This is a genomic window from Acinetobacter sp. 102, assembly GCF_037028485.1.
GTDB classification, from domain to species: domain Bacteria; phylum Pseudomonadota; class Gammaproteobacteria; order Pseudomonadales; family Moraxellaceae; genus Acinetobacter; species Acinetobacter higginsii.
This window is the reverse complement of record NZ_JAZEZK010000010.1, coordinates 1-57,671: the sequence shown is the minus strand read 5'-3', so window position 1 is coordinate 57,671 and position 57,671 is coordinate 1. Positions and strand designations below refer to the sequence as shown.

Below are 57,671 nucleotides of genomic sequence, written 5' to 3'. Positions count from 1 at the left end.
CTCGATACTCTTGTCATCTCGAACAGGAGCGAGTTCTAGGATAGAGAATTTTATATCTTGTAGTGATTTCATCATGGTGTCTCAAAACTATATATCGAAATAATACGATATAAGTTTGGTTTTGTATATCGTTTTAGATCGATATATGGTTTTGATCAAACAAAAAAAGCGCCCGAGGGCGCTAAAGGGGTAAAACGTTTTGATCTGATTAACGGTGTTTGTACCAGCCACGGTGGCGGCCATTGTCATGACGGTAGCTTTCACGAGAATTGTAATAGCGACGGTCATCGTAAGAACGGCGATTATCATAACGGCGGTCATAGCGACGATCATCATAACGTCGATCTGCATCACGGTCTTGACCAACCTTTTGACCTAATGCCGAACCACCAGCTGCGCCTAGGGCTGCACCAATATAACCACCATTGCTTCCGCCGATATTACGGCCAACGGTATAACCACCCACACCACCTAAACCACCACCAATGGCAGCTTCGGTACGGTCGCGTCGATTACTCGATGCAGCTGCACCGCCAGCACCACCGATTGCAGAGCCAATCATGGCACCTGTATCACCACCAAGTTGTTTTCCCAAGGCGGTACCAACCACACTGCCTAGGGCAGAGGTTGCAGCAACACGAGTGGTATTGTCTGCATGTGCAACGGTCATCATTGAAGATGCTGCTAAGATAACGCTACATAACCACATATTCGATTTCATGGTGAAACTCCTTATCCATTCTTTTGGACAATATTCTTTTTGCTTGTGACAAATGTAACAAGAGTTGTGGCTGAAAATATGGAGCGCAATATCTAGATTGAGAGTGTTTGACGAGGGTTTTGTATGGGTTGTATTACAAGTGAAGAGATTGTGAATAAATTATAAAAATAAAGAATGAATAGGCAACGAGCAACAGCTAGCGTTGTAATCGAGTACAATGGCCGTAGTTTAGCTTAGGATTTATTTATGCTGCTGGAAAAAATTTTGCAATCACAAGGCTTTGGTTCACGTAAGTATTGTCAGCAGTTAATTAAAAATGGTTCTGTTCAGATTGATAATCAAGTCTGTGATAACCCGAAACAGAATATCAATACCGATCAACTGGTCTTTGAAGTATTTGGTGAAGAATACCAATATCGAGAGCACGTCTATATTGTTTTAAATAAACCGCAAGGCTATGAATGTTCGCATCAGGCGACACATCATAAAAGTGTATTTAGTCTTTTTCCTGAAATTTTGCTGCATCGTGGGATTCAATGCGTGGGGCGTTTAGACCAAGATACAACAGGTCTATTATTGCTGACCGATGATGGGCAATATCTACAAGCATTGACGCATCCACGTAAACATGTACCCAAAGTTTATCATGTGACCACAGCAGATCCAGTTACAGCTGAACAGCAACATGGCTTAGAGCAAGGTGTCGAACTGCGTAATGAGAAAGGCACCTATGCAGCCACCGATGTACAATTATTCTCAGAACATCAAATTGCAATGACCATTCACCAAGGTGTTTACCATCAAGTCAAACGTATGCTGGCAGCTGTTGGAAATAAAGTTGAGGTCTTACATCGACATCAAGTGGGTTTACTTGAACTTCCTGAGTTGGAGGAAGGTGAATGGACCTATTTAACTCCTTCGCAGAAGCAGCTAAGTCAGAATATTGCTTTAGATGAATGATTACTTTAAAAAACAATGAAAGGTTTTGAACTCACTGTCTTGAATAAAGCCCATTTGTTCGTATAGACGGTGAGATTGATAATTATTTTTTTGCGTTTCTAGGCTGATACGTTGTGCATTTTCATGCCGTGCGAATAAGATCGCTGTATCAATCAGTTGTTTAGCGGAACCTTGTTTTCGATAAGAAGGAGTGACATAGACATCATCGAGAATATAGTAGGTTTCGCAAGCCACTGAAGAAAAAGCAAGGTAGAGTAGTACAAAGCCTGTAAATACGTCATCTTTAACATGAATGAAAATGACACTGTCTTTGTTGTCAAAGCGATGTTTTAAAAATTGATAAGATTGATCAATATTTGATGATGCACCGTAGAACTGACGGTATTCGTCAAACAAGACAGCAAGTTGATGAAGATCTTCCTTTGTTGCTCGCTTAACAATCATTCCTGCCCATCCTTACACTTATAATTTTATTAGGACTGTCAGAATAGCGAAAAAAATTCAGCTTAAAAAATAAAAACTTGTTTATAAATGCAACATTGTTAAGTTTTGTCACTTTCACCAAGAAGGGCGTTTAACTCTTCAAAAAGGTCTTCATGATCATCTTCAATTTCGACAGAAGATGGGTTTTCAGTACTGGCGGCTGCTTTTGATTTACGCAGTTTTAATAACTGTTCCATGTTGATGTTCTGGTTTTCAATTGCAAATGGAATCGACTTGGTGAGTACCACTTGTTTAAAGAAAAGGCGAACGGCTTGAGCAGGGGAGATACCCAACTGTTTAAACACGGCAAAAGCTTGCTTCTTTTCCTGTGAATCGAGGCGAACCTGATAAACTTCTGTTTTTCGCATGAAGAATGAGACCAAATATTTTTAGTTATCGTCATGTATTTTAAACCATTGCAATGTAATTTCAATATTTTTGAAGTGAAAAAATAGAATTTTTGTCATTACGGTGTATTTACAATGTGAGTTCAAGCTTAGAGCTAAACTGCATTTCTTGATTTAGAATCGGATCAATAAACCAAATTTCTTTGGCAAGTAGCTGCAATGGCTGACTAAAATCATCCTCTGCTTTATGCTCAATATAAGGGTAAAAAGAATCGTTAAGTATCGGAATATTCAGATAATTTAAATGCACGCGTAATTGGTGCTGCTTTCCTGTTTTGGGACTAAGTTTATATTTGGCATGCTGCTGATCATGCATTAACAGTTCAATTAAAGTCTCAGTATTATTGGGTTTTTCAGGGTTAATTTGCATCGTATAAAAAGGCTGACCTTTTTCTAAATGTAGTTGCAAAATTTGTGGAAAATCCAGTTCAGGTCGATATTTTGCAATGGCATGATAGGTTTTTTGCACTTTTCGTTCGGCAAAAAGCTGCTGATACGCACCTCTTGAGGTGGCTTTTTTACAGAATAAAACCACACCGGCTGTTTCTCGATCAAGTCGATGGATGGGGGTGAGATCTTCGTAGCCTGTTTGTTTTTTCAGTCTGACCAAGAGGGTTTCTTGTACATATTGCCCCGTTGGTGTCATGGTCAAAAAGTGTGGTTTATCGACGACAAGTAAATCATCATTTTCAAATAGGATTTCATGTTGAAATGGCACATGGACTTCATGCGCAAGAAAACGATAATAAAAAATATGAGTATTGGCTGTATAGCGGCTTTCTACTGTGAGCTTGGTGCCATCTGCCGCATAAATCAGCTCATCTGCAAAACGCTGTTGCCATTCGCTAACTTGAATATGTGAAAAATGTTGGCAGAGATAATCAAAAATGGTCGATGCCGAAACGTCATGAGGCAAAAAAACTTTACTGGCACTGACACCATTAATGAGCGGAGGCGTAAATTCAATGATTGATGACATACAGCGATATCGACTCGGTATAAACGATGAAAAAAAAGCCAGTTTAAAAGGAGTTTATTAGGCTTTAAAGCAGGGCAATGTTATCATAGCTGCCATCCCAATTTTGTTTTATTTGCCATGTCATCTTCAGTGAAATTTACTTTAAATCATGAACAAGACACTCAACGTTTTGCACAGGTGCTATCACAACATGTGCACTCAGGCATTATTTATTTAATTGGTGATTTGGGTGCAGGAAAAACCACGTTTACCCGTTACTTTCTACAAAAGTTAGGGCATCAAGGTTCGGTCAAAAGTCCGACTTATACCTTGGTTGAACCTTATACCATTCATGGTAAAGAGATCTTCCATTTTGACCTGTATCGTTTGAATGATCCCTATGAACTTGAGTTAATGGGTATCCGTGATTATCTGGAAACACCCGATGCTTTATTTTTATTTGAATGGCCATCGAAAGGTGGTGATGAAATTCCAAAACCAGATATTGTGATTGATATTCAAAAATCAGAAGATGAACTGACTCGATTTGTGACTTTAACCACAGAGTCTGAAGCTTTATCTCAAACTTTGCAGGAACAATTGAATGGCGCATGATTCAACTCGTCGTATTCATACCCTTGATGCTGCCTTAGCCAACCAGATTGCGGCGGGTGAGGTAATTGAACGTCCATCATCTGTGGTCAAAGAATTATTAGAAAACTCAATTGATGCGGGTGCAACTGAACTGATTATTCGAGTTGCACAGGGGGGGGCAACGTTAATTGAAATCATTGATAATGGTAATGGTATTCATGCAGAAGATTTACCTTTAGCGGTGATGCGTCATGCCACCAGTAAAATTCAAACTGCTGATGACTTACATGCAATTGTGAGTCTGGGATTTCGTGGAGAGGCTTTAGCGTCAATTGCAGCCGTATCACGCTTAACCCTGACCAGTAGTCAAGATGAGCAAGGTGTCGGCTATCAAGTTGAAGTGAATGGTACGGCTTTTGATCATCAACAAATTCAGGCAGTCGCTGCACAAAAAGGCACGCATATTCGCGTACAAGATTTATTTTTTAATGTGCCTGCACGCCGTAAATTCTTAAAAAAACCAACCACTGAATTTAATCATATTGAAGAAATTGTTCGCCGTCTGGCTTTAACCCATTTCGATATTCGTTTTGTGCTAGAACATAACGATAATATTCGTTTAAACCTGCCTGTCGCTGACAGTGGTGAATTACGCTATCAGCGTGTGCAACAGTTATTAGGCCAGCAATTTATCCAAAATGCGTACTGGATCGATTCAGACAGTATCAATATGCGCTTATCTGGCTGGTTGGGACATCCTTCGGATGCACGTGCACAAGCTGACATGCAATATGTGTATGTGAATGGTCGTATTGTCAAAGATAAAACCATTTCACACGCTTTACGTATGGCCTATGACGGAATTTTGCATGGTCATCAACATTCCTCCTATTTGTTGTTTTTAGAAGTCGATCCTGAAAATATCGATGTGAATGTGCATCCGACCAAGCATGAAATCCGCTTTTTAAACCAGCGTGAAGTGCATGAATTTGTACGTCACTATGCCAAAGCAACCTTGTCTCAATTTCAGACTGCAAGTGCAGATTTAGCACAGGCAATGAAAACAGATGCGGCGGATGATCATTTTAATTATCAACCACAGCCAAAATACCAAGAACAATTTAATTTACATCGTGCGACGGTAGAAGCAGAACCTCAAGTCAATCAGCAAGTGGCTGTGTCGACTGATTTATTGACTGAGTTTAATCAAAGTCGTCCACAAGCAGTGCACTACAATTCAACACCACAAGAACCACGTTATAACGGTTCTGCGCACTTGAATAATGCACTCAAAAGTTATTTGGCGCCTTTACGTGAAGATGCAGAAGATGGAAATGATCAAGCTCCATCACGTGTAGATGAATTTCCTTTAGGGATTGCAATTGCACAACTGCATGGGATTTATATTCTGGCGCAAAATACTGAAGGCCTGATTATTGTCGATATGCATGCGGCACATGAACGTATCTTGTTGCAACAAATGAAGTCAGCATGGGATAAACCTGAGTTTTGGACGTCTCAGCAGTTATTGATTCCAAAAATTGTATCTATCACACGCATGCAAGCGACACGTATCGAAGATTTACAATCACAATTGCAACGGCTCGGTTTAGAAGTCGATCAATATGGTGATGATCAAGTGATTGTGCGTGGTGTCCCTGCGATTTTGCATAAGGCTGATTTTAGCAACCTTATCCCAGAACTGCTAAATGATCTTGATCCAAATGATGAAGCGAGAGGTTTATTGCAAAAACGTGATGAATTGCTCGCTGGGATGGCTTGCCACGGTGCTGTGCGTGCACATCGCCAGTTAAGTTTATCGGAAATGAATGCTTTATTACGTCAAATGGAACAAACCGAGTTTGCCAGCCAATGTAATCATGGGCGTCCAACTTGGCGTGCGTTTCCACTCCATCAATTAGATAAATTATTTGCTCGAGGAGAGTAGTTTTACATGTCAAATCAATTGCCCGTCATCAATTTAATGGGGCCTACCGCAAGCGGTAAAACAGCATTGGCATGTGAACTTTATGAGCGTGGAAATTGCGAACTGATTTCAGTCGATTCAGCTTTAGTTTATAAAGATATGGATATCGGCACAGCGAAGCCAACCAAAGCAGAACAAGAGCAATATCCGCATCATTTGATTGATATTATTACGCCTTTAGAGGTGTATTCGGCGGCACAATTTGTTGAAGATGTTTGCCCATTGATTGATGATATGCATGCCCGTGGCAAAACCCCAATCTTGGTGGGCGGAACCATGTTGTACTTTAAAGCCTTGCTTGAAGGTCTGGCAAGTAATTTACCCAATGCGGATCAAACGATACGTGATGCCATTCTTCAGCAAGCTGAACAACAGGGGTGGCAATCTGTCTACGAAGAGTTGGTTGAGGTAGATCCTGTTGCTGGAGAAAAGTTTAAAGTATCGGATAAGCAGCGCATCATTCGTGCGCTTGAAGTGTTTCGAATCACGGGTGAACCGATAACAAAACTACAAGCTGAACAACCTAAAAATCAACCATATCGTTACATATTTCATAACTACGCATTAATGCCAGATCGTTTAGAATTACATCAACGCATTGAGCAAAGATTGAGCAAAATGTGGAATATTGGTTTTTTGAATGAAGTAGAGGAATTGATTAAAAAATACGATTTAAATGATGATTTACCGTCTATGCGGTCTGTTGGTTATCGTCAAGCTTTAGATTTTTTACTAAAAAGTGACTTAAGTCTCAAAAATAAAGTAGAAATGGAGAACAAAGCCCTTTTTGCGACGAGGCAATTAGCTAAACGTCAATACACATGGTTACGTTCTTTGCAAGAAATACACGATTTTAAAACTTACGTGACGATAAAGCAGGCGAAAGAAGACTTGCGAAACTTCTTTGGATAAAGCAAAATTCGCAGGCTGTCTTTTTATAATTTTTAGTTGAAAAATAAAGATAGTTTTTTTGCGCTGATTTAAAAATTTTTTGGAGTTAAAAATGTCTAAAGGTCAAACTTTACAAGATCCGTTCTTAAATTCTCTCCGTAAAGAACGTATTCCAGTTTCTATTTTCCTTGTAAACGGTATCAAATTGCAGGGTCATATTGAGTCATTTGACCAATATGTTGTTTTGTTGAAAAACACTGTAAGTCAAATGGTTTATAAACACGCGATTTCTACAGTTGTTCCTGCGCGTAACCCACGTCCTGCTGGTGCTCAAGGTACTGCTGGTGGCTTCCCTGCACAAGGTGCTACTGGTGGCTTCGGTGGTCAAGGCGCTGCTGGTGGCTTCGGTGGTCAAGGTGGCGGCTTCGGCGGTCAAGGTGGCTTCGGCGGTCAAGGTGGCTTCGGTGGTCAAGGCGGCTTCGGCGGTCAAGGTGGCGGCTTCGGTGGTCAAGGTGGCTTCGGTGGTCAAGGCGGCTTCGGTGGTCAAGGTGGCTTTGGTCATCAAGGTGGCTTTGATGGCGAAACTAAATTCGAAGATGGTCAAGAAGACGAAAACAATCGTTAATTGATCGATGATCTTTAAGAAAATGCCAGTCTCACGCTAGACTGGCATTTTTTTGTCTATTAGAAAGCTAGAATAAATACTATGGAAATGGTTGTTGCTGCGGCATGTTGTAGTGTATTGGTCTCAATTTTGCTGAAATACCTAAAAGCAAAGGGATTTGATGTTTTTCAAATGATTGCGTGGAATTATTTGAGCGCAAGCCTTTTATGTTTTTATTGGTTTAAAACCGATATTACGCATATCTCTTTGAATCATACCCCTTGGTGGTTAATTCTTATTTTAGCTGTGTTATTACCCAGCATATTTTTATGTTTGGCGAAGTCTTTGCAATTTGCAGGTATCCTGAAAACGGAAATTGCTCAGCGGCTTGCAGTCATACTGTCGTTATTAGCTGCCTATTTTATTTTCGGGGAGCAGTTTAGCCAATTAAAATTAATTGGCGTCGTACTGGGCATCATTGCGATTTTAGCGATTATTATCGGACAGGCCACAGAGCAGGCTAGTAAAGGCATGAATTTAAAATCAGCCTTGTTTTTGTTTAGCGTATGGGCCGGTTATGCTGCTGTCGATATATTACTTAAATACAGTAGTAGTCTAGGTTTACAGTTTGCAGTCACACTGAATTTAACGTTTATTGCAGCCTTTATTTTATCCATCGCTTATATCGCAATTACTCAACCCAATTGGCAGCCTAAAAATATTTTTACAGGTTTATTTTTAGGTGTACTCAATTTTGCCAATATTGCCTTATATGTCAAAGCACATATGATTTTCAAAGAAACGCCAGCCATTGTTTTTGCGGGTATGAATATTCTTGTCGTGGTACTTGGTGTTCTTAGTGGTGTTGTATTATTTAAAGAACGCTTAAAAGCGTATACTTGGATTGGATTGATCTGTGGTGTGGTTGCAGTCCTGTGTTTAGCCAAAGCAATGATGTAAAGCGATTTGGTTAAATTTGATGGAAGTAAAATTATGACTGGTAAGAGACTGAGTAAAGAAGAGCGCAGACAGCAACTGTTGCAGGTGGCCCGTTCAATTATTCGAACTCAGGGTGTAGAAGCCCTAACCCTAGGATATTTAGCAGAGCAAGCTGGTATTACTAAGCCAATTGCATATCGACATTTTATTGACCGCGAAGGGTTACTGATTTCGATTTATCAGGAGTTTGATGATAAACAAACTGCAGAGCTTAATCGGTCTTTAGCTGCCGAAGCAAAAAACTTACAACAAACCATTCATATTTTTTGCGACGCTTATTTAAGTTGTTTTATCTCAACGGGTCCGGAGGTTGGATTGGTCATTGCTGCTTTGTCTGGTAGTGATATCTTGCAAAACTATTTTCAGCAATGTCAGCAAAAGTTCACAGAAATTTTTAAACAAAGCATCCATCCATTTATTCAATTGGATGGAAAAGAGGGTGAAGCGATCGTGATCGCGATCATGGGCTTGATTGAAACGGTATCGACAGCAGCAAGTAAAAATCAAATTGATGCACTGACTGCACAGCAGGTGATGGAAAATTCACTTTTAGTTATTTTACAAGATTATTCAGCGATCTAAATATAGGCAGCAAAAACCGAGTTGACAGCATAAGTTACTATTGGTAACTTGTGTGAATCATCTATTCGGAATTGATCTATGTCTAATTCAAATAAACTCCAGCATGCTTTGATTGTTATAACGCATCCAGATACACAATCACTTTCTCATCAGATTGCACAGCATATTTCTCATGATTTAACTGGAAAGGGTATTTCAGTAGAAATTGCCGATTTATATAAGGAAGGTTTTCAAACTGCGATGACGCTTTCTGATATTGAAGCTTATCGTGGTCGTCAAGCTTTGGACGCAGATGTCCAATTTGAACAAGCGCGCTTTGATCGTGCGGATATTGTCTATTTTATTTTTCCTGTGTATTGGTGGTCGATTCCTGCTTTCTTAAAGGGCTGGTTTGAACGTGTATTTAGTCAGGACTGGGCCTATAAATACGATGAACAGGGGAATCTATTGGGTACTTTAAAAAATACTCTAGTCAAATTGATTGGGACTGCAGCAGGAACGCAATCTGGGTTTGATCGGCACGGTTATACACAAGCGATTCATAAACAAATTGTGGAAGGAATTTTTGCCTATTGTGGGATTGATGATGTCCAAATCTCAATGCTATTTAAAGCAGATTTTATTCAGGCCGATGATCTGAAGGTCTTCTTTGAAGAATTAGACCAGACTGTTTTAAGTCAATCTCAAATCAATACGAATGCGTAATGTTAAGCCCTAATAATAAGGTTTAACTAGTTATCATTAGGGCGTTCATCCAATAAGTGCTGTTATAGACGAGTAAAAACCACTTCATCCGGTAGTCGTGATTTCGGCAGTTTGGCATTGAAATCACTGTCACTGCGATAACCGAGTGCAACAATTACAGAGGCATTTAAGCCTTTTTCAGCTAAACCAAATTCTTTATTCATGAGTTCTCTATCAAACCCTTCCATAGGTGTTGCATCGATTCCTTCTAGACCCGCAGCAAAAAGCAGTTGTCCAAGTGCAAGGTAGGTCTGGTTTTCCATCCATGCCGGAAGATTTTTCAGTTCATTACGATAGAACTCAACATAACCAGAACGGGTGGCACGTTGTCCTTGTTTGGCAGTTTCATCTTTAAAACGGCCACTGGCATCATCTTGCTGTAATAATTGCTCTAGGTATTCAGCAGAAATATCAGTACGTGTGCAAAATACTAAGGTATGTGAAGAATTGAGAACTTTGGCCGCGTTATACACATAATTGCCAGTCAATGCCGATGCGATACGCTGCTTTGCTTGATCAGATTCAGCAACCAAGAAGTGCCAAGGTTGAATATTTACCGAAGAAGGGCTGAAACGTAAAATTTCTAACAATTTCTCAAACTGTGCTTGAGGAATTTTTTTCTCTGCATCATAAGCTTTTGTGGCGTAACGTGTTTTTGCTGTAGCTAAAGTATCCATCCGTCATTCACTCGATTTTAAAATTTAATTTATTTTACTTGATCTAAATTTCACGAAAAGTAGCTAAATGTGATTTCTATATAGATTTAAGTCGTATATGAGTGGGTTAGAGCGATTAAAGCTCTGATCAAGCGTAAGGAGATGACCGATTGAAGGTTTAGCGAAGTACAAGATGCTTAAAGCGACTAAAACTTTTATCCAAGTGTAAGGCAATAATTTATTAATGAATGGCTGAGATAAAAATATGAAGAGATAAAAGAAGTCGTTAAGATCAGTTAAAGAGTGATTAACTAATAGAACCACTGTTTAAAATCTAATTGATAATTTTCTTGCTCATTGAGCTCTAAAATCCAAGCTGAATCTGCTCGCCAATCTCCTAACACAATACGTTGTTTATTCAGGACATGGTGAATCTCTGGACGATGGGTATGGCCGTGAATTAAATAATCAACGTGTTCAATCACGGATTCTACTGCTTGAGCATTAACATCCATAATGTCATAACTTTTCAGCTGTTTGGTTTCGCTACTTTTTTTACGGAAACCATTAGCAAGTTTTTGTCTAAAGCTCAATGGAGTGCGTTTTATTAGCCCCAATAATACGGGGTTACGAATCACTTTGCGAAAACGTTGATAAGCAACATCATCGGTACAGAGTGCATCGCCATGTTCCAGTCGGAAGGTATGCTGCTGAATATTTAAGGTATATATGTCAGGGAGCAAAATCCCATTAAATTGTTTTAAGAACTTTTGACCTAAGGCAAAATCACGATTACCGACTTGGAAATAAATTTGGTTGTTCGCTGCGGTGAATTTTTGCAAAGCACTGACAATTTCATCTAACCATGGGGCAGTGTAATCATCACCAATCCAAGCATTAAACCAATCACCCAAAATATAGAGTTGCGTGTTTTTATCCTGATATTGTTTCAATAAAGCTAAAAACCCTCGAACGAGTCGAGGGTGATCAGGTGACAAATGTAGATCTGAGATAAACAGGTAGGTCACACTTTTATCCTATTTTATAATCCCTCCCAACCTCCCTTTGTAACGGGAGGAGTTTCCCCTCTTTTAAAAGAGGGGTTAGGGGAGATTCTTATTCAGAAATAATTTTAGCAGATTCAATTACAACGTTCTCTAAAGGAACGTCTGCGTGATAACCACGGTTACCTGTACGTACGCCTTTGATCGCTTCTACAATATCAAGACCTTCAACAACTTTACCAAATACTGCATAACCCCAGCCTTGCGCTGTTTTACCAGTATGGTTTAAGAAAGAGTTGTTTTTAACATTGATAAAGAATTGAGCAGATGCAGAGTGTGGAGCTTGAGTACGCGCCATTGCAATTGTGCCTTCATCGTTGCTTAAGCCGTTGTCAGCTTCATTTTCGATTGAGTCACGTGTTGCTTTTTCTTTGAAGTTTTCATCCATGCCACCGCCTTGGATCATAAAACCATCAATCACGCGGTGGAAAATTACGCCGTCATAGAAACCGTCACGTACATATTCTAAGAAATTTGCAACCGTTTTTGGTGCTTTTTCAGCGTTAAGCTCAAGAACAATACGACCTTTGTTGGTGTTTAATTCGACTTGAGGAAAACTCATTACATTAATCTCCTAAACATGGGCAAATTGACCATGGGTTTTTGGTTGAGAGAAGCATAAGCAAACTGTAAACTACAAGGCAAGTAAAAAACGTTAAAATCTTTCATAAATAGTAAAGATTGCGTTTTTATTTCCCATTTTTAACTGTAAGAAGTGATTTACACCCTATGAAGCCAAATGATGTTGTTTCTGAACTGCCAAAGACCCCGACGCCGAATACCCATGCCTCTGTCGATGCCGTGCAGCAAGAACAACAGGCAGGCTTAGACTTTGTACGTCAAGTCATTACCGATGATTTAAAAGAAGGTCGTACCCAAAAAGTTGTAACTCGTTTCCCGCCTGAGCCAAATGGTTACCTACACATTGGTCATGTCAAAGCAATTTGTTTGAATTTTGGTATTGCCGAAGAATTTGAAGGTTTATGTAATTTACGTTTTGACGATACTAACCCAGATGCCGAAGAACAAGAATATGTTGATGGTATTGCCAATGATGTGAAATGGTTAGGTTTTAACTGGAATGGCGAGCCTCGCTATGCTTCTGGTTATTTTGACCAACTTTATGCATGGGCTGTTCAGTTGATTGAACAAGGTGATGCTTATGTTGATCTACAAACCCCAGAAGAAATTAAGTTGAACCGTGGTAATTTCGTTGAGCCAGGTAAAAACTCACCTTATCGTGATGCGACTGTTGCAGAAAATCTTGCGCGTTTTGAACAAATGCGTAATGGTGAAATTCAAGAGGGCGGTGCTGTACTTCGTGCCAAAATCGACATGGCAAGCCCAAATGTGCATATGCGTGATCCGATTCTTTATCGTGTACTGCATTCAGAACATCACCAAACTGGTGATAAATGGAAAATGTACCCAATGTATGACTACGCTCATCCATTGTCTGATGCGATTGAAGGTATTACCCATTCACTCTGTACTTTAGAATTCCAAGATCATCGTCCATTCTATGACTGGATTGTAGAAAAAGTTCACTCGCAAGCTGTACCACGTCAGTACGAGTCTTCTCGTTTAAACATCGATTACACCATTACCTCTAAACGTAAATTACGTAAATTGGTTGAAGGTCAGCATGTACAGGGCTGGGACGATCCACGTATGCCAACAGTTGTTGGGATGCGTCGTCGTGGTTTTACCGCAGAAGGTTTACGCGATTTCTGTAAGCGTGTTGGTGTATCGAAAACGGATGGTATTGTTGATGTGGCAATGCTGGAGTTCTGTATTCGTCAGTCATTGGAAAATACCGCAGCACGTGGCATGGCAGTACTGAATCCATTGAAAGTGACATTGACCAATTTACCTGAAGAATTGGATCTCACTCGTGCACGTCATCCAAACGTGGATATGGGCGAACGTATTATTCCGTTAACACGTGAACTTTATATTGATCGTAAAGATTTTGAAGAAGTACCACCGAAAGGCTTTAAACGTCTGATTCCTGATGGTGAAGTGCGTTTACGTCATGCTTATGTGATTAAGTGTGATGAAGTAATTAAAGATGCCAATGGTGAAGTGATCGAACTTAAATGTTCAATTGACCCTGAAACTTTAGGTAAAAACCCTGAAGGCCGCAAGGTGAAAGGGGTTGTTCATTGGGTCTCTGCAACCAAAGGTGTACCTGCGGAAGTGCGTATTTACGATCGTTTGTTTAACGAAGCAGCACCAGATGCAGATGATGATTTCCTTGCACATTTAAACCCAGAATCATTGCAAGTGGTTCAAGCGGTGATTGAGCCAGCTTTAGCACAAGCAAAACCTGAAGATCGTTTCCAGTTTGAACGTGAAGGTTATTTTGTTGCGGATCAACATGATCATCAAGCAGACAAACCAGTGTTCAACCGTATTCTGGATCTGAAAGATAGCTTTAAAGCTGACAAGAAATAAGTTTTGAATTTATTGTCTTGATCTTAAAAAGCCGATTTGTTTTCAAATCGGCTTTTTATTTCTGCTGCTAATGGATTTTTTAAGCATTTTATTTTAAATCGGTGTATCGCATTGTGCGATTGTTGGTCGGTCGGTTTATTACTGATCTCGGTAATGCCTTGCTTGTTGGATATGGGCAGCAATCGCATCGATGATGAATTGATAGAGATCAGTTGGCAAATCATGTCCCATACCCTCAATTGTTAATAGCTTTGCACCAGAAATAGACTTTGCGCTATCTTGGCCGCATGCAATCGGGATTAATAAATCCTCTGTGCCATGAATCACCAGTGTCGGGGCAACGATGCGGGCGAGGTATGAGCGAATATCACCAGTTGCTGCAATTGCAGCAATTTGCCTTTTTAGTCCATCTGGATCGTAATTGCGGTCATATTCCTCTGAAATAAGTTTTAAATACGCATTTTCGTCAAAACTAAATCGAGGGCTCGAAATATATTTTGCAAAATGCAGTTTATGCAGAAAAAAATCAGTCTTATTCAAATGTGGATCTGGACTGGGGCGGGTGAGCAGCTCTATAACATCAGCTTGGGCACTTGGAAGCGCTGGGTTTCCTGTACTCGACATAATGGATATCAAGGTCTTGACTCTTTGGGGGTAAGTACTTGCCATCAGTTGGGCAATCATCCCACCCATAGAGCGTCCAATAATGTGGACTTGATCAATTGCTAAAGCATCAAGTAATCCCACTGTATCTTCAACCATATCGTGAAGCGTATAAGCAATCTTAATGTTCTCGCCATTTTGGGTGGCATGGATCAGATCACTCAACTCTGGAGCGGGTTGATCATGCAAATGTGTTGACAAGCCAACATCTCGATTATCAAACCGAATGACTCGAAAGCCTCTTTTAGCAAGCATTTGACAGAATAAATCACGCCAATGAATCATCTGAGTACCTAATCCTGAAATTAATAGAATGGTATTTTCATGCTCAGCGCCAAAGATATCGTAGTGGAGATAGAGATTGTTTGTAGAGACCTCATTCATGCTTCATCTCAAAAAAGTAAGATACAATGCTTGCAATATACTTGAGTTATCAAGTATATTGCAAGCATTGTATCGGTATTGAAATTAGTTATGAATAAGCTTGAATTATTACTGGATCAACACCTTGTTGGTTCTTTATTGAGTAAAAAACTTGATCTGGCGCTTAGCGTACACGGAATTAATCTGACGGAATTCATTCTGATGTATCACCTTGGTCTGGTGCCTGAGGTGGGATTAAATCGAATCTCATTGGCCCATAAAGTTGCACTGACGGCTTCTGGTGTCACCAGAGTGTTGCAACCTATGGAAAAAACTGGACTGATCGTAAAGACGGTTCATCCACGTGATGCGAGACAAAGCTTTGTTGTACTGAGTGCAAGTGGCCAAGAACTTCTCAGTAATGCGATCACGACGGTCGAGCACACGGTTGATTCTATCTTTGCATTATTCAATCAAGAGGAAATCAAGACGCTACAGCTTTTGTTAAATAAATTAAAAGTTTAAAGGGGAGGCAAAATGAAAGACGCGTATATTTTCCCAACCCAAGAGGATGGGATTCGTTTATTTAAGCGACATCTTCAAGGGGAGGTCGTCATGTTGAACTTACTTTGATTGAAGCAAGTGGCGGATTATTCAGATTGTCCAGATTTAGCACCAGCAACCCCAATTACAGGGCGAGAGGCTTTTCAGCGCTATATCGACCATACACGTCCATTTCTACAGCAAACGGGTGGCGATATTTTACTGCTTGCCAATGCAGGTGAATTTTTTATCGGCCCCTCTGATGAGTATTGGGACATTGTGATGTTGGTAAAACAAACATCCATTGACAGCTTTATGTCGTTTGCACAGAACCCAGAATGCATGAAGGGAAATGGACATCGTGTTGCAGCAATTCAAGATTCTAGATTACTGCCAATGCAGACAACAACACAGCTTTAACATTGGTGCAACAGAGCTTATGGATGAACCATCGAAAAAGCCCAGCGATTTAATGTTGGGCTTTTTTTACAGTTCTAAAATAGCAAGCTTTAAACATTCAGATGATCTAAGAACGTTTGAATGACCAGTCGGCACTGTTGTTCCAACTGTGCTGCATAAGCCTGATTATCTTGGCGTAATTGAGGAATGGATAAACCCGCATGACGTATTTCACAGGTATGGCCAATGAGCCATTTTTCAAAATTTTCTTCAGCGATTTCAAGATGAAACTGCAAGGCCAAGATGTTATTGCCGACAGAAAAAGCTTGATTTGGATAGATCGCCGAACTTGCCAATAAGCTACTATTTTCAGGTAAATCAAAAGTGTCGCCGTGCCAGTGCAGCACTTCGACATTTTCTAATGCGGCTAAGGGATTCGTCACAAGCACTTTAATGTCTAATTTGCTCCAACCAATCTCTTTTTGATGTCCAGCATAGACTTTTGCCCCCAGTGCATGTGCAATCAGCTGTGCGCCCAAACAAATGCCAATGGTGGGTTTATTGGCTTTTAAGCGTTGTTTTAAACCCTCAATTTCATCCACTAAAAACGGGTAGTCCTCTGTTTCATAAACACCGATTGGTCCACCGAGAATTATCGTTAAGCCTTCATAACTCAGTGCAGGACTCAGATCATCAACACCCGCTTCAAAATAACGGACGCGAAAACCCAACTGATAAAAAATATCTTCTAATGAACCAAGGTCTTCAAAAGCAAGATGCTGAATGGCGTAAACGGTTTTTAGATGAGTGGCGAGGGGCATGACCGAGTACCAATGAATAAAAATTATGTTGTATCTTAAATCATTTTTAAGACCGATGTGTTGACCTTATGCTTTTTGGACAGCACTGGAAAATAGGGCTGTCCAATTGCTCAGTTAAAAAAGCAATCTGCGTTGATGATGTTCTTCAACAGTTGGAACCACATGTTCATCCTTTAAATCGACACCAGATAAGCCCAGTCGTTTGGAGTTATGCATTAAAGCCAATAGGCGTTGTGTGGCAATCGGCGTACTTAATCCTGCGGGACGAATATTGGAAATACAGTTGCGTTGTGAATCTAGGCAACCGCTGTGCGCTTTCCATGTGTAGTAGAGTCCCATACTGTCAGGTGAACTGAGCCCAGGACGTTCACCGATCAGCATAATCAACATACGGGCCTGAAAAATTTCAGCAATTTCGTCACCCAAAGCAACTCGGCTGCCTGTGGCAATTGCAATTGGGGCTAAGGACCACTGTTGTTCTGCAAAAGGCTGGATCAGTGCCTGTATAAAAGGCAGTGCATTTTCTTCAATGGCACGGGCGGATAAACCATCACCAATCACAATACAGACATCATAACCCTGCGAATCTTTTTGCATCTGCTGAAGCAGTTGCGTCGAATCGGTTGAAAGTAAACGTCCTAAATCAGGCCGCTTCAAATACAGCTCTTTATGTTCAGCCTGACTTTGTACATGGATTGGGTTTAAACCTAGTTTCTGTAGCTGTTCTTGCAGATGCGTGACATTCAGTGATTGGAAAACCGCATCTTTGGCTTGGGCGTGGCTGAGTTGGAAATCAAGCAATGCACGGGTTGGAATGCTGCATCCTGCACGTCCAATGGCAATACGGGCATCGGTAAACTGTTTTAGTGTTTCCCACTGGTCTTGATGCGCCTGTGCAGGAAATTGAATATCTTTAGAAAGCTTCATGAGATTCTCCTTAATGCATCAATAATCTGGAGAATTGAGCAGGCATGTGCTCTGCCCAATGAATCTGTTGCTGCTGCTGTTTTAAAATGCCTTGTTGTTCCAACCAGAGTGAAAACTCGGGGGCGGGTTGCAATCCAAGCAGTTGTCTGAGATACAGCGCATCATGAAAAGAGGTAGTTTGATAATTCAACATTACATCATCTGAACCTGGAATGCCCATAATAAAATTAATGCCTGCTGTACCAAATAAGGTCAGCAGCACATCCATATCGTTCTGATCGGCATCTGCATGATTGGTATAGCAAATATCGCAGCCCATTGGCAGACCGAGCAACTTGCCACAGAAATGATCTTCTAAGCCTGCGCGAATAATTTGTTTTCCGTCGTAGAGATATTCAGGTCCAATAAAGCCGACCACGGTATTGACCAATAAAGGCTTGTATTTGCGCGCCACAGCATAGGCACGTGCTTCGATGGTTTGCTGATCAACGCCGTGATGCGCATTACTGGACAGGGCACTACCTTGACCCGTTTCAAAATACATCACATTGTTACCAAGCGTACCGCGGTTTAAAGACAGCGTTGCTTCATAACCTTCTTGTAGCATTTGAAGTGAAATACCAAAACCTTCATTGGCTTTTTGTGTACCTGCAATAGATTGAAACATCAGGTCAATTGGAACATTCTTTTCTGCCAGTTGTATGCCAGAACTGATGTGGGTCAGAACACAAGACTGGGTTGGGATTTGATATTCCTGAATGACATGGTCGATCAGCTTTAACAGCTCAGAGAGATTATGCAGATTGTCTGTTGCTGGATTAATCCCAATCACTGCATCGCCATTGCCATACATCAGACCATCTAAAATACTGGCGGAAATACCCAGCACATCATCGGTGGGATGATTGGGTTGTAAACGCGTGGATAAATGTCCTTTTAAACCGATGGTATTGCGAAACTGGGTAATGACCTCACATTTGCTTGCAACATAAATTAAGTCTTGATTGCGCATGATTTTACTCACAGCGGCAACCATTTCTGGGGTTAAACCCGCTGCAAGCTGTTGCAGTTTTTCGGTGGTTGCATCTTCACTCAGTAACCAGTTACGGAAATCACCCACCGTAAAATGTGCAATTGGTGCAAATAGATCAGCGCGATGTTCATCAATAATCAGACGGGTAATTTCATCGGTTTCGTAATCGACTAGCGTTTCATTTAAAAAGTTTTTTAACGGTACATCTGCCAGTGTAATTTGTGCAGCAACACGTTCAGTTGCATCCTGTGCAGCAACCCCCGCCAGTTGATCACCAGAACGCAAAGGGGTGGCTTTTGCCATCAAGGTTTTAAGATCGGCAAACTGATAGTGTTGTTGGGCTACGATTTGACGGTAACGCATGCGCTTCTCCTTAATCTTTCTGATTATTGCTTTTCATCTGCCGTGATCTGGGCAAACTCTTCTTCTGGCGTCCCTTGTATGAGTTGATGACGGCTATAAAAAATAAAATAGGCAATAAAGACCATATAAATGCCTGCTGCAATACACCACACTTTAGGATTGACCAGAAAACCTGCGACAACTGCGATGGCAGCCAAAATTAAGGCAATGCTCGAGGTGACGATGCCACCAGGTGTTTTATAGGGACGGTGCATTAAGGGACGAGATACGCGTAGCTTAATATGTGAAAGCATCATCAAGACATAAGAAATGGTCGCACCGAAGACTGCAATTAAAATCAGTAAATCGCCTTCTTTACTTAAGGACAAGAAGAAGCCAATGATGCCAGGAATAATAATGGCTAAATAAGGGGCGTGATTTTTGTTGGTCAATGACAGCGATGTGGGTAAATAGCCGGCACGGGAGAGTGCAAAAATCTGGCGTGAATAGGCATAGATAATTGAAAAGAAACTGGCGATAAGCCCAGCAAGACCGACAAAATTAACAAAGTTCGCCAGCCATGTACCTTGACCATAGACTTTGACGAGCGCATCGACCAAGGGCGCACTGGAGTTTTGTAAGGTACTGGCACCGGCTGCACCTGCGCCTAAAAATAGAATCAGTAGGGCAAAAGCGGTTAAAATTAACATCGCACCAATCAATCCGCGTGGTAGTGATTTGGCAGGGTCTTTGGCTTCTTCAGCAGCTAAAGGTACACCTTCAACAGCCAAGAAAAACCAAATCGCATAGGGAACCGCTGCCCAAATGCCTAAATAGCCATAGGGTAAAAAGCTGCTTGCGCCAAATTGTTGCCCGGCAGCAATATCAAACAGATTCTGCGAATTAAAATGAGGCAACATCGCAACGATAAAAACAGCCAGTGCAATCGCTGCAACCAAGGTGATGGCAAACATAATCTTAAGTGCTTCACCAGCACCTTTCAGGTGGATCCCCATAAAAATCAGATAACAGGCTAAATAAACTTGCCAGCCGCCAATACCGAATAGAGATTCACAATAGGCCCCAATAAAGACCGCAATAGCGGCAGGCGCAATCGCATACTCAATCAGAATCGCGGTACCTGTTAAATAACCACCGAGTGGACCAAATGCAATACGGGCAAAACTATAACCGCCACCCGCTGTAGGCAGCATGGTCGCCATTTCGGACATGGCAAGACATAGGCAGAGATACATCACGGCAACGACCGCGGTGGCAACAAACATGCCGCCCCAACCCCCTTGAGCGATACCAAAATTCCAGCCAGCGAAATCGCCTGAAATAACATAGGCGACCCCTAAGCCGATCAGTAATAACCAGCCCACGGCACCTTGCTTGAGTTTTCTTTGGGCAAAATAATCTTCAGAAGAGGTTGCAGATGCTGAAAGTGCAGAAATAGGTTCTTGATTGTTCATACAAAGCTCCGTGTATGGGTCTCATCAGCAAGATGCAAAAGCAATGCCGATGTTGCACACCTTGTGCCAAAATTAAATTTTTATTTGATTGCTTGATCCAGTTTGCTTGAGAAAATACGGTGTTTATTGAGTCATCAGTACATTAGGGTTTAAGGCTGTATAAGCCTATGTCGCAAGGCTTATACAGGGTTTGATCCTTCTATAGACTTAGAAAAAGCCCATGGCTTTGGTTGAATAGCTCACCAACAGATTTTTGGTTTGTTGATAGTGGTCGAGCATCATTTTGTGATTTTCACGGCCTACACCTGACTTTTTATAGCCTCCAAATGCAGCATGAGCTGGGTAGATGTGGTAACAATTGGTCCAAACTCGACCCGCTTCAATGGCACGACCTGCACGATAGGCGGTATGGGTTGAACGTGACCAGACCCCAGCACCTAAGCCATACATGGTGTCATTGGCAATCTGAATGGCTTCATCAAAGTCCTTGAATGTAGTTACCGACAGCACAGGGCCAAAGATTTCTTCCTGAAACACTTGCATGTTGTTATGACCTTTAAAGATGGTCGGTTCGATGTAGTATCCATTGCCGACCTCTTGGCGACCATGCCCACCCAATAGCACTTCCGCACCTTCCTGTCGGCCTGTATCGATACAACGTAGGATTTTCTCTTGCTGTTCCAGTGAGGCTTGTGCACCGACCATGGTGTCGGTATCAAGTGGATGTCCGAGTTTGATGCGCTTGACGCGTTCAATGGCTTTTTCCATAAACTGATCGGCAATACTTTCCTGAATCAAGGCACGCGATGGGCAGGTGCAGACTTCACCTTGATTCAGCGCAAACATGGCAAAACCTTCAAGGGTTTTATCCAGAAAATCATCGTCATGATCCATCACATCGGCAAAAAACACATTTGGTGATTTTCCGCCCAGCTCCAAAGTCACTGGAATGATGTTTTCGGTGGCATATTGCATGATCAATTGCCCAACTTGGGTTGAACCGGTAAACGCAATTTTGGCAATACGTGGACTGGTCGCAAGCGGTCGACCAACTTCGGCACCGTAACCATTGACGATATTGAGTACACCCGCAGGTAATAGGTCCTGTATCAGTTCAGCCACCAATAAAATACCGACGGGGGTTTGTTCTGCAGGTTTGATCACCACGCAGTTGCCCGCTGCCAATGCCGGTGCCAGTTTCCATGCCGCCATCAAAATCGGGAAGTTCCAAGGGATGATTTGTCCAACCACGCCGAGTGGTTCATGAAAATGATAGGCAATGGTATCTTCGTCTATCTCAGAAATACCACCTTCCTGTGCGCGAATACAGCCTGCAAAATAACGGAAATGATCTATGGCCAAAGGGATATCAGCCGCCAGTGTTTCACGCACGGGTTTACCATTATCCCAAGTTTCAGCCACTGCTAACATTTCCAAATTGGCTTCCATACGGTCAGCAATTTTAAGTAATAAATTAGATCGTGTAGTTGGAGAGGATTTATTCCATTCTTTCTTGGCTTTGTGGGCGGCATCCAGTGCTAATTCAATATCTTCTGCACTCGAACGTGGGATACGAGTAAAACTTTTGCCATCGACAGGAGAAATATTGTCGAAGTAGACTCCTTTAACGGGGGCAACCCACTGTCCACCAATAAAGTTTTCATATTGGTCTTTAAAATGGATTTTTGAACCAGATTGATTCGGATCAACATAGCGCATATACATACTCCTTTATGTGTTGTGATATTTTTAAATAAAGTACTGGGTACGTTATTGAGAATGACGTTATCGCGTTGAAGGTTGGAAAAAGGTTGGAATCGCATGTAAGGGAATAGGGAAATTACAAATGCATACAAAAAGGGAATTACAGCAACAGCGGACATTGGTTGAGCAACTCAGGGCACAAAGTAGTCTCAACCCACAACATGCCGAAAAAATGGAACAGAGTATTGCCAGTTCATGGGAGCGTTCTACACTCGCTGATATTCCTAAAGAACGTTTAGCTGCACCGTTGCTCGATCAAGTTTCGACTCAGACAGGTTCTTTGGCCTTGGCATTGCAGGCTTGCCAACAAGACCTCAAGCATGTTGCAGAGCAGTCAGCGATGGTGCTTGCGGTTGGCGATGTCGGCAGTACCATTATTTGGACGGCATCCTGTACTCAAATGCGCAATGCTGCCGAACGTGTCCATTTTGTTGCAGGTGGGCAATGGCAGGAAGAACTGGTCGGCACCAATGCACTGGCACTTTCGCTCAAGACGCAGAAATCAAGTTGTGTATTTTCCAATGAACACTATATGGCGTCGGTGCATGATTGGGTTTGCTATGCTGCCCCGATCCTCGACCCATACTCCAAACAAGTCTTAGGCGTAGTGGATTTATCCACCACATGGGAAAACCACAATAGTTTAGGTTTATTGGCGGTCGAACGCTGCGCCGCAATTATTCAAATGGCGGTGCAACAATTACAACAACAACATGTGTATCTCCGTACTTTTAATACAGCGCAGGTCTTGATCAATGGCAAGCACTTAAGCTTAAGCCCGAGACAAGTTGAAATTTTGGTAATTTTGGCTTTATGCCCACAAGGGCTGAATTTAGAGAATTTACATCAGGCTTTGTATGGGGAACGCAAAGTCAGTATGGGGACATTAAAAGCGGAGATGTCGCATTTAAGAGAGCACTTGGGCGATTTACTTGGTTCTCGTCCTTATCGCCTGAATGTACCTGTTGAGGCGGATTTTCTGCAACTGGAACAAGCATTGGATGCGGGTTATATCAACACAGCCCTGCAAGGTTATACCGGCATTTTTTTAGCGAAAACCGAAAGTCCATTTTTATCAGCTTGGCGGGATTGCTTGGAATCTCGTTTGAGTCATGCGATTTTCCAGACACAGGGCAGTGATGCTTTATTAAAGCATTTGGCTTATTGTCCGGAAGCCGTGGATGCGGCTGAACGCTTATTGGAGTTATTACCAGCCTCGCATCCCGCTAAAAATATGCTCAGTAAGTACCAAGACCACTGAGCATCAAGATATTTAAAATGGTCGTCGGTATTACTGGATTTTTTCAGTTAACCAAGCAAACAGATCTTTATAGACCTGTGCACGAACAGGCGGGGCAGATAAAACCAAATCATGCAAACCATTTTGAATAGACAGGGTTTGCACATCGCCTTTCATTTTCTTGGCATTTTGCGTCATATCATTGACATCCAGAATCACATCGCTTTGCTGTGCATCAATGCCCCATTTTTTAGGGAATTTGGATTGATGTGAATGCATGATCAAGGTCGGCACATTTAAGGTCACACCTTGATGGATTTCTTTTTGTGCTTCGTGAATTGCCGTGACAAAAGAGAGATGAACAAAAGGCATGGTTTTCGGTTTCCAATCCAGATTGAAATCCCATTCGCCGTAAAAATCTTTATGCAAGCTTGGTGTGTACCACGGGTTTAGACCACTTGGAAATTTTGCATTCGGTAAGCGTTTACCCACTTCACTGAGCAAGGGAATCCCGACCTTTTTCTCAATAACACTCTTATAGAAGTCATAAAAGGGGCTGTTGTTCCAAACCGCTTTAATTAAACGATGATCAGGATAATGTGCAGCATATAAAGTGGCAATTAAACCGCCTGTCGAATGTCCTGCCAGTACAACTTGATTGTGGTTTTCTTGACTGATCACTTCGAGTGCTTTACTGATTTCAGCATCGTATTCGCGCAAATCTAAAACGTAGTAGAGTTTTTGATGAGGAAGTTTTGAGCGGCCATATTTTCTCAGGTCGAGTGCGTAAAAATCGTAACCATGCTGATTGAATTGTTCAGCCATTTCTTTTTGGAAAAAATAATCTGCAAAACCATGAATATATAAAACTGCTTTTTTGGTCGCTTCTGTAGCTTTATTGCGAACCAGTGTAGCAACAACTTTTCCATCATAGTCATCAGCAAAATTTAAAGTCAGTTGCTGATAATCTTCACCGAGTATATCTGGCTGATATGTATAGAGATTTGAAGTAGTCATTTTTATATATCAAGTCTGAATTCATTAACAACCACATTAAATGAAAACCCTTGGATGTCAATGCAATTATGCGACACCAAGCGTTCGCGAATTGGATTTGCATTTTTATTTTTGCGAAAAAATCGTTAAGCTATGCACTGTTGTTTTTGACTGAAGAAATTATGAAACAAGAGACTGCACTCAAGTTACTTAAAGCTGGGGAAAATGTTTTTTTAACGGGCTCAGCAGGTGCAGGAAAAACCTATACGCTTAATCAGTACATTCATTATCTCAAAGCACGTAAAGTGCCTGTGGCGATCACTGCATCCACAGGGATTGCGGCGACGCATATGAATGGCATGACCATCCATACTTGGGCAGGGATCGGGATTAAAGACCGCCTAAGTGATGATGATCTGAAACGGATGAAAGAGCGTAAATATTTAAAAGAGCATTTAGAAAATGCCCAAGTCTTGATTATTGATGAAATTTCAATGCTGCATGCCAAGCAATTGAATTTGGTTAATCAGGTATTGAAATACTTTAAAGAAAGTGACGAAGCCTTTGGTGGGATTCAGGTCATTGTTGCTGGTGACTTCTTCCAGTTACCGCCAGTCGGTAAAAAGGATGAAAGCAATCGCGATAAATTCTGCTTTATGTCAGAGGCTTGGGTCGAAGCCAAATTCCGTGTCTGTTATTTGACTGAACAGCATCGTCAGGATGATGAAATCCTCAATCAGATTCTCAATGCAATTCGGGCACAGAATATTCAAAGCAACCATATTAGTGCTTTGCAACAATCGCGTCAGCACGATATTGGCGAGACCTTTACCCGTTTATACACACATAATATGGATGTCGATAATATTAATTATCAGCACCTGAATGAAATTGACAATGAAAGCCATCAATTCAATGCCGTGGTCGATGGCAACGAAAAGTTGATGGAAACCTTAAAATCATCAGTGCGTGCGCCTGAAGAACTCACCCTAAAGAAAAATGCCAAGGTGATGTTTGTTAAAAACAACTTTGATATGGGCTATATCAATGGCAGTTTGGGTGAAGTGATTGGTTTTGAAGAAGATGATAAGCAGGGCATTTTGCCTAAAGTAAAGTTGACGGATGGCACAACCTTCTTGGTTGAACCTGAAACATGGTCGATTGAAAATGAAGCGGGTAAGGCAATTGCCAGTTTTCAACAGATTCCGTTGCGTTTGGCGTGGGCAATCACTATTCATAAAAGCCAAGGGATGACTTTGGAAGCTGCAGAGATCAATCTCAGTAATACCTTTGAAAAAGGTCAGGGCTATGTGGCTTTATCACGCTTAAAATCTCTGACAGGGCTGAAATTGCTCGGCTTTAATGAGCAGGCACTTGAGCTGGATAGTCTCGCAATCAAAGCAGATCGCCGTTTTCAGGAATTATCGAGTGAAGCGGAAGCCAACTTTGAAAATATTGATTTAAGCACACAGCATAATGCCTTTATTCGGCATTGTGGTGGCACACTGAATGCGACTGAAATTGCCCGTAATGAAAAGAAAATCGCCAAAGGTGCAAAACAGAATTATGCTGCAGCGACCTTGGATGAAACCCGTACTTTATTTGAAGAAGGCTATGAAATTGAAGATATTGCACATGAGCGTGGTTTAACCCCTGCAACGATCATCAATCATCTGGCACGTTTGCATAAAGAGCAGGGTTTGGATATTTCAGTTGCCAGTCCAGGCGATGAAGTGATTGAAGAAGTGCGTAAGATTTATAAGCGTTTGCATAAACGTAAAAACCCTGAACATTTTACTGATGATGGTTCGATTAAATTGCGTCCCATTGTTGAAGCCACTAGTCCGCGAATGGCTTATGACCAAGTCCGTTTAGCTTTATTATTTGTAGAATAGGAATCATAAAAATGCCGCATTTAATTGCAAACTATTCGGCTAATTTAACAGAGTTAAATCCGCATCAATTATTAAAAGATGCGAATATCGCATTAATTGAAACGGATTTATTTGTCGCACATGATATTAAATCTCGTGCATTTAAAGACGAGATATTTTTAATTGGTTTGGATGAAACAGAAGAAGCCTATATTCATTTAAAACTGTATTTATTGAGTGGCAGAACGCAGGCTCAAAAACAAGCTGTTGGTGCGGCATTGTTGCAGCGACTGCAGCAAAAAAGCTATATCCAGTCTGAAGTCAGCTATCCGATACAGTTGTGTGTTGAAGTGATTGATATGCCGAAAGAGGATTATTTTAAGGCCACGGTCTAAGGCTGAATAATTGCTGTTTTATCAAATAGGGAGAATTGGCCTTATTTGATAAAATATTTTAGTTTATATGTATTCTGATTTAATCCTGTAAAAAAATTATTAATCATTATTTTAAGCGCTTAGACTAAAATTGGCAGTTTATGGCAGGCTTTGTTGCAAGAACGTAACATTAAAAATATAGACAGATTTGTATGCTGTTTATAAAATAGCGTAAATTTTAGTTAATATTTTATAAAATAATGTTGAGTAATATATTTCAGGCCTAGGATAATTTGGGCCTTACCGCACAAAAACGTGCAATCCATATTCAATTTTCTAATCAAAATTTAAATACTCAAGTCTTCCTGCAACGTATTGATGGTCAGCATCAACTGAATGAAGGATTTAGGGCAGAACTGATTTGCCTGTCGACCAATGCGGCGATTCCACTCAAACAATTTATTGGTAGCCAAGCAGCAATTGATACGGTGACTGATCAAGGTCAACTCACTCGTGTCACAGGCATTATTACTCAAGCCTTACAAGGACAATCAGACGGTAGCCTGACCGTATATAAACTCACCTTAGAAGATCCAACTGCACTGTGGAAGCAACGCCGTAACAGCCGTGTGTTTATGAACAAGAGCGTGCGTGATGTAGTGGAAATCATCTTCAAAGAGTGGCAACAAAAAAGCCCCTTATTTGCATCCAGCTTAACGCTTGATTTAAGCGGACTCAGCCAAGATTACGACATTCGTCCCTTTATTATGCAATATAATCAATCAGATGAAGATTTTTTAACATCTTTGATGCGTAGCGAATCGATTAACTGGCTCATTGATGAAGCTGAACGAACCGTCGCGCAAAGCAGTGCTGCGATTCAGCCGCAAAAACTACGTCTGATTGACGACAATAGCCAGTACCAAGCTTTAGAGCGTCGACAGATCCGTTATCACCGTAGTAGTGCCACTGAACAATATGACAGCATGACCAGTCTGGTTGGACAACGCTCACTGCAACCGAGCAGTGTACATGTACAACGCTGGCAAGCCGATGCACTGGAACAAGAAGATGGTGCAGGCAGTGTACAGAGCACACATCAACACAGCGAACAATATGACAATGCCAGTCTTGGTCTGGAACAGGCATGGCACTTTTCACCCGCATGGATGCAAGACCTGAATGGGGAAGATGGTGCAACCCCATCGGGCAATGCTCAAATTGAAAAACTGAATCGGAACTTGGGTCAATACTACGACTTACAATCCAAACAATTTACAGCCCATACCACCGTGCGCGATACCCATGTCGGTTACTGGTTTGAATTGGCTGAACATCCTGAAATTGATCAACATGATGGCAGTGATAAAGAATTCCTGATTACAGGCAAAAACTTTTATAACCAAAACAACTTACCTAAAGATCTACATCAACAGATCAATCAATTATTAGCACAAAGCAACTGGCAACCGACTCAATCGAATAATGAAGAGCGCCAAGCCAACCAACTGATTCTGCAACGCCGCAATATCAAAACCGTTCCTGAATTTAACCCATTGCAACACCGTCCAGCAGCTTCACCACAACGTGCCAAAGTGGTTGGGCCAAGCGGCGAAGAAATCTATGTGGATGAATGGGGACGGATCAAAGTCCGTTTCCTGTTTACCCGCAATGACGACCATAGCCATGATGGTGGTGCGGGAGCGAATGACAACGACACCGATTCAGCTTGGGTGGATGTACTGACCCCTTGGGCAGGTGAAGGCTTTGGCGCACGATTCTTACCCCGTATTGATGAAATCGTAGTCATCGACTTCTTTGATGGTAATATTGATCGTCCATTTGTAGTGGGACGTATCCATGAAGGCCATCGCAGCCCAACCAAATTTGACAATGCAGGTAGGCTGCCAGACACCAAGAAACTGGCAGGAATCAAATCGAAAGAATATCAGGGCGAAGGTTTTAACCAACTGCGCTTTGATGATACCACAGGTCAGATCAGCGCCCAGTTGCAAAGCAGTCATGCTGCCAGTCAACTCAATCTAGGGAAGTTGAGTCACCCTAAAGCAACAGCTGAAAGTGAAGATCGCGGTGAAGGTTTTGAGCTGCGCACTGACCAATGGGGTGCAGTACGCGCAGGCGAGGGTCTACTGCTTTCCACACATAAACAGGATCAAGCCCAAGGTGAACATCTGGATGCCCAAGTTGCTAAACAACAGCTAGAAGGCAATCAAAGCAATGCCAAAGCCTTGAGTGAAGTGGCCAAGAATCAGCAGACTGATGAAATAGAATCGCTGGATCAACTCAAAGAATTTGCTGAGCAGATTCAAGAGAAGATCGCTCAGTTTAAAAAATCATTGCTATTGCTGAACTCACCAGCAGGGATTGGTCTAAGTAGCAATGAAGATATTCATTTATCTGCGGATGGACAAATCAATCAGTTTGCAGGCGATAGTATCAATTTGAGTACACAGAAAAATCTGATTACGCATGCGCAAAACAGAATCAGTGTGTTTGCAGCGCAGAATGGAATTAAGCAAGTGGCTGCCAAAGGTAAGGTTGAAGTCCAAGCGCAGTCGGATGGTATGGATTTACTGGCCAAGCAAGGGATTCAGATTATTTCAACTGAAGACCGTATTGAGATCAGCAGTCCGAAAGAGATTGTGATTACTGCGGGTGGTTCTCAGATCAAACTGAATGGTTCAGGTATTTTCCCTGTGACCAGTGGCAAGTTTGAGGTGAAAGCAGGGCAGCATTTACTCGCCTCAGGCGCGAGTGCAAGTAGCAATGCACCCCAGTTACCACAAGCAAAATCATTGAAAGGCGCGCTACAGTTATTAAGAAGTTATGGGGGAGATAATTTCTTTAAGCAGAACAGCTATAAAGTGATTGATTCTCTGGGTAAGCAACTGACTGGCAAACTAGATGGAAATGGTTTTGCGCAAGTGACAGGCATTGCACCAGGTGCAGCTAAGGTCATTTTTGAAAAAGATGAGACCAGTGCATGGGCATCAAGTAGTGACTTTAAACGTGATTATACTTGGGCAGAGCCAGTAGAAAAAGTTGTCGCCTCATTAAGCAGTGCATTGGGACAGAACATGAAGCAACAGCTGAGCAGCAGTTTAGTTTCGATGGATAAAAACAGCCTTAAAAATATAGGTAAAAATACCTTAAATGGTTTGGTTGAGCAGACGGTTGGGCAAATCAAGGATCAAGTCAGCAATACCGCTTTAAGTGCTGTTTCAAAGCAACTGAACCTTAATATTTCTCCAGATCAAATGAAAAGCTTGGCGCAACTCGCCATGAATCCGAGCCAGTCGGTTGACATGATCAAAGCACAGGGTGTGGGTTTTGTAAAAGATCAGGCAGCTACAAAATTGGCGGAGGCCACCCAAATGGATTCGATTCTTCAACAAGGCATCGTTGATCGTTTTCATGGTCAGAACAATGGTTAGGACAGATTTTAATTCACGCGCAGCAATTTAAAAAATAGATGTATTGAAATAAATTAAGGGTTTGAGATTGATGGCTACGGAAAAAACACAACTGGCAACAGATCAAAAAGCGTCGAAGGTTGAACTTGCTGTTTTTAATTTGGACAGCGTACACACGGTAACTGACCTGCAAATGATTGCCAAGCAAATCCAGCTTTATTTACAGGTATGTGGGAATACCAGTTTAGAACAATTACAAGGGAGTGCGAATACTGCAACGGTAGCCAATATTTTTGCTTTAACTGGCAGTGTGCTGGATTTAATTTTATACGCGACCGACAGCAAGACAGAGGATGCTGCGGTACAACAGGGTGCATTGCTCGCTGCAAATTTAATTGGTTTATTTGCGGAACCAAGCAATGAAGCACATGCGCGTATGGCATTACGTCCGATGTTTGGTCTAATGTCGCAATGTTTATATCCTGAAAATGGAAAGATTAAAGACGCGGATATTAAACGCTTGGGACTACATCTGAATGCGATGGTCGCAGGTGATTTAGAAAAGTTTTTACAAGAAACACAAGCCAAATTAGCGACCTTGCTCTCACAGGCAACGATTTTAGGCAGCAGTATTCTGACGAGCTTGTCTGTGCCTGCTACACCAATGAATGCGAGCATGGCTGCAACGTCGGCAGGTGTGACAGCAGAGAAAAGAGACCCCAAACTCAAATTTAGCAATTGGGCTGCACCTCTCATTGATTTAATCGGTAAACCGAGTCAGGCAGATTTAACCCCTAAACTACAACCCAATATTCAAACACGCCTGCAACAAGAAGCAATACAGGCAATTGCAACTTTAAGCCAGACTTTACAGCAGCAAGCCAATGCAGGGCAGAAATACAGCTTGGCTTGGTTATTACAACAAACTTTAACTGCGATTCAGGCCAGCGAAAATAAAGGCAATGCCAGTGTGCCGATTAATCAGACGGGAGAATATGAGCGTCATACCAAAGGTGATACCTTGGAGTTTGTGAGCTTACAGGCGGATGCGTTGAATGCACCACCTTGTGAAGGTAATGGGTCAGAGACGGGTAAGAGTATCAGTTATTCAATTGGCGCAGAGCGGGTTCAGCATGCCGATTTCTATTTACCGAAAGTTGGTTTTGTATTTAGTCGCCAATATAACTCGCAAATGGATGAGTTTGATCAGGGGATGATTGGCGCTCGTTGGATGATGCCTTTTTCCAATGTGATTTTGCCAAAAGAACAAGGTTACGTCTTTATTGATGCGAAAGGGCGTAAACATGCCTTACCATCTACGATTTTGCAGCAGGCTTATACCGTTCCTTATGAAGGAGTGACGGTTCATCCAGTTGGAAATGGTGATTTACTATTAAATTTTGGTGGTGAATGGAGTTTACATTTTCATCAATTTGGTCTTGGTCAGCCCTATCATTTAATTCAACAATTCAATGAAAATTCCAATGAAAAAATTAGCCTAAGTTATCTTTTGGCAGATGGTGTTGCTTATCTGCAAACTATTGATTTCCAATTTGAACAGGCTCAGCACCAACTAAAATTTGCCTTTAATGAGCAAGTTAAGATTATTGCGGTATTTGTGGATGATCAAATTGAGCCTTGGGCACGCTATTACTATGATGCACAAGGTAATCTGATTACAGCTTTCGATCAAAATGGGTATGCACGTCAATACGAATATAATCAGGCGCACCAGCTAACGCGCTATACCGATCGTACAGGACGTGGACAAAATATTCGTTATGAATCGACGTTGCCAAATGCCAAAGCCATTGAAGAATGGGCGGATGACGGCAGTTTCCATACCAAACTGAAATGGCATCCGCGTTTACGTCAAGTTGCGGTTTACGATGCCTATGATGTACCAACCTATTATTATTTTGATTTGGATGGTTTTACCTATCGGACTCGTTTAGCTGATGGTCGAGAGTCTTGGTATTCTCGTGACGGTGAAAAACGCATTACTCGACAAATTGACTTTGAAGGTCGGGAAACTCAGCAAGAATATAATGATCAAGGGCAACTGGCGAAAATTGTACAGCCGAATGGTGGTGTGATTCGCTTTGCTTATGATGAACAAGGCAATTTAACCGAGACCAAAGATCCAGAAGGTAATATCTGGAAACGTGAATATGATGCACAGGGCAATGTTAGCAAAGAGATTAATCCCTTAGGTCATGTCACTCAATATAAATACAACAGCAATAATCAAGTGGTGGAAGTGGTTGATGCCAAAGGAGGTATCAAGAAAATCCAGTACAATGATCAAGGGCAAATGCTGTCTTATACCGATTGTTCAGGCAAAAGCAGTACATGGGAATATGATGAAGAAGGTGATCTAAGTGCCCAGCAAGCGGCGAATGAACAGAAAGTTCAATATCTGTATAGTCTGCAAGGCAAAGATAAAGGTCAGCTTCAAGCCATCGTGTATCCAGATGGCTTGAAAGAGCTATTTGAGCATGATCAAGAAGGTCGCCTGCTTAATCACACCGACACCAACGGCTTAACCACTCAATATCAATACAATACTGTCGGCCTGTTAGAACAACGCATTGATGCCAATCAGCATCGTGTGGGCTATCAATGGGATAGACAGGGTCGTATCCAAAAGCTTATTAATCAAAATCAGGCTGAATACCAGTTTAGCTATAACAAGTTTGGTCAGTTGGTCAGTGAACAAGCATTTGATGGTGAGGAAAAGCATTATAGCTATAGTGAAAATGGTCTATTGTTCCAGATTCGACAACCCAATATTCTGACTGAATTTAGCTATTATGATGATGGACAGATTGCTTCTAAAACATATACGCATCTGCATACTCATCAAAGCCAGACAGAGCAATTTGAATATAATTTAAATCAACAATTAAGCTCGGCCAGTAATGCAGAAAGTCAGGTTCAACTGTATCGTAATCAGCTTGGACAATTGGTGCGTGAACACCAGCATTATAAAATGTTGAATCTAACGGCTGTACTGCGTTATGAATATGATGAACTGGGTCATCTGGTTAAAACGATTCGTCCAGACGGACAGCAACAGACCAATCTAAGTTATGGTTCAGGACATATCTACGGAATTGCGTTTAATCAGCAGGATGTTGTTTCTTTCCAACGTGATGATTTGCATCGTGAAACGGGACGTTTTCTGGCAAATGGTTTGGTGCAAACCAAGTATTATAATGATGTGGGGTTATTGATTTCTCAACAGATTGAGCCTGAGCAAGAAAGCTCAGATCGACTCCGTTATCAAGCGCATAGGCATTATCAATACGATAAAAACTATTTGCTCACCCAAGTTGAAGACAGTCGTTTAGGACAGCTTAATTATCAATATGATCCGATTGGACGTCTGATTTCAATGCAAAGTCAGCATAAAAACGAGAGTTTTAAGTTCGATCCAGCGGGGAATCTGATTGACCCAATCAACCAGACAACACATGCCAAAAACAATTTAATCAAGCAGTATCAAGGCAAGCATTATCAATATGATGTACAAGGCAATGTGATTGAAACCATGCAAAATGGTAAGGTCTTAAAGCTGACTTGGGATAATCATAACCGTTTGATTCAAAGTAACTTGAATGGGAAAGTGACTCAGTATGGTTATGATGTCTTTGGACGTCGTTTATATAAGAAATCATCAAATCAAGACTTCACCTTATTTGGATGGGATGGAGATTTGATGATTTGGGAATCTAGCCAAAATTCGAGCCATCCTGAGAACAGTTATACCAAACATTATGTCTATGAGCCTGATAGCTTTGTACCGTTAATGCAGGCGGGGTATCAGGGTTTTATTCAACTGATAGAAACACCTGATTATAGTGAATATCTCAACAAGCCTTATTCGGTTTATAAAGATCCGATTTGGAGCAGCGATACACGTAAAAACCGTGTGGCTTTAGAACAGACGGTATTTTATCATTGTGATCAGGTTGGAACACCGCAAACACTGAGTAATGCCGCAGGTGAATGTGTTTGGGAAATTACTCAGGATACATGGGGGACTGCGCTCGAGATTCAAATGCTAAATAAGGACAATCCATTTGAGCAGAGCAATATTAGATTCCAAGGCCAATATTACGATAATGAAACAGGACTGCATTATAACCGTTATCGTTATTATGAGCCGTATAGTGCAAGGTATATGAGTAAAGATCCGATAGGACTTGAGGGCGGTATGAATACCTCTGCTTATGTAAATAATCCGAATCAATGGATTGATCCGAAAGGATTAAATGGAATGAATTTTGGTGAGATGTTTGGTATTCCTGCTAGTGCTCAATCTGGTTTAGCGTACCAAGGAAGGAAGAATTATGATTGTTACGCTGAAACTGGAGAGCTATGTAAGTTAAATATACCACCATTATTTGATTATGTTGCATGTAGTGGTGGCGGATTAGGAGTAGGTGTTGGCTTTGTAAAAAATCAATGGACTGGTGAGTATTATATGAGTGGTTCTAAGGATTCTATTTTAGCACCTGTGGCAAAATCAGCTGCACAAAAAAAACCATTTAGCGCTAAAGATTTAGCGGGGATTAGTTGTGTAGGTGGTAATATTCATAATATTCCAAGTTATACAAAATCAATGATGACGATGGGAGAAATTACAAACGAATTTGTAAGTGGAGCTTCTGTCTCAGTTGGAGGTGGAGCTTATGGTGCAGTAGCAAACTTAGTTGTTCCATTAGTAAACAAAAGTAGTCCCGTGCGAGGAGCATGGGCTTCTGAATTTGGTGTAGGAACACCAGGGGTAAATGTTGGAGTCAGTGGCACAGTTAGTGTTGATACAATTTTAGATGCAGTCAAACCTAATAGAGAAAAGAATTAAGAGAGTAATTGTAATGTCTATTATAGTAAGAAATTCGGTTTTGAAATTTATATTATTAATTTTAATTAGCTTAGGTTTTTCTGGGTGTGACTTTAGAAAAAAAAATGAAGTCAAAATTCTCGATAATAACAAGACAATAATTAAAAAATTTGAAAGTGATGCTAACTATGTTTTTGGCGATCGCATCTTAGATAAACATTCATTCTCATCATATAATGCAGATAGATTAATATTTCAAATTCAGAGTGATGGTGGTATTGGCGAAATAGATTTTTTAAACAATATTGAATCTAGTCTTAAAGAAAAAGGATGGGTATATAAAGAAAAATATAAGGAAGCATATATTTACTGTGATAAAAAAAATAATCAACTGGAACTAGTATCTCCAGTTAAATTAGATACTTATAGTTCTGCTGGTGAAGGACAGTCATTAAACCAGTTGGTTGGGTATTGGAATGTGGGTTTTATTCACTCTAGACAGAAACGCTATGTGTGTAATATTGATAGTTAATATTGTTTAAATTCGGTTTTAAGTTGATGATAAGATTTATAAAACTGATGTCTATCTTTACTTTTAGTATTGGTTTATTTGGATGTGATGATAGTGAAGTACTGGATTTGAAGAGGTTCTCCAATGAGTTGTTTGGTAAATATGAGTACGAATATGATACTGATAGGGAAAAGAGCTCAACTCAACTTTTAGTAGTGAAAATAAAAAAACAAGATTTTTCTAGCAAAGATTATGAGGGTGTAAAAAATGATCTACTAAAGAGGAAGTGGGATTTGGTAGACTCTTATAATAGTTATTATAATTTTTGTAAAACCAACCATTATTCGATAGACATATTAAATCCGATTTATGATAAGCATTATACACGAGACGGTGAAGAAGTTAATTTTAAAAGTAAAGATTATTGGTACTTTTCAATTTATTACAATAAGCTAGGCGTTAATAATTGTATGGAGTATTATAGTAAGTAATTATTTTTTATTTTTTTACTTTGATTTGGCTTGTATGAAAAAAATTATTTTAATCCTCTCATTTCTGTTAGTCGGATGTGATAAGGAGGTAGAACGAAAACCCTATATAGATAAAGTAAATCAGGACATCGTAAATGAGGCCAAAGTTTTATTTAATGGTACTGTTGAAGATTTAAGTGCTTATTCTTCATATACTGATAACACTGTGGCATATAAAATTAAAGCAAATAAATTTGATATTAATTTTTTTATGAAAGAAGAGAGTAAAGATTTAAAAAAAATGGGATGGTCTTTCTTTAAAAAGTATAATGAAAGTTATATCTTTTGTGATGGGGAAAGACAATTAGAGATAATATCACCTAGAATTGTTTCTAAAAATGAAGTTTTAGTTAAAGGTTCTGCTGGTATGCAGTTGGATAAGTTTTGGCATGTTATATTTATGTCACCAAATAATACAAGGCGCTATGTTTGTTATGACTACAAGAAATAATGTTTGAATTTAAATATTTTTGAAAAATGTGTATTTATATAATGAAAAGTATATATCAATCTTTTTTAATTATCATACTTTTAACTTCCTGTGCACAAGATGAAAATCTAGAGATTGGAAGAAGTAATCATCCAATTAATATAGAGTTGAAAAGAGAGGCTAAAGATATTTTTGGAGATAAGCTAGAAAGAGAAAGAAGTTATCAATCATTTTCTTCAAATGACGTTGTTTATAAAATTAGTGCTAGAAATTTAAGTATGGAACAGTTTGAATTCTACAAAGATCAGATATTACCTGAAAAAGGTTGGTTTTTTAGATCAAAAGTTAATGAAGGCTATATATTTTGCCAAGGTTCTCGCCAATTAGAAATAATTCCTCCACAAGTTCTTGTTGATAACAATGAACTAGGTCGAGGAGATATTGGTAAACAGCTTGAAAAGAATTGGAATATTTTTTTAAGACATACTGCTAATGGTACTTTAAATGAATGTTATTTGAGAAGTAAAAGTTAAATATGATACGGATTTTTGAATTTATTTTATAAAAGATTTATGGATAAGAAGGAAATGACAAATCACTTTAAGAAATTACTCATTTCTTTAATAGTAGTACCTTTTTTGAGTTGTTCTTTACTTGAGGAAAAAGTATGTATTCATAATTTTAATAAGAGAGTGATTGAACTAAGCCATGATCTAAAGGTACAGAAGGTGATCAATCGTATTGATCAGAAAATTTTTTGTGGAAACCATCCTTATAGTGATTTTTATAATCGCTTGGATAGTTTATTGGTAGGGTTGGATGAAATTCAACGAGAAGAATTTTATACAGTTTTATTTTTTGCTGAATTCCATCGCAATGAAAATGGTGGTGAGTATGTTGAATTTTTGAATAAAAATAATATTAATATTTACAAGCAATATAAGCTAAAAATGAGTGATCAAAAGTTATTGGCTAAAATGAAATATACAGATGAAGAGTTGTTGAATATAAAAGCCTTGGGTGAGATGCTTCATTAATGTATTTTATTAAGATTTAATATATAATCTTGAAATTTTAGTTTGATAGCTAAATTTATAAATTTTTAATTAAATATAAAGGGTATGTTTTGTCTTCTGTAAAATTTTCTTATATTGCTGGTTTCTGGCGCCGATCATTTGCTTTTCTTATTGATTTATTACTGGTAGGTGGTTTCTGCTGGAGTACGATTAGACTTTTATCTAATTTTTTGCATCAATTCCCAGTTATATCTATTTTTATTGGATATTTCTTTGTTGTTTTATATTTTGGTTTGTTAAACAGTCATTTACATTCTGGACAAACGTTTGGCAAACAGCTTTTAAAAATCAGAGTGGCTGACACACATGGGAAAGATCTTGCTGTAATTCCATCATTGCTTCGTTCATCCATCTTGTTTGCGCCATCATGCCTCATGTCATTAAGCGGTTATTTTCCGATTTTACTATTATCTGAATTATTCAACCTGTTGTTGGCCTGCTTACAAATTTTGCTTATTTATTTTTATATTTTTAACCGACAAAACCGCCGCTCCATTCATGACTTCGTTGTGGGTTCAATGGTGATTAATTTAAAAAAAGATGATCAAGAACAACAAGTTCCTGAGATGTGGACTAAGCATAAGATTTTTGCAGCATTGATTACGTTGGTGGGTTTAGGCATTGGAATTTCTTCTTTCAATTTGTTTGATCGTGATAATACTGTTGAAATTAATAATTTTAAGGGCGGTCAGCCTGAAATTGTTCATGTAAAACGGATTTTAGAAATGGAAGATGGATCAGAGGCTCAACTCATTTTATTTGATGTGCAGATCAATGATCCAATAAAACTTAAAAATTCATTTTTCGCCCAAGAGTTCGCAGATAATTTACAAAGACTTGAGCCGCAGTTGATAAATGACAGCAGTAAAATTTCAATTCTTTTGAGCACACGGCTTCAATTTGGCTTAGCCTCATCAATGGATTTAAATATGTACTCAGTTAAAAAAACGCAGCAAGGATTAAAGGTTGTAGAAGAGATTTCTACCGTAAACTTTTAAACCATGAAAAAAGCTGAAGCTATTTGTTGCATAGATTAAACCTTTTAATTTACGTGCGGATAGCTTCAGTATCTCTAATCCTGTTCCATTAAACACACTCCGTAAAGACCAACTTTATAGTTTAAGCGTTGTTTGTCAGCCTGAATTTCTTCATTTTCTTATGAGGTTAAACAAGGACGTACAACAATGAAAAAAGCACTGCTTCTCTTGGGTTCAATAGGTATCTTGGCAAATACGCCAGTCTTGGCCGCCGATTTAAGTATCGGTGACCCGAAAACACAGGCGGGTGAACTAAAACTGACAGGCGCCATCCGTACCCGCTATATCCATAAAGACTATATTGTCGAAGCCAATGAAGGCTCCAAAAATGATGACTGGAGATTGGCCGATATCAAGGCGGTCTTGAGTTATGAAAATCCAGACTGGATTGCATCGATGGATGTGCGTTGTTACCAGTATGACCGCTTATGTGATGCACTGTTTTTAAAAGATGCTTGGGCAGGCTACAAATTCTCGGATCAGCAACGGCTGACAGTTGGTTTTCAATCGGTTGATTTCGGCTTTGGACGACTTTGGGGCAATAGTTATTATGAAACTTTGCTCAATACCGTTGGGCTGGAAGACATTCAAAACCTTGGAGTGAAATACCAGTTTAAGGACAATCTGTATAACTTCATTCTCGGTTTTTACCCGACTGATGGTGGTAACTACAAAGGCACATCCAAAGATTCCAGTCGCTATAGCGGTAACTTTGTGCGGGCAGATGATCAGACCCAAGGTACCGATATTGATGAAAAGAATATGTGGGTGACACGCTTATCCCGAAAATTTGAGCTCGATCAATCTCAGAATTTCTCCACGGAAATTGGTGGCTCTTACTGGTATTCGGAACTGGAAAATAACCGAACCAATAAAGATGGGCATCGTAGTACATGGAGCATTTTTAGCACCACCAATTATCAGGCATGGCAATGGTTGTTCTTGGCAGGAGAGCAGGACATTAAAAATGCAGATGATCTTTTGCCAAAAAGTTCGACCATTGGCGCATTTGACTATCCTTATCAAGTGGCCAACAAAGGTAAATATATGGCCAATGAAATTAACTATACCTTTGCTAAGCCTTTCCATCAGTTAGAAAATATTAAACCCTATGTGTCGTATAGTCGTTTTTATAAAGATGAATCAGGCTATCAAGATTCGGATCGCTTAATCGCAGGTCTATATTTTAACTATAAAAAAGTCGGCATACAGGGGGAATATATCTGGAGTCGCAATGACCCAATGACGGGCAGTGGCGCAGATGGATTGGCACAAGGTGAGAGCAATCAATGGAATAAATTGTTCTATTTATCCTTGGGTTATTATTTCTAAACTCAGCGTTGAAAATGAGCCAGTCTGTTTGCGATAGACTGGCTTTTTGCTTTAGGCGGTTCTTAAGATCAAAGCACCAATCAAAATGATGCATGAGGAGATAATCCGTACCGCATTAATACGTTCTTTTAGAATAAAGATCGAAATCAGCGTGGCAAATAAAATCGAGGTTTCTCTTAGTGCGGCAACAATCGCAACAGGTGCAAGCGTCATCGCCCACAGTGCCAAACCATAAGAAAAAAATGAACCGATTCCACCAATTAAACCTAAATGCCAATTATGTCGAAAATACTCCCCCATTTGCCGATATTGCATTTTTAGGGCAAAGATAAAAAAGATCAGTCCTGAGAGTACGAAACTCCATAGGATATAGGCAATGGCTGATCCTGCAAGGCGAACACCATGTCCATCCAGCAAGGTATAACCCGCAATCAGGACAGCGTTGAGTAGAGCCAGACCGATACCTTTGCGTCCCGTTTTGGGCGCAGCCAGAATCATCGATAAAATGCCGACGGAAATGGTGATAATGCCTAGCCATGCATTGAATTGAAGTTGTTCATGCAATAACAAAGTGCCTAAAATGGCCACAATCAGCGGTGCTGTGCCACGCATTAAGGGATAAGTCAGCCCCATATCGGCAACGCGATAGATTTTAGCCACCATACCAAAATACAGAATTTGTATTGCTGTTGAAGACAGAATATAAGGCCAGCTCTCGCGATGCGGAATCGGGAAAAAGGGCAGCAGTAGTGCGGCTAAAACTGCTGCGGATGCAGTGACCAATACGGTAGTTAAAAATTTATTTGTACCCGCTTTTACAATGGCATTCCATGTGGCGTGACATGTCGCTGCAAGTAAAATAAGGCCAAATATTGCCGTGCTCATAAGCTGCCTGTTATTTCATGATCTTGCTAATGTGCATGATATGGTTGAAAAAAGAAAGCAGGCAGCTTAGCGCGATTATAGAAATACTTTCTCTGTATTTGGATTGATCGGCTCAATCGGTTGGATCAACTGACCACGGCTTAGGTTCTGGATATGCTGTAAACGGTTGATCAGTTCATTTTGAATAAACAGGATACAGGTCTGTAGTTTAGACGAACTTTTTAAACGTGAAGGATAGACCGCCCAAACATCGGCATCTTGCCAGTATTCAGGCAAAATATGCTGTAACTGACCACTAATCAATTCATCTGCGACATCCCAAATCGAACGTAAGATAATGCCATGTCCCTCAATCGCCAACTGGTGAATAATCTCGCCATTATTGGAAATGAAGCGCGGTGTGACATGTACCGACCGATCTTCCGAGAGATGACGCAATTTCCATAATACTGAGGATTGGTCACGCTCACTGATAGTCAGGCAATCATGGTTGCGTAAATCTTCCAAACTTTCAGGCATGCCTTGTTGCAGTAAGTAGCTGGGTGCAGCGCAGAAAATTCGGAAATTCGACACCAGTTTTTTGGCAATCATATTCGGGGCAATGTCATTGCCGATGCGAATATCCAGATCAATACTGTGTTGAATCAGGTCTTTGGTGTTGTCGATGGTATCAAACTGAATTTCCAGTTTTGGGTACATGGTCATTAATTTAGACAGAATTGGCGCAACATGTTTACGGCCAAAACCGAAGCTACTGACTATGTCGAGATGACCTGTGGGCGTGCTTAAGGGGTTATTCACCAGCTCACTGATTTCATCAAATTCATCCAGAATATTGGAGACCCGATCCAGAATCAGTTTGCCATCTTCGGTCAAACTGACATGACGGGTACTGCGATGGAACAGTTTACAGTTCAGATTGGTTTCTAAAATATTGATGCGTTTACTGATAAATGCAGGTGAAGCACCTAGCTCCTCAGCTGAATCGACAAAACTCTTGCGTTTGGCGACTGTGCAAAAAACCTTTAAATCCGATAGGTTAGGTAGATTATTCACGATCCGTGTCCATTGGGGTGATAGTTTTCTTATTGATCATTTTTGCTGAAAACAGCATGTTTACAGCTAAGGATATTAACCAAAGGTGTAAGGGAGCGTTATGGCAAAAAAGTATAAAGTTGCCACGATTGCGGGTGATGGGATTGGTTTAGAAGTTCTACCAGAAGGCATCAAGGTTGTAAAGGCGGCAGCAGACAAATATGGCATTCAAGTTCAAATGGATAGCTTTGATTGGGCCAGCTGCGATTACTACCTTGAACACGGCAAAATGATGCCGGATAACTGGTTTGAAGTCTTGCAGGAATATGATGCAATTTTCTTTGGTGCGGTGGGTTGGCCTGAAAAGGTGCCTGATCACATTTCACTATGGGGATCATTGCTGCAGTTCCGTCGTCGTTTTGACCAGTATGTGAATTTACGTCCAGTTCGGTTAATGCCTGGGGTGAAATGTCCACTGGCTGGTAAGCAACCAGGCGATATCGATTTTTATGTGGTGCGTGAAAACAGCGAAGGTGAATATTCAGCGATTGGTGGTAAAGCCTTTGAAGGCACTGATCGTGAGTTCGTCTTGCAGGAAGCGGTGTTTACCCGTCATGGCGTCGATCGCATTTTAAAATATGCGTTTGAATTTGCGGATCAACGTGAGGCTAAAAAAATCACGGCTGCAACCAAATCTAATGGCATTGCCGTCAGCATGCCGTACTGGGACGAGCGTGTCGATGCAATGGCAAAACACTATCCACAGATTAAGGCAGATAAACAGCATGTTGATATTTTAGCGGCACGTTTTGTTCTACAGCCTGAGCGTTTTGATGTGGTGGTGGCATCGAATTTATTTGGTGACATCTTGTCGGATTTAGGCCCTGCATGTACCGGCACCATTGGTTTGGCGGCTTCGGCCAACCTCAACCCTGAACGTAAATTCCCGTCATTGTTTGAACCTGTGCATGGTTCAGCACCCGATATTTACGGTCAGCAAATTGCCAATCCGATTGCGGCGATTTGGTCAGGTGCCATGATGCTGGATTTCTTGGCAGATGGAGATGAGCAGGTGATTCAGGCAGGGCAGGAAATTATGCAGGCGATTGAGCATGTGTTGGTGCATGGCCCGAAAACGCCTGATGTCGGCGGAACTGCCAAGACCTATGAAGTGGGTGATGCGATTGCATCCTGTGTGACTCAGCAAAAAATGGATTTATTCGCGATGGAGTAAGTACCCCTGAGGGAATAGTCACTATCCGAGATGGATTGAATAGATATGGATAATCAAATTACAAAGCCTTATACAGATAAGACGCTTGCGATCACCAGTCTTGCCGTTGTATTTACATCGGTGGCTGGGTTGGCAATCTACTCATCTGAATCAATACAACTGGCAGCAAAATGGATGCAATGGACCACGTCGGTGTTTACCACGCCAGTCCTGTTATTTGCTTTTTTATCAATTATTTTTACCTTCGGTTTGGCCTTTAGTAAATACGGCAAAATCAAGCTCGGCGAAGGTAAGCCCCAATACAGCACCATGTCATGGATTTTCATGTTTATTTTGTCGGGGATCGGGTCATCTACCTTGTACTGGGGCTTTCTAGACTGGGCTTATTATTATCAAACGCCAGGTTTGAATTTAGCTCCTGAGTCAGCTGAAGCACTGAAATACAGCGTGGCCTATTCCTTCTTTCACTCTGGTTTGAGTGCATGGTCGATCTATGCTTTGGCATCGATTTCACTGTGCTATAGCTATCATGTCAGAAAGAATAAAGGCTTGAGCTTAGCCTCAATGGTCGAAGCAGTCACTGGCTTTAAAGCGACAGGACCCGTTGGACGTGTGGTCGACCTGATGTTCTTGCTATGCATGTTTGGTGCCTTGACCATTTCACTGGTTTTGACTGCAGTCACTTTTACCAACATTCTGTCCCAACTCACGGGTATTCCGAATACCTTCATGACCAAAGTCATTATCATCTTGGCGGTGTCGGTGTTATTTGCCCTCAGCTCTTATGTCGGTATGGATAAAGGCATGCAGCGTTTGAGTCATATGGTGTGTTTGGGTGTGGTGCTGTTTGCGATCTATGTGCTGTGCTTTGGCCCAACCCAATTCATTATGAATAATTCATTGATGAGTTTTGGTCTGATGGCGACTAACTTTGTCGATATGAGTCTGTTTACCGACCCGATGGGCGATGGAAAGTTTACCCGTGAATGGACGGTGTTCTATTGGTTATGGTGGATTTCTTATGCACCCGGTGTAGCGCTGTTTGTGACCCGTGTATCTAAAGGACGCACCATTAAAGAAGTGATTCTTGCCATGGTCATCGGCGGTAGCGTTGGTTTATGGTTCATCTTTGGGGTATTTGAAAATTACAGCGTTCACAGCTTTATTCACGGCATGGTCAATGTGCCGCAAATCTTGAGTCAGCAAGGCGGTGAAGTGGCGATTGGTCAACTGCTCGGTTTATTGCCAGCAGGCAAGCTGATGATGTGGTTGTTCCTTGGCATTATGGTGATTTTCCTTGCAGCACATATGGATGCGGTGGGCTATGCGGTTTCTGCAACCTGTACCCGTGGCCTAAGTGAAGGGCAAGATCCATCTCCGAATGCGCGTTTGTTTTGGTGTCTGATGTTAACCCTGGTACCGATTGCGATGATTTTCTCTAAGGCGCCGTTAGACACCATGAAAACGGCCACCATTGTGACTGCCTTGCCGTTTATTGTGATTATTCTGGTACAGACCTATGGCTTGGTGAAATGGTTGATTGAGGATTATTCCAAAGTACCATCGCATTTGATTGAACAGCGCAGCTTTAGTGATTTGGACGCGCTTGAGCATACTGACCCAAATCAACAGATGCAGATTGATATTGCGGCAACCACACTGGCACATAAAAGCAGTCAAAAGGAATTGTTATGACTCAGCAACCGAACATGCACTATGGGTTAAGCGAAGAAATGCAAAGTCTGGTGTACTGGAGCAGCATTTATTCAGCAGCGGATAACGATATTGATTCAATTCGTGCAGCCTATGATGCGATGTGCCTGCATTACACCTTGCCACGTGATGGTACGGTCAATATTGAAGATAAAACTGTTGCGCATGCCACTCATCCAGTCAATGTTCGGTTGTATTCACCCTTGGGCCAAGCACCTGCGCAAGGTTGGCCTTGCGTGTTGTTTATCCATGGGGGTGGCTGGATGCTGGGGAATCTAGATTCACATGAATTTATTACCCGTTATTTATGTCGTGATTTGAATGTTGCGGTACTGAGTGTGGATTATCGTTTGGTGCCCGAACATCATTTCCCAGCCGCTTATGAAGACTGTGAAACGGTTTATCAGTGGCTTCGTGCGCATGGCGCAGACTGGAACATTGATCCAACGCAGATTGCCTTAGCAGGCGACAGTGCAGGCGGCAATTTAGCCGCGGCACTGGCGGTTCAATTACAACATACAGGCAATCAGGCATGTGGTTTGGCTTTGATCTATCCATGTTTGGGCATTAGTTTTGATACCGCGTCTTGTCAGCAGCACGCACAGGCGCCGTTATTGACGCTCGAGGAAATGCATTATTACCTGAAGGAATATGCGCCGAATGCAAATGACTGGGAAGATACACGTTTAGCGCCACTAAATGCACAGGATTTTTCTGACATGCCACGTAGCTTTGTTGCGGTGGCTGAATACGATCCACTGAGTGATGACGGGCGTATTTTCGTGGACAAGTTAAAACAAGCCAATATTACCGCCGAGTTTTATCTCGGCAAAGGATTACTACATGGCAGTTTACGTTTAGTACGGGATTGTCCTGTGGTGCAGGATTTATATCAGCACATGCTGAGTTCGTTAAAGCAAATGTTCAAGTGATTTGAACATCAGCCAATTTTGATAAAACGGTCGTTAGGACAAAACAGTTTAATGGAGTAAAACCATGAATGCAGTTGAAAAATTACCAGAAGATTTCTGTTCAAACCCAGATGTGGCATGGACATTTCCAAAAGTGTTCTATACCTCATCTCAGGTGTTTGAGCGCGAAAAAGAAGAAATTTTTGCGAAAAGCTGGATTTGCGTAGCACATGGCAGTGAAGTTGCCCAAGCCAATGACTATATTACCCGTAAGGTGATTGGTGAAAACATCATCGTGATTCGCGGTAAAGATAGTGTATTGCGTGCATTTTATAATGTCTGCCCACATCGTGGTCATGAATTATTAAGTGGTAGCGGTAAAGCCAAAAACGTGATTACCTGTCCGTATCATGCATGGACATTCAAGCTGGATGGTAGTTTGGCACTGGCACGTAACTGTGATCATGTTGAGTCTTTTGACAAGCAAAACTCCAGCATGGTGCCGTTAAAAGTTGAAGAATATGGTGGTTTTGTCTTTATTAATATGGATGAAAATGCCACTTGTGTTGAAGATCAATTGCCTGAATTTGCACAAAAACTGAATGAAGCTTGTGCCGTAATCAAAGACTTGAAACTGGCTGCACGTTTTGTAACGGAAACACCTGCCAACTGGAAAGTGATCGTGGATAACTATTTAGAATGTTATCACTGTGGTCCAGCGCATCCTGGTTTTGCTGACTCGGTACAGGTGGATAAATACTGGCACACCACCCATCAAAATTGGACGCTGCAATATGGTTATGCACGTTCTTCAGAAAAATCATTCAAGCTTGACCCATCGGTGAAGGATCCAACTTTTAGTGGTTTCTGGACTTGGCCATGCACCATGTTTAACGTACCACCGGGTGCGAACTTTATGACCGTGATTTATGAGTTCCCGATGGATGCGGAAACCACTTTGCAGCACTATGACATTTTCTTCACCAATGAAGAATTGACTCAAGATCAGAAAGACCTGATTGAATGGTATCGCAATGTCTTCCGTCCTGAAGACCTCGAACTGGTTGAAAGCGTACAACGTGGTTTAAAATCACGGGGTTATCGTGGTCAAGGGCGTATCATGACCGACAAGCAACGTTCAGGAATCAGTGAACACGGTATTGCGTATTTCCAGAATCTTGTTGCGCAATACCACAAATAATTTTGTCTCAGGCATCAGATAATTTAAGGTGCGGTGATCAGGCCGTACCTTGCTTTTAATCGATAGGAACATGACATGTCAAGTTTGCAAGCAAGTCCGTTATTTCAACAACGCGGATTGATCAATGGTCAATGGGTGAGTGCACAATCTAATGCCACCATTCCTGTGACCAATCCTGCGACAGGTGAAGAAATTGGTGTCATTCCAAATATGGGTGCAGCAGAAGCCACCGAAGCGGTTGAAGTGGCGTATCAGGCTTTAGCAGCGTGGAAAGGATTAACGGCACAAAAACGTGCAGACCTATTATTGGCTTGGTATCAGCTGGTTTTGAGCCACGCGGATGAGCTGGCGCGGATCATGACCATTGAGCAGGGTAAACCCTTAGCCGAAGCTTTGGGTGAAGTGAAATATGCAGCTTCATTTATTCAATGGTTTGCGGAAGAAGGCAAACGTGTTTATGGCGATGTGATTCCAACCACCAATAGCCAGCAGCGTTTTATTATCACCAAAGAACCTGTGGGTGTGGTTGCAGCGATTACGCCGTGGAATTTCCCTATTGCCATGATTACCCGTAAAGCGGCACCTGCTTTGGCAGCGGGTTGTACGATCGTGATTAAGCCTGCCAATGAAACCCCATATTGTGCGCTTGCAATTGCCAAACTGGCAGAAATGGCAGGCATTCCAGCAGGTGTCATTAATGTAGTTACAGGCAAATCGCAAGAGATTGGTTTGGTCTTTAGCAGTCATGAAAAAGTCAAAAAACTGACCTTTACTGGTTCTACACCTGTGGGGCGTTTATTGATGCAGCAATGCTCAGGCACCATTAAAAAATTGGCGCTGGAACTGGGTGGCAATGCACCATTGATCGTGTTTGATGATGCGGATCTGGATAAAGCGGTACAAGGTGCAATCTTTGCCAAGTTCCGTAATGCAGGGCAGACCTGTGTTTGTGCCAATCGAATCTATGTCCATGACAAGGTTTATCAGGCCTTTACCGAGAAATTTGTGCAAGAAGTACAGAAATTCAAAATCGGCAATGGTTTGGAACCGAATGTACAGATCGGGCCGTTAATCAATGACAAGGCAGTACTGAAAGCAAAACAGTTGATTGATGATGCTTGTGGCAAAGGTGCCCAAGTGGCGTGCGGTGGTCAACAACATGCACTTGGACAAACCTTCTTTGAACCGACCGTGTTAACCGATGTTTCGCGTGATATGGACATTGTTCAGGAAGAAATTTTTGGCCCAGTAGCACCTTTAATTCGTTTTACTGAGGAAGCGGATGTGGTGGCGCAAGCCAACGATACCATTTTTGGTTTGGCAGCCTATGTGTATAGCGAAAACATTTCACGGATTTGGCGTGTGGCTGAACAACTGGAATATGGCATGGTCGGGATGAACTCAACTGCTATTTCCAATGAAGTGGTGCCATTTGGCGGTGTAAAACAATCGGGTGTTGGTCGTGAAGGCTCTAAATACGGTTTAGAAGAATTTATGACCATTAAATATATGTGTTTAGGAATTTAGGGACACTGTTGGTTGGGTTGTCAGAATGGGCAGCCCAACGGGCAATATGCGCTTAAAATTAGAAAATGCTGAGATGAGCAGCATGCGGTAAAGAGGATTTAGACATGGCTAGTCATTATGAAATGTTTGCATCGGTGGTCACACGGGTAGAGCAACTGACTCCACTGATCAAACGGTTTACATTTAAACGTCAGGACGGACAAAATTTCCCTCAATTCAATGGTGGCAGTCATATCATTGTGAAAATGAATGATCAGCTATCCAATGCCTATTCATTGATGAGCTGTGCTCATGATCTATCGACTTACCAAGTCTGTGTCCGTAAAGATATTGAAGGTAAAGGTGGTTCAGTCTTTATGCATGATCAGTGCAATGAAGGCTGTGAAATTCTGATTTCTGAACCGAAGAATTTGTTTCCATTGGCGGCAGATGGTGAGAAACATATTTTAATTGCAGGCGGGATTGGGATTACCCCATTTGTGCCGCAAATGGATGAGCTGGCAGCGCGTGGTGCAGACTTTGAATTGCATTATGCCTACCGTTCCCCAGAGCATGCTGCATTGTTAGATGAACTCAAGCAAAAGCATGGCGAACATATTGTTAGCTATATTGATTCAGATGGAAAATATCTTGATCTCGATCAATTGATTGGCTCTCAACCCAAAGGTACGCACGTCTATGTGTGTGGCCCAAAGCCAATGATTGATGCAGTGATCGATCGTTGTAATTACCATCGTTACCGCGATGAATATATTCACTGGGAACAGTTTGCATCTACGGTACCTGAAGAGGGTGAAGCATTTACGGTTGTATTGGCGAAATCCAATCAAGAAGTGGAAGTGCAAGGCAATCAAACCATTTTACAAGCGATTGAATTGCTCAATATTGATGTGGAATGTTTATGCCGTGAAGGAGTCTGTGGCACGTGTGAAACCATGATTCTAGAAGGTGAGGTAGAGCATTTCGATCAGTATCTGAGTGATGATGAAAAAGCCTCACAGCAGTCGATGATGATTTGTGTATCGCGTGCAAAAGGCAAAAAACTAGTACTTGATCTTTAATTTAAAGTTTTGAGTTTAAAAATATAAAAAAGCAGCCTAAGCTGCTTTTTTATTGATCAGGAACATTGATTCAGATTTATTTTTTGCCTTTCTTGGTTTTTAAGTATTCTTGATAAGATTCTTCGGCAAAGCGTCTTAAGGAATCCCCAATGGCAGCATATTGGTATTCATTCAGGTTGGCCAATGACGCACGGGCAGAAGGGTGCTGTACCCCAAAGCCTGAACCTGGTAACAGTACCACACCTGTTTCATCAGCAACGCGGAATAATAATTCGGTTGGGTTCTTATTCTTCATGACCCAATCTGCAAACTCGTCTCCATACAGTGTTCGAGAGGTATTTTCCAAGTTGACCAAGGTATAGTAATCGACTGAGTTTGGATCGGCTGGAACTTCAACTCCTAATTGTCGATACAGCGCAGCATCACGTTCGCGCACTACAGATTTAACCGCCTTCTTATAGTTCTGTTGCGAATCCATCATATTGAATAGGGCAAACAGTACCATTTGCACTTGTTGAGGTGTAGAAAGACCTGCGGTGTGGTTCAGTGCTACATTGCGACTATCTGCGACCAGACGATCAATAAATTTGATCTTGGCTGGATCAGTGGTTAAAGAAGAATAGCGTTCTTCCAGTTCCTTCTTGTCTTTTTTCGACAGCGCAGCCAGTTTTTGATCCAGAATATTATTGTTGGAGAGAGCGATTACCCCGAGTCTCCATCCAGTTGCTCCAAAATATTTCGAGAATGAATACACCAAGATGGTATTGTCTGGGCAGATCGCAAACAGTGATTTGAAATTGTCTGCAAATGTACCGTACACATCATCGGTTAAAATAATCAGGTCAGGTCGTTTTTTCACGATATCAGCCAATATCGCCAAACCTTCATCGCTGAGTTTTACTGAGGGCGGGTTACTTGGATTCACCAGAAAGAAGGCTTTAATCGATGGGTCTTCCAGTTTCCGCAATTCAGATTCAGGGTATTGCCATCCGAGTTTTGGATCGGCCTCGATCAGGACTTCTTCAAGTTGATAGTCATTCAGTTTTGGAATTTCCAAATATGGTGTGAAAATAGGTGCACCAATCGCGATACGATCGCCATTGGCAATAATTTTATTCTCTTTTAAGGAGTTAAAAATATAGGCCATTGCTGCGGTTCCACCTTCGACCGCAAACAAGTCTAAGCCTTCTTTCGGCATGCCTTGGACGCCCATTTCACGTAGGATATATTCTTTGATAATCGATTCACTGATACGTAGCATGCGGTCAGGGACAGGGTAGTTACAACCTAAAATTCCCTCAACCATTTCCAGTAAAAAAGCATCTGGATCTAAACCGAGCTGATCTCGGACATAGGAAATGGCTTTGCCTAAAAATACTACACCGGGTTTATCCCGATTGTGCATAATGAAGTTATCGAAGCGAGATTGCAGACCAACTGGGCGAGGGAAGCCGCCTAAGCCTTCTGGCATATAAGAGAACGAAAACTCTGATTCCGTTGTTGAAAATAGCCCCAATTGGAAGAATGCCCGACGCGGAATCGTGGCTAAAAAGTTTGGATTTCCGCGGCCTGCATTCAGCATCATCCTGTCTGTTTTGCTTTGGGCAAGCTCAATTAAATTGTCTTTTAGTTCGAATGGGCTAAGTTTTGAGTATTTTGAGTAATCAACGTTCCCCATGGGAAGTCTCCTTAATTATAGTGACGGCAATAAAATTTTGAATATGGATTTAAGCAAGGCCAACAATCAGTGGGCCAAGCAGAGTTAAGAATACGTTTGCCAAGGCATAGGTAATTGCAAAAGGCACGGTCGGAATTGAGTTTCCAGCTTTATCTAAAATTGCACCAAAGGCAGGGTTGGCACTACGAGAACCAGACAAGGCGCCTGCCATAACGGCAACGTTGTCATAACGCAGCACATAACGTGCAAAAAGCATGGAAAGAATCAGAGGAACTAATGTGACCACCACACCGATCATAAATAAGGACAGACCACTGTCTTTAATGGTTTGGATGGCTTGTAAACCAGATTGCAAGCCAACCGCAGCCACGAATCCTGCAAGACCCAGATCTTTCAGGAGCTGCGATGCAGCTAAAGGCATGTTGCCATGGACTTGATTGCGGCTGCGCAACCAACCAAACAGAAGACCTGACAGTAACGCACCACCACCTGCACCAAGTGTTAGAGGGACATCACCAATACGGACTACAAACAAACCAATCAATAAACCAACGACCAAGCCTGCGCCGTGGAAAATCCAGTCGGTTTTTAAGCTTTCTGGCAGTGCTGTACCTGCTTCTTTGACTAAACGATCAAGATCACTTTTAGTTCCATACACGGTAATAACATCCCCTTGATGTAAAACGGTGTCATCACTCAAGCTCTGCGTTTCATCGTTACGTTTAATCGCCAGCACGTAAATCCCATGCTTTAAATAGGATGGGGTATTACTTTTAATATCACCGAGACTGCGATTGATATACTTGGAATTTCTTAGGATGACATCGGTCGTATCCATAATCATTTCCATACCTTGTGAAGACTGTAGTTCAGTACCAATTTGGTCTGAAATAGCAACAACACTGGCACGACGGCCGACCAGCAATATCACATCATCTGTTTGTAAAGTTAGTTCTGGTGCCACATCAATCAATTGATCTTTACGCTTTAAGCGCTCGATGGTAATGCTACTTTGTATGGATTCAAGTTCTGCAACAGTTTGTCCATTGGCTTGTTTGACTTTATAAATACGTCCGACAATTTCAGGCATTGCAAGCTCTTGACCTGGTGCTAATTCAAAAGCACCTTTCAGACGTTCGGATTGTGCTTTCAAAGCATCATCGTGAATTTCTTTGCCCATAAATTTAGGCAGAATATTGACACAGACAATGATGGCACCCAATGAACCAAAAATATAAGTCACCGCATATCCGATTGCGACATTGGCCTGTAGTTTTTGAATCTCAGCCAAGGGCAGGTCGAGTCGTGAAATCGCATCACCTGCAGTCCCAATAATTGCAGATTGGGTCATTCCACCAGCAGCGAGTCCTGCGGCTAAACCTTTGTCTAAATGGAATAACTTTGCCATGACCAAGACTGTGATTAAGCCGCTGACTGCCATGAAGACTGCTAATAGGATTTCTTTTATCGATTGTGGACCCAATGATTTGAAGAACTGTGGGCCACTTTCAAAACCAACTGCATAAATAAATAATGCAAATAGAATGGCTTTGACCCCATTATCGACGGGAACACCGATGAGACTGAGTACGACTGCAACAAGTAGGGAACCTGCTACACCACCGAACTGAAATTTTCCGAATTGAAACTGACCGATCCAGAAACCTATTGCTAAGGATAAGAACAATAGTATTTCTGGGCTATGTTTTAATTCGCCTTGTAACCATTCAATCATTTTTCGATCTCACTTTTCTTATTCGATCTATCTTTAGGTTTGAAATTTATTTATTTTTCATGTTTTTTTAAAATACGCCTCAGAGCGATTCTGTGCAAATCTATTGATTTTATTGTATTTTTATATTTTTAAAGTCTAAGTTGTTATAAAGGCTAATTTTTTTTTCAAAGTGTTGTTATATAAAAATATATTTTAACTAAAGATAAAAATAAAGTTACACAAATAAACAAATTGGAATCTAAGTATTTACTAGTGTTTTATGTTTTTTTAATAAATTTTAAATAATAATTAATTTTTTATAATAAATATTTAATATTATGATTTTTAATGAAAAATGTTGTTTTAAACTGTAATCATTAATTAGATTTAAAATAATATTAAAGTAAGTTGTATTTTTGTAAATTACATTTAAAAAACAAAGTATAAATAAAGAGTTACTCTAAGTTACCAAGGGTTGAATAAGTTTCTGTTTATATTTTATTCAAAATAAACACTTTAAAAACATACATAAACGATAAGGTGAAATAATCATGAATAAAGTCTATAAGCTGGTGTGGAATGCTTCAACTGGTGTTTGGGTAGCGGTATCTGAGCTGGCTAAATCCAGAGTAAAATCAAAGACAATTAAGGTTTTAGCTGCTGTCATACTGGTTAATTTTAGTGTAGGGATAGGCGCAAGTTATGCAGATGAGGTAATTCAGGGAAATAATATACAAGTCGTTACAGATAATAGTGATCCGTTGAATATAAAGCACACAATTTCTACATCGGATAATGTTGCTTTTAAGAATGTTACCGTGGGGACGGTGGTGGTTGATAGTACAAGCAATAAAATCTCTGGATTGAGTGATGGGGCGAATAATGATGATGCTGCAACTTTTGGGCAATTGAAAACTGTTGATAATAAAGTCAATCAAAATAGCTCAGATATTTCATCATTAAATTCTAGTGTTTCGAAAAATACAGGTGATATTTCGACAATAAACTCGAGTGTATCTAAAAACACAGGTGATATTTCCTCACTAACTAATCGAGTCACGGTGAATGAAGGAGATATTGCAAATTTACAGTCATCGGTTGGGGGAATATCGAATCAAACCTGGAAAATTCAAGCAAATGGTGATGCTGCAACATCAGTAAAGTCTTCTGATACAGTTCAGTTTTCAGATGGCGCAAATATTGCGATTACCCGATCAGGAAATAATCTGACTGTTGCGACAAAGCCAGAGGTTAGTTTTGACAAAGTTACAGTCGATGGGGTTGTGATCGATAATGGCCAAATTACAGTGACTAAAAATGCTACTGTAGGTTCTGGATCTAAGGAAGTTGTGACTGGTGATCAACTGTATAAAGTTGAACAAGACTTGTTAAATGCAGGAATTGAACGCGCTAAATATTTCCATGCAACTTCAGTTTTAGATGATTCTGTTGCTGATGGTACCGACTCAGTGGCGGTAGGGCCAAAGGCTGTGACCAATATAGCAGCTAAAGATGCGGTGGCGATTGGTAATAATGCCATTGTCGGAACAGCAACCGTTGCGGGTACACCTGCTACCGATGGAATTGAGTCAATTGCGATTGGTAAAGACACTAAAGCACTAGGCAATAAAAATACCGTGATTGGGCAGGCAGCGACGACGGATACGATGGAAATTACCAGTTCGATTGCGATTGGTGATGCTGCAAAGATTAGTGGTACCAGCACCAAAAATGCCGTTTCTATAGGTTCTAACTCAATTTCAAGTGCTGAGAATGCGACTGCGTTAGGGGCTGGTGCAGAAGCTTCTGCATCGAATGCTACCGCTATTGGTCAAGGGGCGAAAGCAGCATCTGGCTCAGCAATAGCCTTGGGAGATAGTGCAATTGCGAGTGGAGCAAATTCTACTGCACTGGGTTCAGGTGCTCAGGCGAATAGTACCAGCGCCATTTCTTTAGGTGCAAATGCAGGCGTAGGTACGGTCAATAATGCAGGAAATAGCAATCAAAACCATATTGCAATTGGTACCAATGCAGGACAAAACATCAAAGGCAATGAAAATATCGCCATTGGTTTAGAAGCATCCAATGGTACATCGGGAAATTATAACATTGCGATTGGTTCGAAATCGGGTCAGGCTTCCGCGGGCGAGGAAAATGTCAGTATTGGTTATTTATCCAATCAAAATGCCAAAGAAACTGACCATACCACAGCGATTGGTGGACGTTCAATTTCAGGTCAAGCGGCTGTTGCTGTTGGTTATTTAGCAAGTGCAGACAATCAAGGTGCGGTTGCGATTGGGTCCAATTCAAAAGTAGAAGGGATTGATGACGGCTCGGGTACAGGGACCAAGAAAAATGCAGATAATGGCGTTGTAATTGGAACAAATGCGTGGTCTAAAGATAATAGTATTGCTTTGGGTTCTAATTCTGTTGCTTCAAAAGAGTTAGCCGAAACACAAACAGGTTATCTGACCTCATCTAAAACCAGTAATCAAGGCGTGGTCTCAGTTGGTTCGGATGGTTCAGGAGGTGTGGCTGCATTTAACAGAAGAATTGCTCATGTGGATGATGGTGCAGATGGTTATGATGCTGTTAATGTCAGACAATTAAAAATTGCTCAAGAGAAAGTAGGTAACTTAATTGGTGGCGATGTTAGTGTAGACAACAACGGTAATTATTCGCAAATTACCTTAAAAGATAATAATGGCAAGGAATATAAATACAATACAGTGGTCGATGCTTTAGGTGCGATCTCAAGTGGTGCTGTGCTGCCAAGTATTGATAATGCAGTGACTTATACAGATGCAACCTCTAAACAAATTAATCTAAGACCTAATACGGTTATTAGTGGTTTGGCACCAGGTAAAGTGGGTACAGATGCGGTGAATCTAGCTCAAATGCAAGAAGCCGTTGAAGCGAGTCGGGTCAAATATATCAGTGTTAAATCTGAGACGATTGGAAACAAAAATAATGAAGGTGCTTCTGGGGTAGATGCGGTTGCAATTGGGCCTGAAGCCATTGCCCAGAATAAAAATAGTACGGCAATAGGTTCGCAGGTCTATGCCCTTGGTGATAATGCGACCACGATTGGTTCAACAGGAACGATTGCATATGATGCAGCAGGTGTTGCGATTGGTCAGCATGCGATCAGCCGGGGTGAAAATAGTATTGTCATTGGTAAAGATGCGAAATCAGAGCCACAAACCAGCAATGATAAAGTCAATGATGCAGTGGCAATTGGGACAAATGCACTGGTGACTAACAGTAAAGGGATTGCGATTGGTAAAGAAACGATTGCACGAGGAGAGGAAAGTATAGCGCAAGGTTATGATGCTCGAGCGAGTGCCGATCGGGCGCTTGCCGTTGGGGTCAGCAGTCGTTCCTCAAGCACAGATGCACTGGCTTTAGGTACGCAAGCATCGGCATCTGGAACCAATGCGTTGGCGACAGGTAAACAAGCCAATGCCAATGCTCGTGACTCAATTGCAACAGGGACACAAGCAACAAGTTATGCAACCAATGCAATTGCACTGGGAAATAACTCTATTTCAGGGAAAGCCAATCCGACCAAAGATGAAATTGATAACAATCTCAATTCAAATACGATTGCCATTGGTACAGATAGTTTTGCTCAAATTCAAAGTGCAATTGCTCTAGGGAATACGGCTCGAGCGACTGAGGAAAATACCATTGCAGTGGGTAAAAACAGCAAAGTTGAGGCGAAAGATGCAATTGCGATTGGTCTAGATGCTCAGACGATTGGAGCAAATGGGGTTGCTTTAGGTAAACAAGCCAAAGCAGACGGGGAAAATGCGTTGGCGCAAGGTGTTTCAGCTAAGGCATTAAATCTTAACTCCATTGCGCAAGGGAACAATGCACAAGCTATTGCAGATAATGCAACTGCGATTGGTGCAAATGCTTTGGCGACAGGCAGCGCAGCAATTTCACAAGGTTTCAATGCCAAAGCGTTAAATACCAATACCATTGCTCAAGGTACCAATGCACAGGCAACAGCCGAAGGTGCGACTGCCATAGGTTCAAATACAGTTGTTAATCATAACAATGCTGTTGCCCTTGGTAATGGTTCGCAATCTGCCGATTATGTACAAACAACCAGTACGGTAATTAATGGCAAGACCTATAATTTTGCGGGTATGCCTACCAATTCTTCAAGTGTAAGTGTGGGTAGTGCAGGGAATGAACGTATCATCGTCAATGTCGCAGCAGGTCGAATCAGCTCAACCAGTACGGATGCGATTAATGGTAGTCAATTGCATCAAACCAATACTGCAATTGAAGATTTAGCCAATACACCACTAACCTTTCAAGCAGATAGCGGTGCCAATGTACAGCGTAAACTTGGAGAAACGCTAAATGTCGTTGGTGGTGTAACAGATGCGAGCAAATTAACAGATAACAATATTGGTGTTGTGGCTGATGGAAATAACAAGCTCACGGTTAAATTAGCCAAAGATGTGAAAGTCGATAGCGTCAATGCAGCAGGTACATTGATCAATAGTAATGGCCTCAGTTTTGTGGATGCTAGTGGCAATGCGATCGCGAATAGTCCAAGTATTAGCAAGAACGGAATT

Annotated in this window: 49 protein-coding genes (1 of these 49 running past the window's edge); 30 read left to right on the top strand and 19 right to left on the bottom strand. The window is 41.2% G+C overall.

All coding sequences use genetic code 11. The features are described 5' to 3' along the window. On the bottom strand, nucleotides 1-72 hold the 5' portion of the coding sequence (locus WA352_RS11565; protein ID WP_162180586.1) for an LLM class flavin-dependent oxidoreductase. Its footprint begins 930 nt before the window's first position; the window shows 72 of its 1,002 coding nt (coding positions 1-72); its start codon is at nucleotides 70-72; its stop codon lies off the left edge, out of view. Between the two features lie 136 nt (nucleotides 73-208). Next, nucleotides 209-721, bottom strand: a complete 513-nt coding sequence (locus WA352_RS11560; RefSeq protein ID WP_241345130.1) for a glycine zipper domain-containing protein — start codon at nucleotides 719-721, stop codon at nucleotides 209-211. Between the two features lie 246 nt (nucleotides 722-967). Between WA352_RS11560 and WA352_RS11555 the strand changes: the two genes are divergently transcribed. After that, nucleotides 968-1,681: a pseudouridine synthase gene (locus tag WA352_RS11555; protein WP_033134826.1), complete on the top strand. Its 714-nt coding sequence runs from the start codon at nucleotides 968-970 to the stop codon at nucleotides 1,679-1,681. Here the strand turns inward: WA352_RS11555 and WA352_RS11550 are convergent, their stop codons facing one another. The 3 genes from WA352_RS11550 to WA352_RS11540 all read right to left on the bottom strand — a co-directional run bounded on the left by WA352_RS11550 (nucleotide 1,682) and on the right by WA352_RS11540 (nucleotide 3,550). Next, the gene (locus WA352_RS11550) at nucleotides 1,682-2,125 is read right to left on the bottom strand and encodes a GNAT family N-acetyltransferase (RefSeq protein WP_005204693.1); all 444 of its coding nucleotides are present in this window, start codon (nucleotides 2,123-2,125) and stop codon (nucleotides 1,682-1,684) included. A 98-nt stretch (nucleotides 2,126-2,223) separates the two neighbouring features. Beyond that, nucleotides 2,224-2,532 (bottom strand): type II toxin-antitoxin system RelB/DinJ family antitoxin, encoded by a 309-nt coding sequence (locus WA352_RS11545; RefSeq protein ID WP_005152044.1) that lies wholly within the window; start codon nucleotides 2,530-2,532, stop codon nucleotides 2,224-2,226. A gap of 109 nt (nucleotides 2,533-2,641) precedes the next feature. Further along, complete coding sequence (locus WA352_RS11540; protein ID WP_033134825.1) at nucleotides 2,642-3,550, bottom strand: pseudouridine synthase; 909 nt, start codon at nucleotides 3,548-3,550, stop codon at nucleotides 2,642-2,644. Between the two features lie 117 nt (nucleotides 3,551-3,667). On the opposite strand from WA352_RS11540, the gene tsaE reads away from it, so the two are divergent. The 7 genes from tsaE to WA352_RS11505 all read left to right on the top strand — a co-directional run bounded on the left by tsaE (nucleotide 3,668) and on the right by WA352_RS11505 (nucleotide 9,891). Further along, entirely contained in the window at nucleotides 3,668-4,144 is a 477-nt protein-coding gene (tsaE, locus tag WA352_RS11535; RefSeq protein WP_033134824.1) for a tRNA (adenosine(37)-N6)-threonylcarbamoyltransferase complex ATPase subunit type 1 TsaE, read from the top strand. Next, nucleotides 4,134-6,071, top strand: a complete 1,938-nt coding sequence (mutL, locus tag WA352_RS11530) for a DNA mismatch repair endonuclease MutL (protein WP_005322209.1) — start codon at nucleotides 4,134-4,136, stop codon at nucleotides 6,069-6,071. Before tsaE ends, mutL begins: the two co-directional genes overlap by 11 nt. 6 nt (nucleotides 6,072-6,077) lie before the next feature. Beyond that, nucleotides 6,078-7,022 carry a tRNA (adenosine(37)-N6)-dimethylallyltransferase MiaA gene (gene miaA, locus WA352_RS11525; RefSeq protein ID WP_033134823.1) on the top strand — a complete coding sequence of 315 codons (945 nt, stop codon included), beginning with the start codon at nucleotides 6,078-6,080 and terminating at the stop codon, nucleotides 7,020-7,022. Between the two features lie 91 nt (nucleotides 7,023-7,113). Further along, nucleotides 7,114-7,626 (top strand): RNA chaperone Hfq, encoded by a 513-nt coding sequence (hfq, locus tag WA352_RS11520; RefSeq protein ID WP_241345129.1) that lies wholly within the window; start codon nucleotides 7,114-7,116, stop codon nucleotides 7,624-7,626. A gap of 81 nt (nucleotides 7,627-7,707) precedes the next feature. After that, nucleotides 7,708-8,565 (top strand): EamA family transporter, encoded by an 858-nt coding sequence (locus tag WA352_RS11515; protein WP_033134542.1) that lies wholly within the window; start codon nucleotides 7,708-7,710, stop codon nucleotides 8,563-8,565. Between the two features lie 33 nt (nucleotides 8,566-8,598). Beyond that, nucleotides 8,599-9,186, top strand: a complete 588-nt coding sequence (locus WA352_RS11510) for a TetR/AcrR family transcriptional regulator (protein WP_004806053.1) — start codon at nucleotides 8,599-8,601, stop codon at nucleotides 9,184-9,186. Nucleotides 9,187-9,264: 78 nt separating this feature from the next. Then, nucleotides 9,265-9,891, top strand: coding sequence for an NAD(P)H-dependent oxidoreductase (locus WA352_RS11505; RefSeq protein ID WP_033134543.1), 627 nt, complete (start codon nucleotides 9,265-9,267; stop codon nucleotides 9,889-9,891). Nucleotides 9,892-9,953: 62 nt separating this feature from the next. Here the strand turns inward: WA352_RS11505 and nfsB are convergent, their stop codons facing one another. The 3 genes from nfsB to WA352_RS11490 form a co-directional block, all read right to left on the bottom strand. Beyond that, nucleotides 9,954-10,607, bottom strand: a complete 654-nt coding sequence (gene nfsB / locus WA352_RS11500; protein WP_033134544.1) for an oxygen-insensitive NAD(P)H nitroreductase — start codon at nucleotides 10,605-10,607, stop codon at nucleotides 9,954-9,956. A 290-nt stretch (nucleotides 10,608-10,897) separates the two neighbouring features. Next, nucleotides 10,898-11,614 carry a UDP-2,3-diacylglucosamine diphosphatase gene (locus WA352_RS11495; protein ID WP_033134545.1) on the bottom strand — a complete coding sequence of 239 codons (717 nt, stop codon included), beginning with the start codon at nucleotides 11,612-11,614 and terminating at the stop codon, nucleotides 10,898-10,900. A gap of 88 nt (nucleotides 11,615-11,702) precedes the next feature. Then, a complete protein-coding gene (locus WA352_RS11490; protein WP_004661403.1) occupies nucleotides 11,703-12,212 on the bottom strand; it encodes a peptidylprolyl isomerase in 510 nt (169 codons plus the stop codon). Nucleotides 12,213-12,379: 167 nt separating this feature from the next. Between WA352_RS11490 and WA352_RS11485 the strand changes: the two genes are divergently transcribed. Beyond that, entirely contained in the window at nucleotides 12,380-14,107 is a 1,728-nt protein-coding gene (locus tag WA352_RS11485) for a glutamine--tRNA ligase/YqeY domain fusion protein (protein WP_033134546.1), read from the top strand. Between the two features lie 138 nt (nucleotides 14,108-14,245). Here WA352_RS11485 and WA352_RS11480 read toward each other — a convergent pair whose 3' ends face one another. Beyond that, on the bottom strand, nucleotides 14,246-15,154 hold the full coding sequence (locus WA352_RS11480) for an alpha/beta fold hydrolase (protein WP_033134547.1): 909 nt from the start codon (nucleotides 15,152-15,154) through the stop codon (nucleotides 14,246-14,248). A gap of 90 nt (nucleotides 15,155-15,244) precedes the next feature. Between WA352_RS11480 and WA352_RS11475 the strand changes: the two genes are divergently transcribed. Then, on the top strand, nucleotides 15,245-15,658 hold the full coding sequence (locus tag WA352_RS11475; protein ID WP_004806068.1) for a MarR family winged helix-turn-helix transcriptional regulator: 414 nt from the start codon (nucleotides 15,245-15,247) through the stop codon (nucleotides 15,656-15,658). Between the two features lie 117 nt (nucleotides 15,659-15,775). Beyond that, on the top strand, nucleotides 15,776-16,096 hold the full coding sequence (locus WA352_RS11470; protein ID WP_241345128.1) for a DUF1330 domain-containing protein: 321 nt from the start codon (nucleotides 15,776-15,778) through the stop codon (nucleotides 16,094-16,096). Nucleotides 16,097-16,185: 89 nt separating this feature from the next. Here WA352_RS11470 and WA352_RS11465 read toward each other — a convergent pair whose 3' ends face one another. The 5 genes from WA352_RS11465 to exaC all read right to left on the bottom strand — a co-directional run bounded on the left by WA352_RS11465 (nucleotide 16,186) and on the right by exaC (nucleotide 22,392). Next, nucleotides 16,186-16,896, bottom strand: coding sequence for a glutamine amidotransferase (locus tag WA352_RS11465; protein ID WP_033134548.1), 711 nt, complete (start codon nucleotides 16,894-16,896; stop codon nucleotides 16,186-16,188). Between the two features lie 114 nt (nucleotides 16,897-17,010). Beyond that, nucleotides 17,011-17,823 carry an ethanolamine ammonia-lyase subunit EutC gene (eutC, locus tag WA352_RS11460; RefSeq protein WP_033134549.1) on the bottom strand — a complete coding sequence of 271 codons (813 nt, stop codon included), beginning with the start codon at nucleotides 17,821-17,823 and terminating at the stop codon, nucleotides 17,011-17,013. 10 nt (nucleotides 17,824-17,833) lie between these two features. Next, on the bottom strand, nucleotides 17,834-19,219 hold the full coding sequence (locus WA352_RS11455) for an ethanolamine ammonia-lyase subunit EutB (RefSeq protein ID WP_004806075.1): 1,386 nt from the start codon (nucleotides 19,217-19,219) through the stop codon (nucleotides 17,834-17,836). 23 nt (nucleotides 19,220-19,242) lie between these two features. Continuing rightward, nucleotides 19,243-20,673, bottom strand: a complete 1,431-nt coding sequence (gene eat, locus WA352_RS11450) for an ethanolamine permease (RefSeq protein ID WP_004806076.1) — start codon at nucleotides 20,671-20,673, stop codon at nucleotides 19,243-19,245. Nucleotides 20,674-20,880: 207 nt separating this feature from the next. Then, complete coding sequence (gene exaC, locus WA352_RS11445; protein WP_033134550.1) at nucleotides 20,881-22,392, bottom strand: acetaldehyde dehydrogenase ExaC; 1,512 nt, start codon at nucleotides 22,390-22,392, stop codon at nucleotides 20,881-20,883. A 127-nt stretch (nucleotides 22,393-22,519) separates the two neighbouring features. Between exaC and WA352_RS11440 the strand changes: the two genes are divergently transcribed. Beyond that, nucleotides 22,520-23,698 carry a transcriptional regulator gene (locus WA352_RS11440; RefSeq protein WP_033134551.1) on the top strand — a complete coding sequence of 393 codons (1,179 nt, stop codon included), beginning with the start codon at nucleotides 22,520-22,522 and terminating at the stop codon, nucleotides 23,696-23,698. Between the two features lie 30 nt (nucleotides 23,699-23,728). Here WA352_RS11440 and WA352_RS11435 read toward each other — a convergent pair whose 3' ends face one another. After that, on the bottom strand, nucleotides 23,729-24,694 hold the full coding sequence (locus WA352_RS11435) for an alpha/beta hydrolase (RefSeq protein ID WP_336142670.1): 966 nt from the start codon (nucleotides 24,692-24,694) through the stop codon (nucleotides 23,729-23,731). 161 nt (nucleotides 24,695-24,855) lie between these two features. On the opposite strand from WA352_RS11435, the gene WA352_RS11430 reads away from it, so the two are divergent. From WA352_RS11430 to WA352_RS11380, 11 genes are all read left to right on the top strand, one after another. Then, a complete protein-coding gene (locus WA352_RS11430) occupies nucleotides 24,856-26,568 on the top strand; it encodes an AAA family ATPase (protein WP_033134564.1) in 1,713 nt (570 codons plus the stop codon). 11 nt (nucleotides 26,569-26,579) lie between these two features. After that, the gene (locus WA352_RS11425) at nucleotides 26,580-26,942 is read left to right on the top strand and encodes a 5-carboxymethyl-2-hydroxymuconate Delta-isomerase (protein ID WP_033134553.1); all 363 of its coding nucleotides are present in this window, start codon (nucleotides 26,580-26,582) and stop codon (nucleotides 26,940-26,942) included. Between the two features lie 272 nt (nucleotides 26,943-27,214). Beyond that, nucleotides 27,215-30,376, top strand: a complete 3,162-nt coding sequence (locus WA352_RS11420; RefSeq protein ID WP_336142666.1) for a type VI secretion system Vgr family protein — start codon at nucleotides 27,215-27,217, stop codon at nucleotides 30,374-30,376. Between the two features lie 70 nt (nucleotides 30,377-30,446). Then, nucleotides 30,447-35,225, top strand: coding sequence for an RHS repeat-associated core domain-containing protein (locus WA352_RS11415; protein ID WP_033134555.1), 4,779 nt, complete (start codon nucleotides 30,447-30,449; stop codon nucleotides 35,223-35,225). Nucleotides 35,226-35,238: 13 nt separating this feature from the next. Next, nucleotides 35,239-35,736 (top strand): hypothetical protein, encoded by a 498-nt coding sequence (locus WA352_RS11410; protein WP_033134565.1) that lies wholly within the window; start codon nucleotides 35,239-35,241, stop codon nucleotides 35,734-35,736. Nucleotides 35,737-35,783: 47 nt separating this feature from the next. Beyond that, nucleotides 35,784-36,206: a hypothetical protein gene (locus tag WA352_RS11405; protein WP_050511496.1), complete on the top strand. Its 423-nt coding sequence runs from the start codon at nucleotides 35,784-35,786 to the stop codon at nucleotides 36,204-36,206. A 34-nt stretch (nucleotides 36,207-36,240) separates the two neighbouring features. Further along, entirely contained in the window at nucleotides 36,241-36,696 is a 456-nt protein-coding gene (locus WA352_RS11400) for a hypothetical protein (protein ID WP_033134556.1), read from the top strand. A gap of 41 nt (nucleotides 36,697-36,737) precedes the next feature. Further along, a complete protein-coding gene (locus WA352_RS11395) occupies nucleotides 36,738-37,208 on the top strand; it encodes a hypothetical protein (protein WP_033134557.1) in 471 nt (156 codons plus the stop codon). Nucleotides 37,209-37,262: 54 nt separating this feature from the next. Further along, a complete protein-coding gene (locus WA352_RS11390; RefSeq protein ID WP_033134558.1) occupies nucleotides 37,263-37,712 on the top strand; it encodes a hypothetical protein in 450 nt (149 codons plus the stop codon). Nucleotides 37,713-37,801: 89 nt separating this feature from the next. Then, nucleotides 37,802-38,749 carry an RDD family protein gene (locus WA352_RS11385; RefSeq protein ID WP_033134559.1) on the top strand — a complete coding sequence of 316 codons (948 nt, stop codon included), beginning with the start codon at nucleotides 37,802-37,804 and terminating at the stop codon, nucleotides 38,747-38,749. A gap of 186 nt (nucleotides 38,750-38,935) precedes the next feature. Then, nucleotides 38,936-40,120 carry a porin gene (locus WA352_RS11380; RefSeq protein ID WP_033134560.1) on the top strand — a complete coding sequence of 395 codons (1,185 nt, stop codon included), beginning with the start codon at nucleotides 38,936-38,938 and terminating at the stop codon, nucleotides 40,118-40,120. 51 nt (nucleotides 40,121-40,171) lie between these two features. Here the strand turns inward: WA352_RS11380 and WA352_RS11375 are convergent, their stop codons facing one another. Further along, nucleotides 40,172-41,005 carry a DMT family transporter gene (locus WA352_RS11375; RefSeq protein WP_033134561.1) on the bottom strand — a complete coding sequence of 278 codons (834 nt, stop codon included), beginning with the start codon at nucleotides 41,003-41,005 and terminating at the stop codon, nucleotides 40,172-40,174. Between the two features lie 75 nt (nucleotides 41,006-41,080). Further along, nucleotides 41,081-42,061, bottom strand: coding sequence for a LysR family transcriptional regulator (locus WA352_RS11370; protein WP_005213090.1), 981 nt, complete (start codon nucleotides 42,059-42,061; stop codon nucleotides 41,081-41,083). 100 nt (nucleotides 42,062-42,161) lie between these two features. Between WA352_RS11370 and WA352_RS11365 the strand changes: the two genes are divergently transcribed. From WA352_RS11365 to cntB, 6 genes are all read left to right on the top strand, one after another. After that, nucleotides 42,162-43,274 (top strand): tartrate dehydrogenase, encoded by a 1,113-nt coding sequence (locus WA352_RS11365; protein ID WP_033134562.1) that lies wholly within the window; start codon nucleotides 42,162-42,164, stop codon nucleotides 43,272-43,274. A 39-nt stretch (nucleotides 43,275-43,313) separates the two neighbouring features. Beyond that, nucleotides 43,314-44,969 (top strand): BCCT family transporter, encoded by a 1,656-nt coding sequence (locus WA352_RS11360; RefSeq protein WP_241345176.1) that lies wholly within the window; start codon nucleotides 43,314-43,316, stop codon nucleotides 44,967-44,969. Continuing rightward, a complete protein-coding gene (locus tag WA352_RS11355) occupies nucleotides 44,966-45,919 on the top strand; it encodes an alpha/beta hydrolase (RefSeq protein ID WP_241345127.1) in 954 nt (317 codons plus the stop codon). The genes WA352_RS11360 and WA352_RS11355 overlap by 4 nt, the downstream gene beginning before the upstream one ends. A 64-nt stretch (nucleotides 45,920-45,983) precedes the next feature. Further along, nucleotides 45,984-47,099 (top strand): carnitine monooxygenase subunit alpha, encoded by a 1,116-nt coding sequence (gene cntA, locus WA352_RS11350; protein ID WP_005150788.1) that lies wholly within the window; start codon nucleotides 45,984-45,986, stop codon nucleotides 47,097-47,099. A 75-nt stretch (nucleotides 47,100-47,174) separates the two neighbouring features. Beyond that, entirely contained in the window at nucleotides 47,175-48,626 is a 1,452-nt protein-coding gene (locus WA352_RS11345; RefSeq protein ID WP_241345126.1) for an NAD-dependent succinate-semialdehyde dehydrogenase, read from the top strand. 104 nt (nucleotides 48,627-48,730) lie between these two features. Beyond that, on the top strand, nucleotides 48,731-49,687 hold the full coding sequence (cntB, locus tag WA352_RS11340) for a carnitine monooxygenase, reductase subunit CntB (RefSeq protein WP_241345125.1): 957 nt from the start codon (nucleotides 48,731-48,733) through the stop codon (nucleotides 49,685-49,687). A 76-nt stretch (nucleotides 49,688-49,763) separates the two neighbouring features. Here the strand turns inward: cntB and WA352_RS11335 are convergent, their stop codons facing one another. Together WA352_RS11335 and aspT are read right to left on the bottom strand one after the other, a co-directional pair. Then, on the bottom strand, nucleotides 49,764-51,365 hold the full coding sequence (locus tag WA352_RS11335; protein WP_004806113.1) for a bifunctional aspartate transaminase/aspartate 4-decarboxylase: 1,602 nt from the start codon (nucleotides 51,363-51,365) through the stop codon (nucleotides 49,764-49,766). A gap of 49 nt (nucleotides 51,366-51,414) precedes the next feature. Continuing rightward, on the bottom strand, nucleotides 51,415-53,100 hold the full coding sequence (gene aspT / locus WA352_RS11330) for an aspartate-alanine antiporter (protein WP_241345123.1): 1,686 nt from the start codon (nucleotides 53,098-53,100) through the stop codon (nucleotides 51,415-51,417). 530 nt (nucleotides 53,101-53,630) lie between these two features. Between aspT and WA352_RS11325 the strand changes: the two genes are divergently transcribed. Continuing rightward, nucleotides 53,631-57,671 (top strand): ESPR-type extended signal peptide-containing protein (locus WA352_RS11325; RefSeq protein ID WP_336142657.1); only part of this gene is annotated, 4,041 nt, incomplete at its 3' end.

What these genes read in the sequence shown, in the direction of transcription:
- WA352_RS11560 (WP_241345130.1), bottom strand. Translation starts at nt 721, where the DNA reads ATGAAATCGAATATGTGGTTATGTAGCGTTATCTTAGCAGCATCTTCA.
- WA352_RS11555 (WP_033134826.1), top strand. Translation starts at nt 968, where the DNA reads ATGCTGCTGGAAAAAATTTTGCAATCACAAGGCTTTGGTTCACGTAAG.
- WA352_RS11550 (WP_005204693.1), bottom strand. Translation starts at nt 2,125, where the DNA reads ATGATTGTTAAGCGAGCAACAAAGGAAGATCTTCATCAACTTGCTGTC.
- WA352_RS11545 (WP_005152044.1), bottom strand. Translation starts at nt 2,532, where the DNA reads ATGCGAAAAACAGAAGTTTATCAGGTTCGCCTCGATTCACAGGAAAAG.
- WA352_RS11540 (WP_033134825.1), bottom strand. Translation starts at nt 3,550, where the DNA reads ATGTCATCAATCATTGAATTTACGCCTCCGCTCATTAATGGTGTCAGT.
- tsaE (WP_033134824.1), top strand. Translation starts at nt 3,668, where the DNA reads ATGTCATCTTCAGTGAAATTTACTTTAAATCATGAACAAGACACTCAA.
- mutL (WP_005322209.1), top strand. Translation starts at nt 4,134, where the DNA reads ATGGCGCATGATTCAACTCGTCGTATTCATACCCTTGATGCTGCCTTA.
- miaA (WP_033134823.1), top strand. Translation starts at nt 6,078, where the DNA reads ATGTCAAATCAATTGCCCGTCATCAATTTAATGGGGCCTACCGCAAGC.
- hfq (WP_241345129.1), top strand. Translation starts at nt 7,114, where the DNA reads ATGTCTAAAGGTCAAACTTTACAAGATCCGTTCTTAAATTCTCTCCGT.
- WA352_RS11515 (WP_033134542.1), top strand. Translation starts at nt 7,708, where the DNA reads ATGGAAATGGTTGTTGCTGCGGCATGTTGTAGTGTATTGGTCTCAATT.
- WA352_RS11510 (WP_004806053.1), top strand. Translation starts at nt 8,599, where the DNA reads ATGACTGGTAAGAGACTGAGTAAAGAAGAGCGCAGACAGCAACTGTTG.
- WA352_RS11505 (WP_033134543.1), top strand. Translation starts at nt 9,265, where the DNA reads ATGTCTAATTCAAATAAACTCCAGCATGCTTTGATTGTTATAACGCAT.
- nfsB (WP_033134544.1), bottom strand. Translation starts at nt 10,607, where the DNA reads ATGGATACTTTAGCTACAGCAAAAACACGTTACGCCACAAAAGCTTAT.
- WA352_RS11490 (WP_004661403.1), bottom strand. Translation starts at nt 12,212, where the DNA reads ATGAGTTTTCCTCAAGTCGAATTAAACACCAACAAAGGTCGTATTGTT.
- WA352_RS11485 (WP_033134546.1), top strand. Translation starts at nt 12,380, where the DNA reads ATGAAGCCAAATGATGTTGTTTCTGAACTGCCAAAGACCCCGACGCCG.
- WA352_RS11480 (WP_033134547.1), bottom strand. Translation starts at nt 15,154, where the DNA reads ATGAATGAGGTCTCTACAAACAATCTCTATCTCCACTACGATATCTTT.
- WA352_RS11475 (WP_004806068.1), top strand. Translation starts at nt 15,245, where the DNA reads ATGAATAAGCTTGAATTATTACTGGATCAACACCTTGTTGGTTCTTTA.
- WA352_RS11465 (WP_033134548.1), bottom strand. Translation starts at nt 16,896, where the DNA reads ATGCCCCTCGCCACTCATCTAAAAACCGTTTACGCCATTCAGCATCTT.
- eutC (WP_033134549.1), bottom strand. Translation starts at nt 17,823, where the DNA reads ATGAAGCTTTCTAAAGATATTCAATTTCCTGCACAGGCGCATCAAGAC.
- WA352_RS11455 (WP_004806075.1), bottom strand. Translation starts at nt 19,219, where the DNA reads ATGCGTTACCGTCAAATCGTAGCCCAACAACACTATCAGTTTGCCGAT.
- eat (WP_004806076.1), bottom strand. Translation starts at nt 20,673, where the DNA reads ATGAACAATCAAGAACCTATTTCTGCACTTTCAGCATCTGCAACCTCT.
- exaC (WP_033134550.1), bottom strand. Translation starts at nt 22,392, where the DNA reads ATGCGCTATGTTGATCCGAATCAATCTGGTTCAAAAATCCATTTTAAA.
- WA352_RS11440 (WP_033134551.1), top strand. Translation starts at nt 22,520, where the DNA reads ATGCATACAAAAAGGGAATTACAGCAACAGCGGACATTGGTTGAGCAA.
- WA352_RS11435 (WP_336142670.1), bottom strand. Translation starts at nt 24,694, where the DNA reads ATGACTACTTCAAATCTCTATACATATCAGCCAGATATACTCGGTGAA.
- WA352_RS11430 (WP_033134564.1), top strand. Translation starts at nt 24,856, where the DNA reads ATGAAACAAGAGACTGCACTCAAGTTACTTAAAGCTGGGGAAAATGTT.
- WA352_RS11425 (WP_033134553.1), top strand. Translation starts at nt 26,580, where the DNA reads ATGCCGCATTTAATTGCAAACTATTCGGCTAATTTAACAGAGTTAAAT.
- WA352_RS11415 (WP_033134555.1), top strand. Translation starts at nt 30,447, where the DNA reads ATGGCTACGGAAAAAACACAACTGGCAACAGATCAAAAAGCGTCGAAG.
- WA352_RS11410 (WP_033134565.1), top strand. Translation starts at nt 35,239, where the DNA reads ATGTCTATTATAGTAAGAAATTCGGTTTTGAAATTTATATTATTAATT.
- WA352_RS11405 (WP_050511496.1), top strand. Translation starts at nt 35,784, where the DNA reads ATGTCTATCTTTACTTTTAGTATTGGTTTATTTGGATGTGATGATAGT.
- WA352_RS11400 (WP_033134556.1), top strand. Translation starts at nt 36,241, where the DNA reads ATGAAAAAAATTATTTTAATCCTCTCATTTCTGTTAGTCGGATGTGAT.
- WA352_RS11395 (WP_033134557.1), top strand. Translation starts at nt 36,738, where the DNA reads ATGAAAAGTATATATCAATCTTTTTTAATTATCATACTTTTAACTTCC.
- WA352_RS11390 (WP_033134558.1), top strand. Translation starts at nt 37,263, where the DNA reads ATGACAAATCACTTTAAGAAATTACTCATTTCTTTAATAGTAGTACCT.
- WA352_RS11380 (WP_033134560.1), top strand. Translation starts at nt 38,936, where the DNA reads ATGAAAAAAGCACTGCTTCTCTTGGGTTCAATAGGTATCTTGGCAAAT.
- WA352_RS11375 (WP_033134561.1), bottom strand. Translation starts at nt 41,005, where the DNA reads ATGAGCACGGCAATATTTGGCCTTATTTTACTTGCAGCGACATGTCAC.
- WA352_RS11365 (WP_033134562.1), top strand. Translation starts at nt 42,162, where the DNA reads ATGGCAAAAAAGTATAAAGTTGCCACGATTGCGGGTGATGGGATTGGT.
- WA352_RS11355 (WP_241345127.1), top strand. Translation starts at nt 44,966, where the DNA reads ATGACTCAGCAACCGAACATGCACTATGGGTTAAGCGAAGAAATGCAA.
- cntA (WP_005150788.1), top strand. Translation starts at nt 45,984, where the DNA reads ATGAATGCAGTTGAAAAATTACCAGAAGATTTCTGTTCAAACCCAGAT.
- WA352_RS11345 (WP_241345126.1), top strand. Translation starts at nt 47,175, where the DNA reads ATGTCAAGTTTGCAAGCAAGTCCGTTATTTCAACAACGCGGATTGATC.
- cntB (WP_241345125.1), top strand. Translation starts at nt 48,731, where the DNA reads ATGGCTAGTCATTATGAAATGTTTGCATCGGTGGTCACACGGGTAGAG.
- WA352_RS11335 (WP_004806113.1), bottom strand. Translation starts at nt 51,365, where the DNA reads ATGGGGAACGTTGATTACTCAAAATACTCAAAACTTAGCCCATTCGAA.
- aspT (WP_241345123.1), bottom strand. Translation starts at nt 53,100, where the DNA reads ATGATTGAATGGTTACAAGGCGAATTAAAACATAGCCCAGAAATACTA.